The sequence below is a fragment of the Streptomyces sp. NPDC040432 genome (genome assembly GCF_055595445.1).
The window spans coordinates 57,672-113,329 of sequence record NZ_JBVIVP010000007.1; the positions used below are offsets into that span (position 1 = coordinate 57,672).

General features: G+C 70.4%; 54 protein-coding genes and 1 tRNA gene. 19 read left to right on the forward strand and 36 right to left on the reverse strand.

All coding sequences use genetic code 11. The annotated features are described in order from the left end of the window. Positions 1–65: 65 nt before the first annotated feature. The 5 genes from ACZ58N_RS17515 (at position 66) to ACZ58N_RS17535 (ending at position 7,926) form a co-directional block, all read left to right on the forward strand. Positions 66–2,630, forward strand: a complete 2,565-nt coding sequence (locus ACZ58N_RS17515) for a SulP family inorganic anion transporter (protein WP_471160233.1) — start codon at positions 66–68, stop codon at positions 2,628–2,630. Between the two features lie 179 nt (positions 2,631–2,809). Next, positions 2,810–4,807, forward strand: a complete 1,998-nt coding sequence (gene acs, locus ACZ58N_RS17520) for an acetate--CoA ligase (protein ID WP_471160236.1) — start codon at positions 2,810–2,812, stop codon at positions 4,805–4,807. Positions 4,808–5,020: 213 nt separating this feature from the next. Further along, complete coding sequence (nhaA, locus tag ACZ58N_RS17525) at positions 5,021–6,442, forward strand: Na+/H+ antiporter NhaA (RefSeq protein WP_471160238.1); 1,422 nt, start codon at positions 5,021–5,023, stop codon at positions 6,440–6,442. A gap of 54 nt (positions 6,443–6,496) precedes the next feature. Continuing rightward, entirely contained in the window at positions 6,497–6,958 is a 462-nt protein-coding gene (locus ACZ58N_RS17530) for a phage holin family protein (protein WP_471160240.1), read from the forward strand. Further along, positions 6,955–7,926 carry an alpha/beta fold hydrolase gene (locus tag ACZ58N_RS17535; protein WP_471160242.1) on the forward strand — a complete coding sequence of 324 codons (972 nt, stop codon included), beginning with the start codon at positions 6,955–6,957 and terminating at the stop codon, positions 7,924–7,926. Before ACZ58N_RS17530 ends, ACZ58N_RS17535 begins: the two co-directional genes overlap by 4 nt. Before the next feature lie 440 nt (positions 7,927–8,366). On the opposite strand, the gene ACZ58N_RS17540 is transcribed toward ACZ58N_RS17535, so the two are convergent. The 3 genes from ACZ58N_RS17540 to nth form a co-directional block, all read right to left on the reverse strand. After that, positions 8,367–9,569 carry a MarP family serine protease gene (locus ACZ58N_RS17540; RefSeq protein WP_471160244.1) on the reverse strand — a complete coding sequence of 401 codons (1,203 nt, stop codon included), beginning with the start codon at positions 9,567–9,569 and terminating at the stop codon, positions 8,367–8,369. A gap of 13 nt (positions 9,570–9,582) precedes the next feature. Further along, on the reverse strand, positions 9,583–10,299 hold the full coding sequence (locus ACZ58N_RS17545; RefSeq protein ID WP_471160247.1) for an NUDIX hydrolase: 717 nt from the start codon (positions 10,297–10,299) through the stop codon (positions 9,583–9,585). Between the two features lie 129 nt (positions 10,300–10,428). Further along, entirely contained in the window at positions 10,429–11,301 is an 873-nt protein-coding gene (nth, locus tag ACZ58N_RS17550) for an endonuclease III (RefSeq protein WP_471160250.1), read from the reverse strand. A 248-nt stretch (positions 11,302–11,549) separates the two neighbouring features. Between nth and ACZ58N_RS17555 the strand changes: the two genes are divergently transcribed. Both ACZ58N_RS17555 and ACZ58N_RS17560 read left to right on the forward strand, forming a co-directional pair. Beyond that, complete coding sequence (locus tag ACZ58N_RS17555; RefSeq protein WP_003981529.1) at positions 11,550–12,224, forward strand: Crp/Fnr family transcriptional regulator; 675 nt, start codon at positions 11,550–11,552, stop codon at positions 12,222–12,224. 152 nt (positions 12,225–12,376) lie between these two features. After that, positions 12,377–13,180: a nucleotidyltransferase domain-containing protein gene (locus ACZ58N_RS17560; RefSeq protein WP_471160251.1), complete on the forward strand. Its 804-nt coding sequence runs from the start codon at positions 12,377–12,379 to the stop codon at positions 13,178–13,180. 334 nt (positions 13,181–13,514) lie between these two features. Here ACZ58N_RS17560 and ACZ58N_RS17565 read toward each other — a convergent pair whose 3' ends face one another. The 4 genes from ACZ58N_RS17565 to ACZ58N_RS17580 form a co-directional block, all read right to left on the reverse strand. Next, positions 13,515–14,360, reverse strand: coding sequence for an MBL fold metallo-hydrolase (locus ACZ58N_RS17565; protein ID WP_471160254.1), 846 nt, complete (start codon positions 14,358–14,360; stop codon positions 13,515–13,517). Beyond that, entirely contained in the window at positions 14,357–15,271 is a 915-nt protein-coding gene (locus ACZ58N_RS17570) for an NUDIX hydrolase (RefSeq protein ID WP_471160256.1), read from the reverse strand. Before ACZ58N_RS17570 ends, ACZ58N_RS17565 begins: the two co-directional genes overlap by 4 nt. A 200-nt stretch (positions 15,272–15,471) precedes the next feature. Next, positions 15,472–15,945: a RidA family protein gene (locus ACZ58N_RS17575; RefSeq protein ID WP_388890750.1), complete on the reverse strand. Its 474-nt coding sequence runs from the start codon at positions 15,943–15,945 to the stop codon at positions 15,472–15,474. After that, on the reverse strand, positions 15,942–16,103 hold the full coding sequence (locus tag ACZ58N_RS17580; RefSeq protein WP_007264966.1) for a DUF4177 domain-containing protein: 162 nt from the start codon (positions 16,101–16,103) through the stop codon (positions 15,942–15,944). Before ACZ58N_RS17580 ends, ACZ58N_RS17575 begins: the two co-directional genes overlap by 4 nt. A 72-nt stretch (positions 16,104–16,175) precedes the next feature. Between ACZ58N_RS17580 and bagA the strand changes: the two genes are divergently transcribed. Both bagA and bagB read left to right on the forward strand, forming a co-directional pair. Then, positions 16,176–17,162, forward strand: a complete 987-nt coding sequence (gene bagA / locus ACZ58N_RS17585) for an ATPase BagA (RefSeq protein ID WP_389699706.1) — start codon at positions 16,176–16,178, stop codon at positions 17,160–17,162. Next, complete coding sequence (gene bagB / locus ACZ58N_RS17590) at positions 17,159–18,397, forward strand: ATPase BagB (protein ID WP_471160260.1); 1,239 nt, start codon at positions 17,159–17,161, stop codon at positions 18,395–18,397. The genes bagA and bagB overlap by 4 nt, the downstream gene beginning before the upstream one ends. Before the next feature lie 40 nt (positions 18,398–18,437). Here bagB and ACZ58N_RS17595 read toward each other — a convergent pair whose 3' ends face one another. After that, entirely contained in the window at positions 18,438–18,788 is a 351-nt protein-coding gene (locus ACZ58N_RS17595) for a WhiB family transcriptional regulator (RefSeq protein ID WP_471160262.1), read from the reverse strand. Positions 18,789–19,184: 396 nt separating this feature from the next. Between ACZ58N_RS17595 and ACZ58N_RS17600 the strand changes: the two genes are divergently transcribed. After that, a complete protein-coding gene (locus ACZ58N_RS17600; protein WP_471160264.1) occupies positions 19,185–21,542 on the forward strand; it encodes a transglycosylase domain-containing protein in 2,358 nt (785 codons plus the stop codon). A gap of 92 nt (positions 21,543–21,634) precedes the next feature. Here ACZ58N_RS17600 and ACZ58N_RS17605 read toward each other — a convergent pair whose 3' ends face one another. Further along, the gene (locus ACZ58N_RS17605; RefSeq protein ID WP_471160266.1) at positions 21,635–22,096 is read right to left on the reverse strand and encodes a GatB/YqeY domain-containing protein; all 462 of its coding nucleotides are present in this window, start codon (positions 22,094–22,096) and stop codon (positions 21,635–21,637) included. A gap of 69 nt (positions 22,097–22,165) precedes the next feature. Between ACZ58N_RS17605 and ACZ58N_RS17610 the strand changes: the two genes are divergently transcribed. After that, positions 22,166–23,104, forward strand: coding sequence for a metallophosphoesterase (locus ACZ58N_RS17610; protein WP_471160269.1), 939 nt, complete (start codon positions 22,166–22,168; stop codon positions 23,102–23,104). 113 nt (positions 23,105–23,217) lie between these two features. After that, positions 23,218–23,291: transfer RNA gene (locus ACZ58N_RS17615), tRNA-Pro, on the forward strand. A 119-nt stretch (positions 23,292–23,410) separates the two neighbouring features. Here the strand turns inward: ACZ58N_RS17615 and ACZ58N_RS17620 are convergent. The 14 genes from ACZ58N_RS17620 to ACZ58N_RS17685 all read right to left on the reverse strand — a co-directional run bounded on the left by ACZ58N_RS17620 (position 23,411) and on the right by ACZ58N_RS17685 (position 35,062). Then, the gene (locus ACZ58N_RS17620; protein WP_471160271.1) at positions 23,411–24,928 is read right to left on the reverse strand and encodes a LacI family DNA-binding transcriptional regulator; all 1,518 of its coding nucleotides are present in this window, start codon (positions 24,926–24,928) and stop codon (positions 23,411–23,413) included. 54 nt (positions 24,929–24,982) lie between these two features. Further along, positions 24,983–25,333 (reverse strand): helix-turn-helix domain-containing protein, encoded by a 351-nt coding sequence (locus tag ACZ58N_RS17625; protein ID WP_471160273.1) that lies wholly within the window; start codon positions 25,331–25,333, stop codon positions 24,983–24,985. A gap of 202 nt (positions 25,334–25,535) precedes the next feature. Continuing rightward, entirely contained in the window at positions 25,536–26,786 is a 1,251-nt protein-coding gene (locus ACZ58N_RS17630; protein WP_471160276.1) for a DUF3631 domain-containing protein, read from the reverse strand. Continuing rightward, a complete protein-coding gene (locus ACZ58N_RS17635) occupies positions 26,786–26,968 on the reverse strand; it encodes a hypothetical protein (RefSeq protein WP_471160279.1) in 183 nt (60 codons plus the stop codon). The genes ACZ58N_RS17630 and ACZ58N_RS17635 overlap by 1 nt, the downstream gene beginning before the upstream one ends. Before the next feature lie 167 nt (positions 26,969–27,135). Further along, positions 27,136–28,026, reverse strand: coding sequence for a bifunctional DNA primase/polymerase (locus ACZ58N_RS17640; protein ID WP_471160282.1), 891 nt, complete (start codon positions 28,024–28,026; stop codon positions 27,136–27,138). Further along, on the reverse strand, positions 28,023–29,090 hold the full coding sequence (locus ACZ58N_RS17645; protein ID WP_471160285.1) for a DNA cytosine methyltransferase: 1,068 nt from the start codon (positions 29,088–29,090) through the stop codon (positions 28,023–28,025). Before ACZ58N_RS17645 ends, ACZ58N_RS17640 begins: the two co-directional genes overlap by 4 nt. 79 nt (positions 29,091–29,169) lie before the next feature. Next, positions 29,170–29,634 carry a hypothetical protein gene (locus ACZ58N_RS17650; protein ID WP_471160288.1) on the reverse strand — a complete coding sequence of 155 codons (465 nt, stop codon included), beginning with the start codon at positions 29,632–29,634 and terminating at the stop codon, positions 29,170–29,172. Positions 29,635–29,834: 200 nt separating this feature from the next. After that, complete coding sequence (gene traB / locus ACZ58N_RS17655; protein ID WP_471160291.1) at positions 29,835–31,904, reverse strand: plasmid transfer protein TraB; 2,070 nt, start codon at positions 31,902–31,904, stop codon at positions 29,835–29,837. 28 nt (positions 31,905–31,932) lie between these two features. Beyond that, positions 31,933–32,568 (reverse strand): plasmid transfer protein TraA, encoded by a 636-nt coding sequence (gene traA / locus ACZ58N_RS17660; protein ID WP_471160293.1) that lies wholly within the window; start codon positions 32,566–32,568, stop codon positions 31,933–31,935. Continuing rightward, positions 32,568–33,089 carry a hypothetical protein gene (locus tag ACZ58N_RS17665; RefSeq protein ID WP_471160296.1) on the reverse strand — a complete coding sequence of 174 codons (522 nt, stop codon included), beginning with the start codon at positions 33,087–33,089 and terminating at the stop codon, positions 32,568–32,570. The genes traA and ACZ58N_RS17665 overlap by 1 nt, the downstream gene beginning before the upstream one ends. A gap of 29 nt (positions 33,090–33,118) precedes the next feature. Continuing rightward, entirely contained in the window at positions 33,119–33,457 is a 339-nt protein-coding gene (locus ACZ58N_RS17670; RefSeq protein ID WP_471160299.1) for an RRQRL motif-containing zinc-binding protein, read from the reverse strand. Beyond that, complete coding sequence (locus ACZ58N_RS17675; RefSeq protein WP_471160302.1) at positions 33,454–34,455, reverse strand: DUF2637 domain-containing protein; 1,002 nt, start codon at positions 34,453–34,455, stop codon at positions 33,454–33,456. Before ACZ58N_RS17675 ends, ACZ58N_RS17670 begins: the two co-directional genes overlap by 4 nt. Next, the gene (locus ACZ58N_RS17680) at positions 34,452–34,793 is read right to left on the reverse strand and encodes a hypothetical protein (RefSeq protein WP_471160304.1); all 342 of its coding nucleotides are present in this window, start codon (positions 34,791–34,793) and stop codon (positions 34,452–34,454) included. The genes ACZ58N_RS17675 and ACZ58N_RS17680 overlap by 4 nt, the downstream gene beginning before the upstream one ends. Then, positions 34,790–35,062 carry a DUF6284 family protein gene (locus ACZ58N_RS17685; protein ID WP_471160307.1) on the reverse strand — a complete coding sequence of 91 codons (273 nt, stop codon included), beginning with the start codon at positions 35,060–35,062 and terminating at the stop codon, positions 34,790–34,792. Before ACZ58N_RS17685 ends, ACZ58N_RS17680 begins: the two co-directional genes overlap by 4 nt. A gap of 448 nt (positions 35,063–35,510) precedes the next feature. On the opposite strand from ACZ58N_RS17685, the gene ACZ58N_RS17690 reads away from it, so the two are divergent. Both ACZ58N_RS17690 and ACZ58N_RS17695 read left to right on the forward strand, forming a co-directional pair. Beyond that, entirely contained in the window at positions 35,511–36,299 is a 789-nt protein-coding gene (locus ACZ58N_RS17690; RefSeq protein ID WP_471160310.1) for a GntR family transcriptional regulator, read from the forward strand. After that, positions 36,296–36,949 carry a YdcF family protein gene (locus ACZ58N_RS17695; protein ID WP_471160313.1) on the forward strand — a complete coding sequence of 218 codons (654 nt, stop codon included), beginning with the start codon at positions 36,296–36,298 and terminating at the stop codon, positions 36,947–36,949. Before ACZ58N_RS17690 ends, ACZ58N_RS17695 begins: the two co-directional genes overlap by 4 nt. A gap of 60 nt (positions 36,950–37,009) precedes the next feature. Here ACZ58N_RS17695 and ACZ58N_RS17700 read toward each other — a convergent pair whose 3' ends face one another. Both ACZ58N_RS17700 and ACZ58N_RS17705 read right to left on the reverse strand, forming a co-directional pair. After that, positions 37,010–37,990, reverse strand: coding sequence for a hypothetical protein (locus ACZ58N_RS17700; RefSeq protein WP_471160316.1), 981 nt, complete (start codon positions 37,988–37,990; stop codon positions 37,010–37,012). Beyond that, positions 37,987–38,532, reverse strand: coding sequence for a DUF6932 family protein (locus tag ACZ58N_RS17705; RefSeq protein ID WP_471160319.1), 546 nt, complete (start codon positions 38,530–38,532; stop codon positions 37,987–37,989). Before ACZ58N_RS17705 ends, ACZ58N_RS17700 begins: the two co-directional genes overlap by 4 nt. Positions 38,533–39,061: 529 nt before the next feature. Here ACZ58N_RS17705 and ACZ58N_RS17710 point away from each other — a divergent pair. Then, positions 39,062–40,261 carry an MrcB family domain-containing protein gene (locus ACZ58N_RS17710; RefSeq protein ID WP_471160321.1) on the forward strand — a complete coding sequence of 400 codons (1,200 nt, stop codon included), beginning with the start codon at positions 39,062–39,064 and terminating at the stop codon, positions 40,259–40,261. Here ACZ58N_RS17710 and ACZ58N_RS17715 read toward each other — a convergent pair. Beyond that, positions 40,254–42,140 carry a DNA/RNA helicase domain-containing protein gene (locus tag ACZ58N_RS17715; protein ID WP_471160324.1) on the reverse strand — a complete coding sequence of 629 codons (1,887 nt, stop codon included), beginning with the start codon at positions 42,138–42,140 and terminating at the stop codon, positions 40,254–40,256. The two genes, ACZ58N_RS17710 and ACZ58N_RS17715, sit on opposite strands and share 8 nt — an antisense overlap. An 85-nt stretch (positions 42,141–42,225) precedes the next feature. Between ACZ58N_RS17715 and ACZ58N_RS17720 the strand changes: the two genes are divergently transcribed. Continuing rightward, positions 42,226–42,582 carry a nucleotide pyrophosphohydrolase gene (locus ACZ58N_RS17720; protein ID WP_471160327.1) on the forward strand — a complete coding sequence of 119 codons (357 nt, stop codon included), beginning with the start codon at positions 42,226–42,228 and terminating at the stop codon, positions 42,580–42,582. A gap of 7 nt (positions 42,583–42,589) precedes the next feature. Further along, on the forward strand, positions 42,590–43,582 hold the full coding sequence (locus ACZ58N_RS17725; protein ID WP_471160329.1) for a hypothetical protein: 993 nt from the start codon (positions 42,590–42,592) through the stop codon (positions 43,580–43,582). A 411-nt stretch (positions 43,583–43,993) separates the two neighbouring features. Here the strand turns inward: ACZ58N_RS17725 and ACZ58N_RS17730 are convergent, their stop codons facing one another. From ACZ58N_RS17730 to ACZ58N_RS17740, 3 genes are all read right to left on the reverse strand, one after another. Then, on the reverse strand, positions 43,994–44,587 hold the full coding sequence (locus tag ACZ58N_RS17730) for an HD domain-containing protein (RefSeq protein WP_471160332.1): 594 nt from the start codon (positions 44,585–44,587) through the stop codon (positions 43,994–43,996). A 9-nt stretch (positions 44,588–44,596) separates the two neighbouring features. Beyond that, positions 44,597–45,901 carry a cytosine deaminase gene (gene codA / locus ACZ58N_RS17735; protein ID WP_471160334.1) on the reverse strand — a complete coding sequence of 435 codons (1,305 nt, stop codon included), beginning with the start codon at positions 45,899–45,901 and terminating at the stop codon, positions 44,597–44,599. Positions 45,902–46,067: 166 nt separating this feature from the next. After that, entirely contained in the window at positions 46,068–46,235 is a 168-nt protein-coding gene (locus tag ACZ58N_RS17740; RefSeq protein ID WP_471160337.1) for a hypothetical protein, read from the reverse strand. A gap of 109 nt (positions 46,236–46,344) precedes the next feature. Here ACZ58N_RS17740 and ACZ58N_RS17745 point away from each other — a divergent pair, with 109 nt between their 5' ends. Together ACZ58N_RS17745 and ACZ58N_RS17750 are read left to right on the forward strand one after the other, a co-directional pair. Next, positions 46,345–48,171 carry a S9 family peptidase gene (locus ACZ58N_RS17745; RefSeq protein WP_471160339.1) on the forward strand — a complete coding sequence of 609 codons (1,827 nt, stop codon included), beginning with the start codon at positions 46,345–46,347 and terminating at the stop codon, positions 48,169–48,171. 122 nt (positions 48,172–48,293) lie between these two features. Then, complete coding sequence (locus ACZ58N_RS17750; RefSeq protein WP_471160342.1) at positions 48,294–49,148, forward strand: SURF1 family protein; 855 nt, start codon at positions 48,294–48,296, stop codon at positions 49,146–49,148. On the opposite strand, the gene ACZ58N_RS17755 is transcribed toward ACZ58N_RS17750, so the two are convergent. The 7 genes from ACZ58N_RS17755 to ACZ58N_RS17785 all read right to left on the reverse strand — a co-directional run bounded on the left by ACZ58N_RS17755 (position 49,126) and on the right by ACZ58N_RS17785 (position 55,425). Continuing rightward, complete coding sequence (locus ACZ58N_RS17755) at positions 49,126–50,280, reverse strand: hypothetical protein (protein ID WP_471160345.1); 1,155 nt, start codon at positions 50,278–50,280, stop codon at positions 49,126–49,128. The two genes, ACZ58N_RS17750 and ACZ58N_RS17755, sit on opposite strands and share 23 nt — an antisense overlap. Next, complete coding sequence (locus tag ACZ58N_RS17760; RefSeq protein ID WP_471160348.1) at positions 50,277–51,059, reverse strand: SigE family RNA polymerase sigma factor; 783 nt, start codon at positions 51,057–51,059, stop codon at positions 50,277–50,279. Before ACZ58N_RS17760 ends, ACZ58N_RS17755 begins: the two co-directional genes overlap by 4 nt. Before the next feature lie 169 nt (positions 51,060–51,228). Next, the gene (locus ACZ58N_RS17765) at positions 51,229–52,302 is read right to left on the reverse strand and encodes an aspartate-semialdehyde dehydrogenase (RefSeq protein ID WP_471160351.1); all 1,074 of its coding nucleotides are present in this window, start codon (positions 52,300–52,302) and stop codon (positions 51,229–51,231) included. Then, on the reverse strand, positions 52,299–53,573 hold the full coding sequence (locus ACZ58N_RS17770; RefSeq protein WP_319192213.1) for an aspartate kinase: 1,275 nt from the start codon (positions 53,571–53,573) through the stop codon (positions 52,299–52,301). Before ACZ58N_RS17770 ends, ACZ58N_RS17765 begins: the two co-directional genes overlap by 4 nt. Before the next feature lie 145 nt (positions 53,574–53,718). Next, positions 53,719–54,366: a DUF5063 domain-containing protein gene (locus ACZ58N_RS17775; RefSeq protein WP_385582619.1), complete on the reverse strand. Its 648-nt coding sequence runs from the start codon at positions 54,364–54,366 to the stop codon at positions 53,719–53,721. Further along, positions 54,359–54,958: a recombination mediator RecR gene (gene recR, locus ACZ58N_RS17780; protein ID WP_471160355.1), complete on the reverse strand. Its 600-nt coding sequence runs from the start codon at positions 54,956–54,958 to the stop codon at positions 54,359–54,361. The genes ACZ58N_RS17775 and recR overlap by 8 nt, the downstream gene beginning before the upstream one ends. Before the next feature lie 122 nt (positions 54,959–55,080). After that, entirely contained in the window at positions 55,081–55,425 is a 345-nt protein-coding gene (locus ACZ58N_RS17785) for a YbaB/EbfC family nucleoid-associated protein (protein ID WP_389699719.1), read from the reverse strand. Positions 55,426–55,658: the final 233 nt, after the last annotated feature.

The following is a 55,658-nucleotide window of genomic DNA, read 5'->3' on the forward strand; positions in this document are numbered from 1 at the left end:
CCATCCATTTACTGAGTGTTGAGACTCCCGCCGCTTCACCCCTCCCCCAGAGGAAACGGGAACCCATGACAGCCCCCACCCCAGCCGTGCCGGGCCCGGCCGCCCAGGCCGCCGCGGCACAGCACCCCACCACCACGCACACCGCCGGCGCGACGCACGCCCCCACCACGGACACGCCCCCGGCGCCCCCACCCGACACCGAGGCAGCCGAGGGCGCCGGAGGCGAGAAGGGCACCCGCGGCAGCAAGGACGCCCCGGGGTCGCCAGGAAGGCTCTCCGCGGACCTGTCGGCCTCCATCGCCGTCTTCCTGATCGCCCTGCCGCTCTCCCTCGGCATCGCGCTCGCCACCGGAGCACCCCTGCAAGCGGGACTGGTGGCCGCAGCGGTCGGCGGGATCGTGGCCGGACGGTTCGGCGGTGCCCCCCTCCAGGTGAGCGGCCCCGCGGCCGGACTCACCGTGGTGACCGCCGAGTTGATCCAGCGCTACGGATGGCGGACCACCTGCGCCATCACCGTCCTGGCCGGATGCTGCCAGCTCGGGCTCGCCGCGCTGCGGACCGCCCGCTCGGCGCTCATGGTGAGTCCGGCGATCGTGCACGGCATGCTCGCGGGCATCGGCGTGACCATCGCCCTGGCCCAGCTCCACATCGTGCTCGGCGGCACGCCGCAGAGCTCGGCAGTGGCCAACGTCCGGGGACTGCCGGCCCAGTTGGCCGACCTCCATCCGGCGGCACTCGGTGTGAGCGCGCTGACCGTGTGCGTGCTGCTCGGCTGGTCCCGGATTCCCGGGCGGGCCGGCGCGGCCCTGCGGAAGGTGCCGGCGGCCCTGGCCGCGGTCGCCACGGCGACGGCGTTCGCCGTCCTCGCGGGGCTCACCCTGCCCCGGGTCGACCTGCCCTCCTGGCGCAGCCACGCCCTGCCGGAACTGCCCGAGGGGCCGGTGCTGGGTCTGATCGCCGCCGTACTGACGATCACCCTGGTCGGCAGTGTGGAATCGCTGCTGTCCTCCGTGGCCACCGACAAGCTGATCGCCTCCGAGCGCAGCACGGAGAACCGTCCGGCCCGCGCCGACCTCGACCGCGAGCTGCGCGGTCAGGGCGCGGCGAACATCGTGTCCGGTGCGCTGGGGGGACTGCCCATCACGGGAGTCGCCGTCCGCAGCGTGGCCAACGTCAAGGCCGGTGCCGTCAGCCGCAGATCGGCCATGTTCCACGGCCTGTGGGTGATGGTCGCGGCGGGGCTGCTCGTCCCGGTCCTCGATCTGATCCCGCTCGCGGCGCTGGCCGCGTTGGTGATGGCCGTCGGGATCCAGATGGTGTCCATCACCCACCTGCGCACGGTCACCCGGCACCGCGAGGTGCTGGTCTACGCGACGACCATCGTGGCCGTGGTGCTGGGCGGGGTCCTGGAGGGGGTGGCCGTCGGCATCGCCGTCGCCATCGCACTGGCGCTGCACAGGCTCGCCCGTACCCGGATCACCCTGGAAGAGCTGGACGGCGTCCACCACGTGCAGGCGCGCGGCCAGTTGACCTTCCTCGCGGTGCCCCGGTTGAGCCGCGTGCTCAACCAGATCCCGCACAGGAGCCATGCGGTGATCGAGGTCGACGGCTCCTTCATGGACCACGCCGCCTACGAGACCCTGCACGACTGGCAGGACTCCCATCGGGCGCACGGCGGTTCGCTGAAACTCACCGGCCGCGCCGGCGCCGCGATCTCCGGGGACCACCCCGCCTCGGGGACGGGGCAGACCGGTCGGACGACCGACGGTCGGGACCGCGGCGCCGCAGTACCGCGCGGGACGCACCAGTGCTGCCGCCCTTGGACGCCCTGGCAGAACCACTGCGACCACCGGGCCGTGAGCGCGACCACCACCGGCGGCGACGGGCAGCGGGACTCCGGGGACACGGAGGCCCGTACGCCCACCGGGTCGGCCGTGATGCCGGCCTCCGCCCGGCGCCGCGGCGCGGGCCAACTGGCGAACGGGATCAGCACGTTCCAGCGGGACACCGCCCCCCACGTCCGCGACGAGCTGGCCCGGCTGGCGCGCGAGGGCCAGCAACCGTCTCAGCTGTTCCTGACCTGCGCCGACTCCCGCCTGGTGACGAGCATGATCACCGCGAGCGGTCCCGGGGACCTGTTCACCGTCCGCAACGTGGGCAACCTCGTACCGCTCCCCGGCGCCGAGGCCACCGACGACTCCGTCGCCGCCGCCATCGAGTACGCGGTGGACGTGCTCAAGGTCGACAGCATCACCGTGTGCGGGCATTCGGGCTGCGGGGCCATGCAGGCCCTGCTGAACTCCCACCCCGAGGCGCCGATGACCCCGTTGCGCCGCTGGTTGCGCCACGGTCTGCCCAGCCTGGAGCGGATGGGCAGCCGACACCACGCCTGGGCCCGGATCTCGGGGCGGCTCCCGGCCGACGCCGTGGAACAGCTGTGTCTGACCAACGTGGTGCAGCAGCTGGAGCACCTGCGGGCCCACGAATCGGTGGCCCGGCGGCTCGCCGAGGGCACGTTGGAACTGCACGGCATGTACTTCCACGTGGGCGAGGCGCAGGCGTATCTGCTGTCCGAGGGAGAGGACTTCTTCGACTGTCGGGTTTTCGACAGCGTCGGCCAGAGCGTCTGAGACGCCGCGCACCTGAACCGATACTCTCCCGGAACCGTGTAAGCGGATGGCCCTTTTCCCGCGCTCTGCGGCGGGAAGGGGCCATTCGTGCGTCGTCCTCAGCACGGGCGCAGCCGTGGTATAGGTCTAAACCAATTTTCGGCTACCCCTTGTCACCTGGGCGTCTGAACTGATGAGCTATGCCCGGGGACACAACGGACACCCTGGGAAAGGGAGATGTCGTGAGCAATGACAGCCTGGCCAATCTGCTCAAAGAGGAGCGTCGGTTCGCACCGCCCGCCGCTCTGGCCGCCGCCGCCAACGTGACCGAGGCGGCGTACGCACAGGCCGACGCGGACCGGCTGGGCTTCTGGGCCGAGCAGGCCCGGCGGCTGACCTGGGACACGGAGCCGACGGAGACGCTCGACTGGAGCAACCCGCCCTTCGCGAAGTGGTTCGCGGACGGCAAGCTCAACGTCGCGTACAACTGCGTGGACCGGCACGTCGAGGCCGGCAACGGCGAGCGCGTCGCGATCCACTTCGAGGGCGAGCCCGGCGACAGCCGCTCGATCACCTACGCCCAGCTCAAGGACGAGGTCTCGCAGGCCGCCAACGCCCTCACCGAGCTCGGCGTACGGGCCGGCGACCGGGTCGCCGTCTACCTGCCGATGATCCCCGAGGCGGTCGTAGCGATGCTCGCGTGCGCCCGCGTCGGCGCCGCCCACTCGGTGGTCTTCGGCGGCTTCTCCGCCGACGCCGTGGCCTCCCGCATCCAGGACGCCGACGCCAAGCTGGTGATCACCGCCGACGGCGGCTACCGCCGCGGCAAGCCGAGCGCGCTCAAGCCCGCCATCGACGAGGCCGTCGGCAAGTGTCCGCAGGTGGAGCACGTGCTCGTGGTGCGCCGCACCGGCCAGGACACCGCCTTCACCGAGGGCCGGGACGTCTGGTGGCACGACGTGGTCGCCCGCCAGTCGACCGAGCACACCCCGCAGGCCTTCGACGCCGAGCACCCGCTGTTCATCCTGTACACCTCGGGAACGACGGGCAAGCCGAAGGGCATCCTGCACACCTCGGGCGGCTACCTGACGCAGGCCGCGTACACGCACCACGCGGTCTTCGACCTCAAGCCGGACACCGACGTCTATTGGTGCACCGCCGACATCGGCTGGGTGACCGGCCACTCCTACATCGTCTACGGGCCGCTCGCCAACGGCGCCACCCAGGTGATGTACGAGGGCACCCCGGACACCCCCCACCAGGGTCGCTTCTGGGAGGTCGTCCAGAAGTACGGCGTCACCATCCTGTACACCGCGCCCACGGCGATCCGCACGTTCATGAAGTGGGGCGACGACATCCCCGCGAAGTTCGACCTGTCGAGCCTGCGCGTGCTGGGCTCCGTCGGCGAGCCGATCAACCCCGAGGCCTGGATCTGGTACCGCAAGCACATCGGCGGCGACCGCTGTCCGATCGTGGACACCTGGTGGCAGACCGAGACCGGCGCGATGATGATCTCCCCGCTGCCGGGCGTCACCGAGACCAAGCCGGGCTCCGCCCAGCGCGCGCTGCCGGGCATCTCGGCCACCGTCGTGGACGACGAGGCACACGAGGTCGACAACGGCGGGGGCGGCTACCTGGTCCTCACCGAGCCGTGGCCGTCGATGCTCCGCACCATCTGGGGCGACGACCAGCGCTTCATCGACACCTACTGGTCGCGCTTCGAGGGCAAGTACTTCGCGGGCGACGGCGCCAAGAAGGACGACGACGGCGACATCTGGCTCCTCGGCCGCGTCGACGACGTCATGCTGGTGTCCGGCCACAACATCTCGACGACCGAGGTCGAATCGGCCCTCGTCTCGCACCCCTCCGTCGCCGAGGCGGCCGTGGTCGGTGCGGCCGACGAGACCACCGGTCAGGCCATCGTCGCCTTCGTCATCCTGCGCGGCAGCGCCTCGGAGACGGACAGCCTCGTCGGCGAGCTGCGCAACCACGTCGGTGCCACGCTCGGCCCCATCGCGAAGCCGAAGCGGATCCTGCCGGTGCAGGAGCTCCCGAAGACCCGTTCGGGCAAGATCATGCGCCGTCTGCTGCGCGACGTGGCGGAGAACCGCGCGGTCGGTGACGTCACCACGCTGGCCGACTCCTCGGTGATGGACCTGATCCAGAACAAGCTGCCCGGCGCCTCCGACGAGGACTGACGGACAGCGGGCGGAGACACCCGGGGGCGTTCGGCGCACAGCGCGCCGGACGCCCCCCTCCCGTCTAAGGTGAAGATCACCTGATACGACCGCGCACGCCCTGTAAAGTAAGAGAAGCGTCAATATTTGACGCCCGAAAGTCTCAGGGTGCGCCGGGAAGTCTGGTCGGCAACAGCATTTGCCATGCCGTCGACCACCCGGAGGTTCCCCACCGTGGCCACCCCCACGCCCACCCGCAAGTTCCTCGGCAGGCTCTCGCTCCCCGAACAACGCTTCGTCGCGAACGCGCTGCGCACCGAAACCGTCGGTGGCGTGCTGCTCCTGGTGGCCGCGATCGCCGCCCTCATGTGGGCGAACATCCCCGGAATCTCGGACAGCTACAACAGCGTCCGCTCCTTCCACATCGGGCCTTCCGCCCTCGGCCTGGACCTCTCCCTCCAGCACTGGGCCGCTGACGGCCTGCTCGCGATCTTCTTCTTCGTCGCCGGTATCGAGCTCAAGCGCGAACTCGTCGCCGGCGACCTCAGCGACGCCAAGGCAGCGGCCCTCCCGGTGATCGCCGCCCTCTGCGGCATGGCCGTGCCCGCGCTGGTCTACGTACTCGTCAACACGCTCGGCAGCGGCTCCACGGACGGCTGGGCCGTCCCCACCGCCACCGACATCGCCTTCGCGCTCGCCGTCCTCGCGGTCATCGGCACCTCCCTGCCGTCCGCCCTGCGCGCCTTCCTGCTGACCCTCGCCGTCGTCGACGACCTCTTCGCCATCCTGATCATCGCCGTGTTCTTCACCAGCGAGATCGACTTCCTGGCCCTGGGCGGAGCCTTCGTCGGCCTCGTCCTCTTCTGGTTCCTGCTCCGCACGGGCGTCCGCGGTTGGTACGTGTACGTCCCGCTGGCCCTGGCGATCTGGGCCCTGATGTACAACAGCGGCGTCCACGCCACCATCGCGGGCGTCGCCATGGGCCTGATGCTCCGCTGCACCCGCAAGGACGGCGAGGAGCACTCCCCCGGTGAGCACATCGAACACCTGGTCCGGCCGCTGTCCGCCGGACTGGCCGTACCCCTCTTCGCCCTGTTCTCCGCCGGGGTCTCGCTCTCCGACGACGCCATCGCCCAGGTCTTCACCCGCCCCGAGACCCTGGGCGTGGTCCTCGGTCTGGTCGTCGGCAAGACGGTCGGCATCTTCGGCGGCACCTGGCTGGCCGCCCGCTTCACCAAGGCCGAGCTGAACGAGGACCTGGCCTGGCCCGACGTCTTCGCCGTGGCCTCGCTGGCCGGCATCGGGTTCACCGTGTCCCTGCTGATCGGCGAACTCGCCTTCCCCGGGGACGCCGTACTGATGGACGAGGTCAAGGCCGCGGTCCTCATCGGCTCCCTCATCGCCGCGATCGTGGCGAGCGTCCTGCTGAAGATGCGCGACCGCAAGTACCGGGCCCTGACCGAGGCCGAGGAGCTCGACGAGGACCTCGACGGCATCCCGGACATCTACGAACAGGACAAGCCGGACTACCACCTGCGGATGGCGAAGATCTACGAGGAGAAGGCCGCCGAGCACCGCCGCAGGGCCTTCGAGGCCGCTCCGACGGACTCCGAAGCGGCGGGCGGGTCCAGCACGCGCGGCGACCGTCCGGCATGATCTGTCTGACGACGGAGGACAGCCGCCGGAAGCAGACGACAGAGGGAGACAGAGATGAGCGCAGTGGAGGACCAGGGGACCCCGGGAGCCGAGCGCACGCTCGGCCAGCTGGTCGCCTCGGCCACCGCCGAGATGTCCGCCCTGGTGCACGACGAGATCGCCCTCGCGAAGGTGGAGATCAAGCAGGACGTCAAGCGCGCGGGCATCGGCAGCGGCGCGGCGATCGTCGCGGGAGTGCTGCTGCTCTTCTCCCTCCCGGTGGCGAGTTTCGCCGCGGCGTACGGCATCCACAACCTCGGGCTGGGCCTCGCCTGGTCCTTCCTGATCGTCTTCGGCGCGTTCGTGCTGCTCGCGGCGCTGGTCGGGCTGGTGGCCATGAGGATGCTCAAGAAGATCAAGCCGCCGGTGAAGACCATCGACTCCGTCAAGCAGACCGCCGCCCTCGTCGGTACCGTCAAGCCGCACCCGCGCCCGGTCAGTGACAACGTCGTGGGTGTGGCACGCTCGACCTCATGACAGCCCCCTCGCCCGACGCCGGTACCCCGCCCACCGCCGCCACGGCGGTCCGGCTCGACCTGCCCGACGGACGGCCGGTGACGCACCGGGACGTCGCGGCGAACGGTGCGAGGTTCCACGTCGCGGAGGTCGGTGACGGCCCGCTGGTCCTCCTGCTGCACGGGTTCCCGCAGTTCTGGTGGACGTGGCGGCACCAGCTGAGCGCCCTCGCCGACGCCGGGTACCGCGCGGTCGCCATGGACCTGCGCGGTGTCGGCGGCAGCGACCGCACCCCGCGCGGCTACGACCCGGCGAACCTCGCGCTCGACATCACCGGCGTCGTCCGCTCCCTCGGCGAACCGGATGCCGCGCTCGTCGGGCACGACCTGGGGGGCTACCTCGCCTGGACGGCGGCCGTGATGCGGCCCAAGCTGGTGCGCCGGCTGGTGGTCTCCTCGATGCCGCACCCGCGCCGCTGGCGCTCGGCGATGCTGGCCGACTTCGGGCAGACCCGGGCGAGCTCGCACATCTGGGGCTTCCAGCGCCCGTTCATCCCCGAGCGGCAGCTCGTCGCCGACGAAGGCGCCCTCGTCGGCCAGCTGATCCGCGACTGGTCCGGCCCGCGCTTCCAGGGGGACGGCGCCGACGAGGAGGCCCTCGCCGTGTACCGGCGGGCGATGTGCATCCCCTCGACGGCCCACTGCTCGATCGAGCCGTACCGGTGGATGATGCGGTCGATGGCCCGTCCGGACGGACTGCAGTTCAACCGGCGGATGAAGAGGCCGGTACGGGTACCGACCCTGCACCTGCACGGCTCGCTCGACCCCGTGATGCGCACGCGCAGCGCGGCCGGGTCCGGCGAGTACGTCGAAGCCCCCTACCGCTGGCGGCTGTTCGACGGACTCGGGCACTTCCCGCACGAGGAGGACCCCGTGGCCTTCTCGACCGAGCTCGTGAACTGGCTGGGCGACCCCGAACCCGACCGCTGATCGACGAGCCCGCGCACCGGCCTTCGGGACGGCGCCCCTTGACGGAGCGTCGGGCGCCGGTGACGGACCGACAGCCGATTCGTATGCCTGTCTTACGAGCATTCAATTGCCCGCCGCATAGGCCAATTGGCCGCCCCGGACGGGATTACCGACCTTGGGGCCCGGGCACAGCTCGTTGTATGGGCTGGACGCACGACTACGGTGACACCGCACGAGAACGCCGCTCGGCCGCAGCGCCGGGCGATCACGACAGGACCGGCCGGGACCTTCACGACCCCCGGCTCGGAATCCCACGCATCCTGCGCCGCCGGGCCCGCTGGGTCTCGGCCAGGCTGCGCCACCCGCGCATGTAGGAACGGCGCCGGGACACCGCGAAACCAGCAGGGGCACCGCGCTCAGCGGTGCCCCCTCACGCGTCCTCACAGGTCGGACGACGGTTGCTACAGGGCGCAGCCCTGGCTGTCGGCCCGGCGTTCGGCCGTCCTGCCGATGCGGATGTCGTCGCGGATCTCGTCCGCCGTCAGCGCGTACCCGGTGTTCGGGTCGTCGAGCGACTTCGCGAAGACGACCCCGTACACCTTGCCGTCGGGCGTGAGCAGCGGGCCGCCGGAGTTGCCCTGGCGCACGGTCGCGTAGAGCGAGTAGACGTCGCGCTGGACGGTGCCCCGGTGGTAGATGTCCGGGCCGTTGGCGTTGATCCGACCACGGACACGGGCCGCGCGGACGTCGTAGGCGCCGTTCTCCGGGAAGCCGGCGACGATGGCGTCGCTGCCGCTCGCCGCGTCCTTGTCGGCGAACTCCAGTACCGGCGCCTTCAGCTTGGGCACGTCCAGGACGGCGATGTCACGCTCCCAGTCGTAGAGCACGACCTTGCCGTCGTAGAGCTTGCCCTCGCCGCCGACCTGGACGGTCGGCTCGCCGACGCCGCCGACGACGTGCGCGTTCGTCATCACCTTGCCGGGGGCGAAGACGAAGCCGGTGCCCTCCAGGACCTTGCTGCAACTGGGCGCGGTTCCGACGACCTTCACGATCGAGAGCTTCGCCTGCTCGGCCACGCCACTGCTGGCCAGGTCCGGGTCGGGCGCCTTGACCTCGGTGATCGGCTCGTTCGAGAACGGGCTGAAGACCTGTGGGAAGCCGTTGCGGGCGAGGGTGGTGCTGAAGTCCGAGAACCAGGTGTTCGCCTGGGCGGGGAGCACCTCCGAAACGCCGAGGAGGATCTTGGAGTTGCGGACCTCCTTGCCCAGCGTGGGCAGCGAGGTGCCCGCGAGCAGCAACCCGATCAGCCAGGCCACCAGCAGCATCGCGACGACGTTGACCAGCGCGCCGCCGGTCGCGTCGACGGCGCGGGCCGGTGACCAGGTGATGTGGCGTCTGAGTCGGTTTCCGAGATGGGTGGTCAGGGCCTGGCCGATGGAGGCACAGATGATGATCACGACGACGGCGATGACGACGACGGTCGTGGTCACCTGACTGCCGTTGTCGGTCACCCGGTCCCAGATCAGGGGCAGCAGGGACACGGCGATGAGGCCACCGCCGAGGAAGCCGATCACCGACAGGATGCCGACGACGAACCCCTGGCGGTAGCCGACGATCGCGAACCACACGGCGGCGAGCAGCAACAGGATGTCCAGCACGTTCACGTGGGCCACCGTCTCATGCACGCCAGTCGAGCGGGACGTGACGTGAGCGGTCCCACGGCAGCTCCCAACCCGCGAAGTGCAGGATCCGGTCGATCACCCCGGCCGTGAAGCCCCAGACCAGGGCCGATTCCACCTGGAACGCGGGGCCTTGGTAGCCGCCGGGATGGACCACGGTGACCCGGTGCTCGGGGTCCGTGAGATCCGCCACGGGAACCGTGAAGACCCGGGCGGTCTCCGCCGGGTCCACCGCGCCGACCGGGGAGGGCTCCCGCCACCAACCCAGTACCGGGCTCACCACGAACTCGCTGACCGGGATGTAGAGCCGGGGCAGCACACCGAAGAGCTGGACCCCGGACGGATCGAGGCCGGTCTCCTCGACGGCCTCGCGCAGCGCGGCGCGCAGCGGGCCCGTGGTGTGGGGGTCGCCGTCCTCCGGGTCCAGGGCGCCGCCCGGGAAGGAGAGCTGCCCGGCGTGCGAGCGCAGCGTGCCGGCGCGTTCCTGGAGCAGCAGCTCCGGGCCGCGCGGGCCCTCCCCGAAGAGGATGAGCACGGCGGACTGGCGGCCCCCGCCGTCCTCGGGCGGCAGGAAGCGGCTGAGCTGGCGAGGCCGCACGGTCCGGGCCGCCGCCACCACGGGGTCGAGCCAGGCGGGCAGGCCGGTCGTCGTGAGGGTCAGGCCCTCGCGGGCGGCCGGGGCCGCCGTGGTCTCGTCCCGTGTCCCGCGCGTCATAGGCACCCCTGTCCGTGTTCTCCCACACCGCTGAACGCGGTCCGGGTACCGATTCGTTCCGCGACACCCCGTACGGCGGTACGGGGGCCGACGGTGCTCCCGCCGGCTCCGTACCCCTCACACCGCCGCTCAGGCCTCCGTACGGGCCCCCAGCGGCGGGGCCGGGAGGCCCGGGTAGTCCGGGGGCGGGGTCAGGCGCTGGCCGGGTTGGCCGCCCTTCTCGTACTTCAGCAGCTTCTCGGCCTTCTCCGGGTCCGTTTCACCCTCTCCGTACGAGGGGCAGAGCGGGGCGATGGGGCAGGCGCCGCAGGCGGGCCTGCGGGAGTGGCAGATGCGGCGGCCGTGGAAGACGACGCGGTGCGACAGCATCGTCCACTCGCTCTTGGGGAAGATCGCGCAGATCTCGGCCTCGACCTTCTCCGGGTCCTGCTGGTCGGTCCACCGGAAGCGGCGCACCAGCCGTCCGAAGTGGGTGTCGACGGTGATGCCGGGAACCCCGAAGGCGTTGCCGAGGACGACGTTCGCCGTCTTGCGACCGACTCCGGGAAGGGTGACGAGGTCTTCGAGGCGGCCGGGCACCTCGCCGCCGAAGTTGTCCCGCAGGGCCTGGGAGAGGCCGAGGAGGGACTTCGACTTCGCCCGGAAAAACCCGGTCGGCCGGATGATCTCCTCCAGGTCCTCGGGGGCGGCGGCGGCCATGTCCTCGGGCGTGGGGTAGGCGGCGAAGAGGGCCGGTGTCGTCTGGTTCACCCGGAGGTCGGTGGTCTGCGCGGACAGCACGGTGGCGACCAGGAGCTCGAACGGGTTCCGGAAGTCGAGCTCCGGATGGGCGTACGGGTACACCTCGGCCAGTTCCCGGTTGATGCGGCGGGCCCGGCGGACCATCGCCAGATGGGATTCCGGCTTCGCGGCGGCCACCGGCTTCGGTTTCTTGGCCGAAGCTTTGCCCTGGGGGGCGGTCGGAGCCTTCCTGGGCGGCGCCACGGGGGCCTGTTCGCCCACGGCTGAATTTTGGGTCCCCGTCACTCGTGCGGACCCCTTGGCCTGTGCTCTCACCGGCTTATTGGACACCCGGCCAGCCTAAGGGCGGCCGCCGACACCCGCCCGGACCTCAGGTAACACCACTCCGTTTGGTCCCTCGCCGCACAGCACGCCCGTCCGTCCGGCATCCTTGTGATTGATCGCACTGTTTGAGCCGTCCGGCAAAATGGGGAGCGGTCCCCAGGCTGGTCGACATAGGAGAGAGACTCGTGGACGACGTTCTGCGGCGCGCCCCGCTCTTCGCGGCGCTCGATGACGAGCAGGCCGCGGAGCTCCGCGCCTCCATGGGCGAGGTGACCCTCGCACGCGGTGACGCCCTGTTCCACGAGGGCGACCCCGGTGACCGGCTGTACGTGGTGACCGAGGGCAAGGTGAAGCTCCACCGCACCTCCCCCGACGGCCGCGAGAACATGCTGGCCGTCCTCGGCCCCGGCGAGCTGATCGGCGAGCTGTCGCTCTTCGACCCGGGCCCGCGCACCGCCACCGCCACCGCGCTGACCGAGGTCAAGCTCCTCGGCCTCGGCCACGGTGACCTCCAGCCCTGGCTGAACGCCCGGCCCGAGGTCGCGACCGCGCTGCTGCGCGCCGTCGCACGCCGCCTGCGCAAGACCAACGACCAGATGTCCGACCTGGTCTTCTCCGATGTTCCCGGCCGCGTGGCCCGGGCGCTCCTGGACCTGTCGCGCCGCTTCGGCGTGCAGTCCGAGGAGGGCATCCACGTCGTCCACGACCTGACGCAGGAAGAGCTCGCACAGCTCGTCGGCGCCTCCCGCGAGACCGTGAACAAGGCCCTGGCCGACTTCGCGGGCCGCGGCTGGCTCCGCCTGGAGGCCCGCGCCGTGATCCTGCTGGACGTGGAGCGGCTCGCCAAGCGTTCGCGCTGACGCACCGCGCGCCGCACACCGCGGCAGTCGTCGTGAAGGGGTCCTGCCCGGCCGGGCGGGGCCCCTTCACGCGTCCGGGCGTGGGGAGTGGCGCGCGAGCGGTTCCGGAAGGGCTCGGCGGGCGCCGGCCGAGGGAAGGGCGGAGCGGGGTCATGGAGCACAGAGGTCTGGACGCGGACGGGTACTTCGAGCGGGAGGGCTCGCTGGGTCGGGTGCAGCCGGAGTTCACCGACCTCGTCGCGACCGCCCGAGGCCGGATCTCCGAGGCGTACGGGCGCAGGCTGCACAGCGCCTACCTCTACGGGTCCGTGCCGCGCGGCACGGCCCGACCGGGGCGCTCGGACCTCGACCTGTTGATCGCCCTGCACCGGGAGCCGACCGACGAGGACCGGGGCACGGCCGAGGTCCTGGGGCGCGGGCTCGACGATGAGTTCGGCGAGGTCGAAGGCGTCGGCATCCTGCTGTTCGGCAAGGACCGGCTGCTGAGCGAGCGGGAACGCCACGACCTGGGATGGTTCCTCGCCTGCCTGTGCACCCCACTGCTCGGGGCGGACCTGGCCGAGCACCTGCCCCGGTACCGTCCGGACGCCCTGCTGGCCCGCGAGCTGAACGGCGATCTGGCCACCCTGCTCCCCCAATGGCGCAAGCGGGCCGAGGCCGCCGCCACGCCCGCCGAATACCGCAGGATGAATCGTTTCTTCTCCCGGCACCTGGTGCGTACCGCGTTCACCCTGGTGATGCCCCGGTGGGGTGGCTGGAGCAGCGACCTGCGCGAGTCCGCGGAGATTTTCGGCCACTACTACCCCGAGCGCGCCGCACAGCTGCGGGAGGCGGCCGAGGTGGCCCTGGAGCCCGTCGGGGACCCGGCCGTGGCACGCCGGTACGTGGAGGACCTCGGCCCGTGGCTCGCGGACGAGTACACGGCCCGGCTCGGCACGAAGTCGCCCCGCCCCTGAGGCATGGCGGGCGTAGGGCGTGCGCGGCAGGAGGTCGGGGCGTCGGGCACGTGCGGCACGGGATCGGGGCGTAGGGCGGGCCGCCTCGGGTCGGGACGTCGTTTGATGCCCCGGTAGACCTTGATGGCCGAAACAGTGCGGCCGTCGCGCATCAGCGCGGGCAGCTCGTCCAGCCCGGCCGGCTCCGGCTCGTCGATGCCGAGGTGCTCCAGGAGCAGGCCGAGCCGGCGCTCCAGCCCGTCGACCTTGTCCTACAGCGCCCGGGACCGCAGCGCCATGGTCGAGGTGATCCACCCGGCGGCGGCCGGCACGGCGAGCAGCACGAAGAGCGTGTTCACTCCGGCCCGCCGGGAATCAGCCCGTGGTCCTGGAGGTATTCCAGCTGCGCCCGTACGGACCACTCCGCGGCCGGCCACAGGGACCGGTCCACGTCCGCGTAGACCCGGGCGACGACCGCCTCCGGCGTGACGAAGCCGTCCTCCACGGCCGTCTCGACCTGTGCGAGCCGGTGCGCGCGGTGGGCCAGGTAGTACTCGACGGCGCCCTGCGCGTCCTCCAGGACCGGCCCGTGGCCCGGCAGCACCGTGTGCACGCCGTCGTCGACGGTGAGGGAGCGCAGCCGGCGCAGGGAGTCCAGGTAGTCGCCGAGGCGGCCGTCGGGGTGGGCGACGACGGTGGTGCCGCGGCCGAGGATGGTGTCGCCGGTCAGGACGGCCCGGTCGGCCGGCAGGTGGAAGCAGAGCGAGTCGGAGGTGTGTCCGGGGGTGGCCACGACCCGCATTTCCAGGCCGCCGGTGCGGATCACGTTCCCCGCGGCCAGCCCCTCGTCCCCCAGGCGCAGGGCCGGGTCGAGGGCACGGACCTTCGTACGGGTGAGCTCGGCGAAGCGGCCGGCGCCCTCGGCGTGGTCCGGGTGGCCGTGGGTGAGCAGGGTCAGCGCGATCCGCTTGCCGGCCTGCTCGGCGGCGGCGATGACGGCCCGCAGGTGCGTCTCGTCGAGGGGGCCGGGGTCGATGACGACGGCGAGGTCGGAGTCAGGTTCGCTGACGAGCCAGGTGTTGGTGCCGTCCAGGGTCATCGCGGAGGCGTTGGGGGCCAGGACGTTGACGGCACGGGCGGTCGCGCGCCCCGAGGAGACCACTCCGCGGGGCTGGCCCGGCAGGGCCGCTGCATCGGTCATGCGGGGCCTCCCGGACGGTCGGAGCGGACGCGCTTGGTGAACTCGTCGTGGCCCGGCCAGCTGAGGACCAGCTCACCGTCCTCCAGGGTGGCCTTGGCCACGATCGCGGTCAGGTCCTGCGCGGCGGCGCCCGCGAGCGCGTCTGCGGCGCTCACGTACGGCTCCAGCGACCGCAGCGTGGCGATGGTCGGCGGCATCATCAGCAGCTCGCCCTTGTCGTACCCGTCGGCCGCGGCCGACGGAGCGATCCACACGGTCCGGTCCGCCTCGGTGGAGGCGTTGCGGGTGCGCTGCCCCTCCGGGAGGGCCGCGACGAAGAACCACGTGTCGTAACGGCGCGGCTCGAACTCCGGGGTGATCCAGCGGGCCCAGGCACCGAGCAGGTCGGAGCGCAGCAGCAGGCCGCGCCGGTCGAGGAACTCGGCGAAGGACAGCTCCCGGCCCACGAGGGCCTGCCGGTCGGCCTCCCAGTCGTCCCCGGTGGTGTCGCCGACGACGGTGTCCGCGGTGGGCCCCGCGAGCAGGACACCGGCCTCCTCGAAGGTCTCCCGGACGGCTCCGCACACGATGGCCTGCGCGGAGGCGGCGTCGGTGCCGAGGCGTGCGGCCCAGTCGTCCTGGTCCGGGCCGGCCCAGCCGATGCGGCGGTCCTCGTCGCGCGGGTCGACCCCGCCGCCCGGATAGGCGTACGCGCCGCCCGCGAAGGCCATGGAGGAGCGGCGGCGCAGCATGTGCACGACGGGTCCGGCGGGGGTGTCGCGCAGCAGCATCACCGTGGCGGCGCGTCTGGGCGCGACCGGGGTGAGCGAACCGTCCGCGAGCGCGCGGATGCGGTCGGGCCACTCCGGGGGGTACCACTGGCCCCCGGCGGGCTGACTGGGCGGCGACTGACCGTGCTGACCGTTCGGCATGGCCGGATGCTACGACCATCCGGCCCGATGTTCGAGGGGCACCCGCTGTGACCTGCCCCGACGACGAACCCCGAAGGCCGTGCGGTCGGTGCTGTGCTCCGGACCGGAGCGGCCCGGAGCCCAGGAAACGGAACGGCCGCTGCCTGGGCAGCGGCCGAAGTCCGCGCGGCCGACGACGGCCGCGCGGCGAAGAGCCCGTGTCAGGCTCCGGGGACCAGCTCGACCTGGATCTCGACCTCGACGGGGGCGTCGAGCGGCAGGACCGCCACGCCGACCGCGCTGCGGGCGTGGACGCCCTTCTCGCCGAGGACGGCGCCGAGCAGCTCGCTCGCACCGTTCAGCACGCCCGGCTGGGCGGTGAAGTCCGGGGCGGAGGCGATGAAGCCGACGACCTTGACGACGCGGGCGATCTTGTCGAGGTCACCGACCACCGACTTGACGGCGGCCAGGGCGTTCAGCGCGCAGGTGGCGGCGAGCTCCTTGGCCTGCTCCGCGGACACCTCGGCGCCGACCTTGCCGGTCACCGGCAGGCTGCCCTTGACCATCGGCAGCTGGCCCGCGGTGAACACGTAGGAACCCGAGCGCACGGCCGGCTGGTAGGTGGCCAGCGGAGGAACGACCTCCGGCAGCGTCAGGCCGAGCTCGGCCAGCTTCGCGTCGACGACGCCGCTCATGCCTTCTCCCGCTTGAGGTAGGCCACGAGCTGCTCGGGGTTGTTCGGGCCGGGCACGACCTGGACGAGCTCCCAGCCGTCCTCGCCCCAGGTGTCCAGGATCTGCTTGGTGGCGTGGACCAGCAGGGGGACCGTCGCGTATTCGAACTTCTTGGTCATGGGGGCGAGCGTAGTGCCTGTCGTGCGGGGCTCATGCGCGGCCCGTGGACCGAGTCGTTAGGCTCGGACGCTGTGAGCAGGCTCCAGGTGGTCAGCGGCAAGGGCGGCACCGGCAAGACCACGGTCGCCGCGGCACTCGCGCTCGCCCTCGCACGCGAGGGCAGGCGGACACTTCTGGTGGAGGTCGAGGGCAGGCAGGGCATCGCACAGCTTTTCGGCGCGGAAGCGCTCCCCTACGAGGAGCGGAAGATCGCCGTCGCGCCCGGCGGGGGCGGGGGTGAGGTGTACGCGCTCGCCATCGACGCCGAGCGGGCGCTGCTGGACTACCTCCAGATGTTCTACAAGCTCGGTTCGGCGGGACGCGCGCTCAAGAAGCTCGGCGCGATCGACTTCGCGACGACCATCGCGCCCGGTCTGCGGGACGTCCTGCTCACCGGCAAGGCGTGCGAGGCGGTGCGCCGCAAGGACAAGGCCGGCAGGTTCGTCTACGACCACGTGATCATGGACGCCCCGCCGACCGGGCGGATCACCCGCTTCCTGAACGTCAACGACGAGGTCGCGGGCCTCGCCCGGTTCGGGCCGATCCACAACCAGGCCCAGGCCGTCATGAAGGTGCTCAAGTCCCCCGAGACCGAGGTGCACCTGGTGACGCTGCTGGAGGAGATGCCCGTCCAGGAGACCGCCGACGGCATCGCGGAACTGCGCGAGGCCGGCCTTCCGGTGGGCCGCGTCATCGTCAACATGGTGCGCCCGCACCACGTCGACGAGGACACCCTGCGCGCCGCGGCCGGCGAGCACCGCGCCGGGATCGCGCAGGCCCTGTCCCGGGCGGGGCTGGGCGGCGCCCGACGCGGTGGGCTCGCCGAACGGCTGGTCGACCCCCTGCTCGCGCAGGCCGCGGAGCACGCGGGCCGGGTGCGCCTGGAGCGGGAGCAGCGCGCCACCCTGGCGGGGCTGGACCTGCCGACGTACGAACTCCCCCTGCTCGGCTCGGGGATGGAGCTGGCCGGGCTGTACGAACTGGCCGCGGAGCTGCGCAAGCAGGCGGACGCCGAATGAGCGAGGGTGTGGACACCATGGGCCTGGACACACCGCCGAGGCTGGCGGTCGACGCACTGCTGGACGATCCGAGGATCCGCATCGTGGTGTGCTGCGGCTCGGGCGGCGTCGGCAAGACCACCACGGCCGCGGCGCTCGGCGTCCGGGCGGCCGAACGCGGCCGCAAGGCGGTCGTGCTGACCATCGACCCGGCCCGCAGGCTCGCCCAGTCGATGGGCATCGATTCGCTGGACAACACCCCGCGCCGGGTCCCCCTGGAGGAGGGCGGCGGGACGGGCGAACTGCACGCCATGATGCTGGACATGAAGCGGACCTTCGACGAGATCGTCGAGGCGCACGCGGACGGCGAGCGGGCGCGCGCGATCCTGGCGAACCCCTTCTACCAGTCCCTGTCGGCCGGTTTCGCGGGCACGCAGGAGTACATGGCGATGGAGAAGCTGGGCCAGCTCCGGGCCCAGGACGACTGGGACCTGATCATCGTCGACACGCCGCCGAGCCGGTCGGCGCTGGACTTCCTCGACGCGCCGAAGCGCCTCGGGTCCTTCCTGGACGGGAAGTTCATCCGGGTGCTGATGGCCCCGGCCAAGGTCGGCGGCCGGGCCGGGATGAAGTTCCTCAATGTCGGCATGTCGATGATGACGGGCACGCTGAGCAAGCTGATGGGCGCTTCGCTGCTGAAGGACGTCCAGACCTTCGTGGCCGCGATGGACACGATGTTCGGCGGGTTCCGCACCCGCGCGGACGCGACGTTCAAGCTGCTCCAGGCCCCCGGTACGGCCTTCCTCGTGGTCGCGGCGCCCGAGCCGGACGCCCTGCGCGAGGCGGCGTACTTCGTCGAACGGCTGGCGGCGGAACGGATGCCGCTGGCCGGGCTGGTGCTGAACCGGGTCCACGGAAGTGGCGCCGGCCAACTCTCCGCGGAACGGGCCCTGGCCGCCGCAGAGAATCTTGAAGAGACCGGCATTGTCGATCAGGAGTCCGGGAAAGCTGGACTTCGTGACGCCGCCGACGACGGCTCCCCCGACGTGGACGAGGTCACCGCAGGACTGCTGCGCCTGCACGCGGAACGGATGCAGGTGATCGCGCGTGAACGGCGCACACGCGATCGCTTCACCTCGCTGCACCCCGAAGTGGCGGTGACGGAAGTGACCGCCCTGCCCGGCGACGTACACGACCTCGCCGGGCTACGGGCCATCGGAGAGTGCCTCTCGGCCGGGGTGCCGGCCGGAGCATAGGCGTTCGCACGGTTCGCGTGCGACGTGGTGCCCGGGTGATCTACCCGGCTGCCGCGTACGTCTCGTACGAAACGTCGATCTCCGCTTCGACATCCATGGTGAGGATGCCCGTACTGCGTTCGTACTCGGTGCGGGCGGTTTCGAGCAGCCGTCGCCACGAGGTGACGGTGGGACGCCGGCGCAGCAGCGCGCGTCGTTCCCGCTCGGTCATTCCGCCCCATACTCCGAACTCGACACGATTGTCGAGCGCGTCGGCCAGGCATTCGGTCCGCACCGGACATCCGGTGCACACCGCCTTGGCCCTGTTCTGTGCCGCTCCTTGAACGAACAGTTCATCCGGATCGGTAGTGCGGCAGGCTGCCTGCGCACTCCAGTCGGTAACCCAGCCCATCCCGGCGCCGTCCTCTCCCGAATCGAGGCTCCCCCACGGCGGTAGCGGCATATTCACCGCTGCCAGTTGAGGACGTTACGGAAGGTGGGCACAGTGCAACACCCCCGACGGGCCCAATCTTGAATGGTCCGAACGGACTATGGGTAAGCGGCAGATCACCCGACGGAGTGATCGGACGACATGCCCGACCATTCCGGCGATTCGGGTGAAATCGGGGGCTGCCGGTAAGCGGCCGACAGAGCGAAGGGCGAGATTCGGACATGTGTCCACCCCATTCGGGAAGGGTGAAAAACAAGCCGAGGGGTTGATGTCGCACCACACTGCTGTGACAGTTGGGGTCAGCTTAGGCCAAGGCATTCGCGTGTGTCCGGTGAATGAGAACGTAGGCTGCCCTCCATGGGTAAGAAGCGCTCGGGCGGCGGGCTCACGGGGCCACAGCAGGCCGCCAAGTTCCTCGGGGTGTCCGTTCTCTCCGGAGTCGTACTGGCCGGCATCGCGATCCCGGGCGCCGGCGCGCTGGGACTCGCGGCCAAGGGCACGGTCGAGGGATTCGACGAGATCCCGGCCAATCTCAAAACGCCTCCGTTGAGTCAGCGCACCACGATTCTGGACGCGGAAGGTGGCCTGATCGCCACCGTCTATTCACGTGACCGGCAGGTCGTCCCGCTGACGGCCATCTCCCCGTACATGCAGAAGGCGATCGTCGCCATCGAGGACTCGCGCTTCTACGAACACGGCGCGGTCGACCTCAAGGGCATCCTGCGCGCGGTGAACCGCAACGCGCAGGAGGGCGGCGCCGCGCAGGGCGCGTCGACGCTGACGCAGCAGTACGTGAAGAACGTCTTCGTCGAGGAGGCCGGCGACGACGAGACGAAGGTGCGCGAGGCACAGGAGAAGAGCCTCGGCCGCAAGATCCGCGAGCTCAAGTACTCGATCCAGGTCGAGGAGGAGCTCGGCAAGAAGAAGATCCTGGAGAACTACCTCAACATCACCTACTTCGGCCAGCAGGCCTACGGGATCGAGTCGGCGGCGCAGCGCTACTTCAGCAAGCCCGCCAAGGACCTCACCATGGACGAGTCGGCGCTGCTGGCCGGCCTGGTGCAGTCGCCGAGCCGGTACGACCCCGTCAACGACACGCAGGAGGCGATGAAGCGCCGCAACACCGTCCTCCAGCGGATGGCCGACATGAAGGACATCTCGCAGGCGGAGGCGGAGGAGGCGAAGAAGAAGCCGGTCCAACTGAAGGTGACACGGCCGAAGAACGGCTGCATCACCGCGGTCAAGGGCGCGGGCTTCTTCTGCGACTACGTGCGCAACACCTTCCTGTCGGACCCGGTGTTCGGCAAGACGCGCGAGGACCGGGCCAAGATCTGGAACCAGGGCGGCCTGACCGTCCGCACGACGCTGGACCCGCAGTCCCAGGAGTCGGCGAACGCCTCGATCAAGGACCACGTCAACGAGGACGACTCGATCGCCACGGCCGTCACCATGATCCAGCCGGGCACCGGCCGGGTCCTGGCCATGGGGCAGTCCAAGCCGTACGGCTTCGGGAAGAACGAGACGCAGATCAACTACTCCGTCGACAAGCGGATGGGCGGCTCCAACTTCGGCTTCCAGGTCGGTTCCACGTTCAAGCCGTTCATCGCGGCCGCCGCGATCGAGCAGGGCATGGCGCCGACCAAGGTCTACTCCGCGCCGAACAAGATCGACTATCCGAGCCCGATCCCCAAGTGCGACGGCAGCCAGTGGGTCAACCTGCCCGAGGGCAAGAAGAAGCTCGCGACGGCCGAGAACGAGACCGAGGACGAGGTCGGTCCCTACGCGCTGCGGACGGCGATGGAGAAGTCCATCAACACCTACTTCGTGCAGATGATCGGCGAGATCGGGCTCTGCCCGGTCGCCGAGATGACGCAGAAGCTCGGTGTGGTCCCGGCCGACGGCTCGAAGCTGGTGGAGGCCCCCTCCATCGCGCTCGGCTCCGCCGAACTGTCCCCGCTGACGATGGCCAACGCGTACGCGACCTTCGCCAACCGGGGCACGTACTGTACCCCGATCGCCCTGGAGTCGATCACCGACGCCCACGGCAAGGCCCTCGCGGTGCCGAAGACCAAGTGCGAGCGGGCGATGTCCCAGGACACCGCCGACACGATCAACACCCTGCTGCGCGGCGTGGTCGACTCCGGTACCGGTGAGAAGGCCGGCCTGAGCAACCGCGACAACGCGGGCAAGACCGGTACGACGGACTCCCGTTACAACGCCTGGTTCGTCGGCTACACCCCGAACATGTCCGGCGCGGTGTGGGTCGGCTCGGGCGGCGCGAAGAAGATCTCGATGGAGGACATCACCATCGGCGGGCAGTACTACCCGAAGGTCTTCGGTGGTGGCCTGCCCGGCCCGATCTGGCGCGATGCGGTCTCCGGCGCCCTGTCCGGCCGCGAGGCCCCCGACTTCGCCACGGTCAGCATCCCCGAGCCGCAGCTTCCGAGCTCCGGCAACGGGAACAACGGCGGCCGGGGCAACGGCAACGGGGCCGGCAACCCGAACCCGCCGACCCCGAACAGGCCCGGGAAGCCGAACAAGCCCGGCGGTGACGGCAAGCCCGGCGACAGCCGGCCCGGCGGCGCGACGGCCGCCGGGGCCACGGGCGGCGCGGGCGCCACGGGAGGCGGCGGCACCGGTGGCGACTCCCCCAAGCCGCCCTTCGGCGGGATCACCGGGGAGCCCGGCCTGATCGGCGGCCGGGAGGAACAGTAGGACCTGCACTGAAGAAGGGGAGGGCCCCGGCCGGATCATCCGGCCGGGGCCCTCCCCTTCTTCAGGTTCTTCCCGTTCCCCGCTCCGCGCGGTCAGGAAAGCTGCTGCTTGACGACCGCGGCGACCCGGCCGCCCTCCGCCAGACCGGCCACCTTCGGGTTCACGATCTTCATGACGGCACCCATGGCCCGCGGCCCCTCGGCGCCCGCCGCCCTGGCCTCCGCGACCGCCTGCGTCACGATGGCGACGAGCTCGTCGTCGCTCAGCTGCTTGGGCAGGTAGGCGTCGAGGAACTCACCCTCCAGGGTCTCCCGCGCGGCCTGCTCGGCGCGGCCGCCCTGGGCGAAGGCCTCCGCGGCCTCGCGGCGCTTCTTCGCCTCCTTCGCGATCACCTTGAGGACTTCGTCGTCGGAGAGCACGCGCGCTTCCTTGCCCGCGACCTCCTGGTTGGTGATGGCGGAAAGGGTCAGGCGCAGCGTCGACGAAGCGAGCTCGTCGCGTGCCCTGATGGCGTTGGTGAGGTCTTCCTGGAGCTTGGCCTTGAGCGTGGTCATGCCCATGAGTCTGCCAGGTGTGGGGGCGGTGGCGCCCGCCGGTTTTCCGCGTCTGCGACCATAGGTGGCATGCGCGCGCGTTACGGAGTCCCCCTGAAAGTCACTGCCTCGATCGCGGCGGTGGGGGCCGCGGGAGTGGCCTATGCCGCCGGATTCGAGGCCCGTTCCTTCCGCCTGCGCCGGGTCACCGTGCCCGTGCTCCCGCAAGGGATGCGCCCGCTGCGCGTGCTCCAGGTCTCCGACATCCACATGGTCGGCGGGCAGCGCAAGAAGCGGGCCTGGTTGCAGTCCCTGGCCGGGCTCCGCCCCGACTTCGTCGTGAACACCGGCGACAACCTCTCCGACACGGAGGGCGTGCCGGAGGTGCTCGACGCGCTGGGACCGCTGATGGACTTCCCGGGCGTGTACGTCTTCGGGTCGAACGACTACTACGGGCCGCGGCTGCGCAATCCCGGGCGGTACCTGATCGAGAAGACCCAGGGCCGGCACGGACTGAACGGCAACAAGCCGGTCGTCGGCGCCGTCCACAACCCGTGGGAGGGCATGCGGGACGCCTTCGACGCGGCGGGCTGGCTCGACCTCACCAACACCCGGGCCCGGCTGAAGCTCGAAGGGCTGGAGCTCGGCTTCACCGGTCTGGACGACCCGCACATCAAGAGGGACCGCTACGAGCGGGTCGCGGGCGGTCCGGAGGCGGACGCCGACTTCTCGATGGCCGTCGTGCACGCCCCGTACCTGCGGGTCCTCGAATCGTTCACCGCCGACCGGTACCCACTGATCCTGGCCGGGCACACCCACGGCGGGCAGCTGTGCATCCCCTTCTACGGAGCCCTGGTCACCAACTGCGACCTGGACACGAAGCGGGTCAAGGGCCTGTCGACGTACGAGGCCGGCGGTCACCGCTCGTACCTCCACGTCTCGGCGGGCTGCGGCACCAACCGCTACACCCCGGTCCGCTTCGCCTGCCCGCCGGAAGCGACCCTCCTGACACTGACCCCGAAGGCCTGACGACCGGGCCGCGGCCGCCCGGCGGCGCCCCGTGAAAACCGGATTTCGTCTCCGGGCGAGGGTCCGCTAAAGTAATCGATGTCGCCACGGCAGCAAGACGCCAAAGCGACGATCGGGGTGTAGCGCAGCTTGGCAGCGCGCTTCGTTCGGGACGAAGAGGTCGTGGGTTCAAATCCCGCCACCCCGACGCTGAAGTACCAGGTGAGAGCCGGTGCAGAGAAATCTGCACCGGCTCTCCTTGTTTCTCCCCACCCTCTCGGGAGAATCCTGGGAGAAACCTCCGCCGAAACGGCTCCCGGCTCGCTCCTACGGATGGGCCCTCAGCAGCGCGTCGAGAACGGCCACAGGCGACCTGGGAGCCATCCGCCTGCGCGCGTCGAGCGACTCTTCCCACATGCCGGTCAGGCCAGCCAGGAGTTCGCGGCGCATCTCCGGAGTGATGTGGGAGTACCGCGCCTGCACGGAACCGTCCTCGTGCCCCATCCGCTCGTCCTTCAGTTTCGGCGGAGTCCTCAGCTCGTCCATCATGGTCTTGTGGCTGTGCCGCAGCCCGTGCGGCGTGAGCCCGCGCGCGATCGGCACCCACGACGCCTCCGCACGGGCGGCGGCGCCCCGGCCACGAGCTGGGATGCCCGGCCAGGGCTCCGCCCGCAGCGGTACCGGACGGGCCTCTTGCGGCGACTTCTTCGGGTACCACCCGGTCGCGGCGGGGTGGAACAGCCACGTGGCGAAGCCGTTCCGCCGCCAGTGCGCCGCGTTCTCACCCGACGGCCAGAACCGGATGAACCCGAGATCGGTCATGGCCTTCTCTACCGCGGCCCGCGTGGGTTCGGCGACCGCGCCGGGGCGGTTCAGCACGTTCGAGACCGTGCCGGTGGAGACCCCGGCGGCGCGCGCCACGTCGGCCAGCTTGGCCCCGGGGCGACGGGCCGCTCCGTTGGCAGCGGAGTGCCCACTAAACAGGTACCGCAGCCCGTGGCACGCGCACGGTTGCTCCCCCGCCCGCGCGACCTGACCGGCCAACAGACCTGAAAGCCAGTCCGGTGCATCGAGCGTCCGATAGGAGTCGTCCTTGGGCGGACATCGGTGCATTTCGCCGGAGTCCAGCTCGTAGAGCTGCGACTCGACGCGCAGGGAGGCCGGCCGGATGAACTTCGTCTCCAGGCCGACGATCTCGCCCCAGCGCATCCCGGTGTACCCCTTGAGCACGACAGCGACGAACTCGTCGTCCCGGCCAGAGAGCAGAGCGGCCCGCTCGGCGATCAGCAGCACTCCGAGGGCCGACGTCACCACCTTCTCGGGACCGCGGTTACGGGAGCGGCCTGCGCGCTTGCCCCGGCCACGGCGACGGGTGGCCGGGTTCGCGTCGCGAAGTCCCTCGTCGACCGCGTCGGCGAGGATCAAGTGCAGGGTGCCGCGCCAGGTCTTGATGCTGCTGGCCGCGTAACCGCGGGCGCGCTCGCCCCGCTCCCATGCGTCGATCTCCCCCTTGGTGATCTCGTCGACGATGGCATCCTCGAACTCGGGGAGCAGGTGCTCCTCAACGTGTCGGCGGTAGTTCTGCATGGTGGAGGCGGCGAGGTCCTGGGCTCCGTACCACCTGCTCGCGTACGCACCGAAGGTGATGCGCTCGACCTCTGGCGCCTCAGCCGTCTGGCTCGCCGTAAGTACCCTCTCCTCCTCAACTGCCGCCGCCTTCTCGGCGGCACGCTTGGTCCGAAAGCGGATGGTCTTGCCGTTATTGTCGGCGACGGTGCCGTACTTGCCGGGGGCGGTCTTGTACCGCCCCCGCCAGTAGTCCCCGCGGTTCTCTGCGAATCCCAAGGTTCTCTCTCTACAGGTGAGAGCCCCGCCCGAACGAGCCGGGCGGGGCTGTTGTCAGGCGGCGTCCCGCTGCTGGTCCAGGAGGACACTCCGGCGCGGGGGCCGGGCACGGAGCCGAAGGGGCGCCGCCGTCTGTCGGACGGGCCTGGGCGCGGTGGCCGGCCGCACGGCAGGGGAGCCGCTCCTGATCGGCTGTACTGCGGCCGTGCTGGCTGGCCGCCCTTCGAAGAGCTGGAGGATCTCCGCGAACTGCTCACTCGTGAAGCGGTAGGCCCGGCCGGGCTTGGTGAACGGGATTCGCCGCTTCCGCGCTTGCTCCTTCACCCACCACTCGGACATGCCGAGCGCTTTGGCGATGTCCGACGGGTAGTAGAGACGCGGCAGCGTGTCTGCCTTTGTGGTCACTTCAGTCCTCTCGGGTGCCGATGCGATGGGGCGATACCGATGACCGCTACGCCGTCCCCCGGCCCTTCCTCGGCCAGGGATCCGCAACAGCCGCAACGCCGCAACATGCCTGGTCAGAGGCTTGGGTTTGTTGCGGGTCGCGGATTTGTTGCGGATGGGCGCCGCCACAGTCGGTGCAGCGGTGCCCACGGGGTGGTGCTGGTCAGCCGGCGATGTGGAGCGGGAGTGTGGCGGTTTCCGGTGTCGCGTTGCGGATGCCGGTGGGGGTATCCGCAACGGATCCACCCTCTGTGAACTGCGATGTTGCGGATGTTTTGGATGTTGCGGACCTGAGCGGGGGCGAGGGGCAGTAGCGGGTCCACGCGTCGGAGAGGTCGTCGGCGAAGTAGCCCTTGGGCGTGCCGGAGGGCATCCGGAAGGTTCGGGGCTTGATGGGCTTGTTCGCCGGGGTGACGTACTGGCCGAGCATCTTGGCCAGAGTCCGGGAGGTGATCGGCTTGTCGTCGAGGTCGGCCCACGGGGAGTCGTCCAGAGCGAGGAGGCATTCGAGGATCACGGCGGTGGGCATGCGGTCGGCTCCGCAGAACACCTTGTCCCGCAGGTCGGTCAGCAGCCGGATACCGAGGGACGCCTCCTCACTGTCGTGTGCGGCGGCGATCAGTTCCACACAGGCGGCGCGGGCCCGCTCGGGCCAGTCGCCGCCGGCGGCGTCCGCAACGGCGAGGAGCGGCTCCCAGACGTCGGCGGGCCGGTCGGTGACGCCGTCGGGCATCTCGGGCCAGGCCTCGGATACCTGGTCGCGGACGGTGTCGGCCCACTTGGCGAGGCGGTCACGCAGGGCGTGGCCCTGCTTCTCGTGCACGCGGCGGCGGTAGGGCTCGCAGGTCTCGTTCGGGGCGCGCTTGCGCATGCGGATGATGACGGAGCGGGTCAGGATCGTGTCGGGCAGGGAGCCGAGGCCAGCCATGGCGACCGCGCAGAACGAGGAGAACCATCCGGCGGTCTGGTTAGTGCCGTCCCCGACGCAGCGCAGGGAGTTCCCACCGCGGCGGTAGCCGGAGTTCAAAAAACCTCGCACCTGCTCGTTGTCACCGGCCTTGGGTCCGAAGACGGTGTCGATCTCGTCGAAGAGGAGGGTCGGGGGGCCTTCCGGGGCGTCGACCAGGCGGAAGAGCGCGTTCGGGGACGCGTTGACCGTGGTCGCGGCTCGTGGGGTCAGGGTCTCGATGATCTCCAGCGCGCGGGACTTCCCCGATCCCGGCTCCGGGGACAGGAACGCGATACGGGCGGTTCCGTCGAACGCGTCGATCAGGTGGGCGTGCGCGTCCCACAGCGCGACCGCGACGTAGGCGGCCTCCCTGGGGAAGACGTTGAAGCGCCGGTGGAATGCCTCCACCGCGTCGAGCAGGACGGCTCCGTCGATGGGTGCGGCCTGGGGCTTGTGGTCGCTCATCAGGCGGCCTTCCCTTCCTGGGATACGAGCAGCGGACAGAGGTCGCGGTGCTGGACGTGGTCGTCGATCAGGGCGAGCGCGCGTGCCTGTCCGGCGGCGAAGAGGTCCCGCCCGCACTGGCACCACGACCGAACGGACGGGGTGACGCCGCGACCGGGAGCGACGATGTGGAGCCAGGCCACGGGCCGGCGTCCGTCGTCGGCGGGCGGGTCAGGGCGAACTAATGAAGGGACGCCTTCGGCGACGACCCTCGGCGCACCACCGCCGTCGGGGGCGGGAGCTGGTTCGGCGGGGCGGGTCCCGGTACGGGTGTGGGTGGGGCCTTCCAAGGAGGGATGGGGGTGGGTGGTCATGCCATCTCCCGGGCGCGGACCATGCGGGCGGAGCTGTCGAGGGCGCTGCGGATCGTGGCGCGGCACTCGGCCACGGTGAGTCCGCGATCCTCCCCCGCCGCTTGGAAGGCTTCCTCGACCTCCTCTCGGGGGAGGTCGCCCCACGCGACGAAGCGCCCCACCTTGAAGGCGCTGCGGTTGAGCGTGTTGTTCGCCTGCTTCGCGGGCGCCCGGCGGACGACGTCACATTCGGCGTCCAGCGCTGCGCGGGCCGCGCTGCCGCTGCGGACCGATCCCGGCATCAGCATGCGGAGCGGGCGTGGTGCCGGGGGCTGGAGGAGGGTCAGGAGCCAGGCGGGGAGTTCGGCGGGCGGGGAGTCGTCGGTGACCTGGTAGACACCGGCGGCTGTGGTGCTGCCGGGGGCGACGACGTATCCGCCGTGGGCGCGGGTGTCGATGAGCGGGGCAAGTTTGCCCGCGGTGTTCCCGAGCCGGGAGCTGTCCGGGGCGGTGAAGTACAGGTGCGTTCCGCCGGAGGGAGTCCGCACGGTGCGGGTGACCGGGACGGGCTGCCCGGCGCGCTCGCAGAGCGCCAACAGGTTGTCCGCGCCGCCAGGCGCGTCCTGACCGCTGTTGGGCTTGGGCATGTCGAGGTCGATCACGATCAGCCCGGCGGGGCCGGTGGCCAGGCCGATGTTGTACGGCTTGTGGCTCCAGCACCGGGCGATGACGGCCTGGTCGGTGGTGGCGCGCTGCTCCCATTTCACGTGGCCAGCGGCGCAGACACCGGTGAGGGGGCAGCCCTCCTGTCGGTGCAGGGCGGGGTTCTTCGAGCCGGGGCGGAGCGGGAACACCGGCCAGTCGCGTTCGGCGGCCGCGAGGGCGGCGTTCAGCAGGGTCTCGCTCATGCCGCGCTCCTGACGCCGGGCGCGGAGGTGAGGTGGGTGGAGAGGAGTTGGGTGTAGGCGTGGTGGGCCTGCTGGGGGACGACGCCGTTGCCGAGGATCTTGAGCTGTTGTGCGCGGGGGATGCCGTCCACTTCGGTGACCCAGCCGGAGGGGAGGCCCATAAGCCATTCGACGAAGGCGGGGGCGAGACGGCGGTTTCCGCGGGTACCGGGTTCGGTCGGGCAGGGGGCTCCCCGTCCGGTGACGGTTTCCCAGCGCCGGATGGCGGGCCGGTAGTCGGTGCCGTCGGTGGCCAGCCACTGCTGGTCGAGGCGGACGGCTTGGCCGGGGAGGTAGTAGCGGCCGCCGGTGTCCCGCTGGTTGGGGCCGCCGTGCGGTCCGTCGGATGCCTTCGGGGTGGGGAGGAGCCTCAGGCTTCGGGCGGGCCCGGGAGCCTTGTGACGAGGGTCCGGAGGTTGAGTCCGCCCTTGCGGTTGGGGCTGGTGCCGGGTCCGCCAGTGCCGTCCGAGGTGGTGGGGGTCGGCATCAGCGGGATGGGCGACGGCGAACCAGCGGTCTCGGTTGTGGGGGGCTCCGACGGCGGGGTCACCAGCCCGTAGACATGTCCACCGCGCGTCATACCCGAGCGCGGCCAGGTCTTCGGCGACGGTGTCCAGCCCCCGCGAGCGGATCGCCGCCACGTTTTCCAGGAACACGAGACGCGGTCGAATGACGCCCACAGCCGCAGCGACGTCCTTCCAGACCTTCGACCACTGTCCATGGATCCCGTCCCTTCGGCCCGCGTTGGAGATGTTGCGGCACGGCCAGCCCGCGCCGATGACGTCCGGCCGGTGCAGGTCCCGGACGTGTCGCCAGTCGATGGAGGTGATGTCGCCGAGGTTCGGGATGCCGGGGTGGTGTGCGGAGAACACGCGGGAGGCGTGGGGGTCGTTCTCGGCGAAGGCGACGACCGGGCCGCCGAGCCCGGCGGACAGGGCCATCTCCAGGCCGCCGTAGCCGGCGCACAGGGCCAGTAACCGGGGCGGTCGGGCGGCCTCTCGCGGAATGTGGGTGGGGTGAGTCATGCTGGATGTCTCCAGTTCTTGAGAAGGCTGGGAGACGAGGGCGGCCCGGACTTTGGCGAGACGGGGCCGCCTTCGGCGTTCAGCGGTGGTGCACGCTTCCATGGGCACGGCCGAAGAGGCCGGTCGCGGTGACGTGCTGCGTGATGTGGGTCGTGGGTCGGCCGGCGCTGCGACGCGGTCGGGCCACAGCGACGACTGCGCCGGCTGCGATGAGGGCGACGGCGGCCCAGAGTGCTTCGGTCAGGGCGATCAGTCCTGGGGCGGCGTAGGCGAGGCCGGCGGAGGCGGCCGCGATGCCTCCGCCGACGGTCGGGGCGAGGAGCGCGGTCGTCTTGGCCCACGCCGGGATCCGCTGGACGGGCGTGGTCTCGGGCACGGTCGTGTAGGCGAGGGTCCGGGTGCCGTCGGGGAGAGTGACGTACTGGACGCCGGGCGGTATCGCGGCGGGCAGCGTCAGCGGCTCGGGAACGGCCGGCGGGTAGACGATCGCGTCGCCGTACCGGAGCGGCGCTGGGAGGGTCGGGTGGGTGGGTTCGTAGGTCATGGCGGACTCCAGGGGAAGTCCGGCAGGGCCCGGGCCGTGGTGGCTCGGGCCCTGCCGGGGCGGGGTGTCTGGGGTGTCAGGGTGGGTGTCCGGTGGGGGTGTCTGACGCGTCAGACACCCGTCTGACACCCCTCGCGCACACGTATGACCTGGGTATTGGGGCTGTTCGCCTGTCAGGGCTGTCAGACGCGTCTGACGCGTCAGGCCGCCGCCTGGTACGGGACGATCCGGTAGCGACCGACCTCGCTGGTCTCGGCGAGACGCCCGGCCATGACGAACTGGGCGACCTGTCCGGAGACCCAGGAACGGCCGCGTCCGTAGCGGTCGCAGTAGGCCATGAAGTCCGCCGGGCCGACCACGTCCCGGCCCTCGTCCTCGAACTCTTCGAGGACCTCCTCCATCGCGGCCCGGGCCTCTGCGGTGCTGATCTTCGGGCGCGGTTCATCGGCCGGCGGGCGGGCGGCGAGTTGGACGACCTGCTCGACTTCGGGGAGTTCCCGCTCCGCGTCGATGAACTCCCCTTCCACGTAGTCGTCCTCCTCGTCGGTTCCGCTCGGTGGCCGCTGGTCGTAGTCGTCCTCGTCGGGGTAGTAGTCGTTCTCGTCGTCCTCGTCCGGGCCGTGGCCGTTGGGCATGGTGGTCTCCGGCTGGTCGGTGGTGCCGGGCATCGGGTAGCGGGTGCGGCCGGTGAACGCCCGGTCGGCGGAGCGGGCGGCCGCGCCGGCAGTGACGGGATCGATCGCGGCCCGGATGTCGGCGAAGGTGACGACGACCCAGTTGAGGTAGTCGACGCTGCACAGGTAGTCCCGCATCGGGGTGGCCCATGCGTCGTCGGGGACGCCGTTGGCGACGAGGTAGGAGTAGCCGGGCTTCTTGTCCTTCCACACGTGGGGGGCGGCGCCCGCGTCGAGGACGTCGTCGTCGAGGGCGAAGCGGGCGTCCTGCTCGGTGCGGACGCCGTGGCACCAGGAGGAGCCGAGGGAGGCGCGGGTGTCGGTGGAGACCTGGTTGCCCGACGCCCGCTGCATCGACAGGACGAGGGAGATGCCGGCGGAGCGGGCTTCCTGGGCGAGGCCGGTGAACACGTCGTCGTCGATCTCACGGATCGTCTTCGCCGCTTCCTCGAACCAGGCCACCAGGTAGGGCATGCCCGGGGAACCGTCGGCCTGGGTCTCGGCGCAGGCCGGGACCCACTGCTTGTAGCCGTACTTCGCCAGCCACGCCGTGCGGGCCGGGATGACGGCGGTGAGGGCTTTGATCATGGCTTTGGTGGAGGGCATGTCGAGGGCGGCCCAGTCGATCGCGGGCAGGAGCGGGCCGAGGGTCTGCTCCTTCTTCGCCGGGTCCGACGCCCACACGATCACGTCCCGGCGGGTCAGGATCTCCGCGAGCGCGGTCAGGCCGCCCTCGGACTTCCCGGAGCCGGTCATGCCCATGAGGAGCAGCATCATCGCGTTGCGTGCTTCGTCCGGATCGCCGGGGAACCACATGACCGCCGGGGCGCCATCCTCGTAGATCCCGACGACGACGGGGAAGCTGATCGACTCCCCGGGGGCGCTGGGGCCGGGGCAGGGGACGGTGTTCTTCAGCAGGTCCAGCGGGACCACGGTGAGCATGACCCGGGATGCCGAGTCGGGGTTCTCCTGGATCCGGATCGCCGTCTTCGGCACATCCAGCGCCCCGGCAATGCGGGTCAGGTTCTTCGACACGTCGTCCGGGGTGAGCTCGCCGCGGGGGAGTTGGAGGTCGAAGGAGGCTTTGTTCGGGCCGACCTCCGTGCGGAGTACCTGGGTCTTGGCCAGGCCGACCTTCTCCAGGAACCCACCATCCGCCGACTGGCCCGCACCTTCGACGTTCTTGCGGAGGATCTGCCGGATGTTCCACGACAGGGCGAGCGCGGGGGCGCCGATGAAGTACAACTCCCCCAGCGGCCCCGCCCCGGGTCCGGCGATCGCCGCCGCGGTGAACCAGGTGGACGCTGCGGCGACGGTGACGGCGGAGTGCAGGCGGCGCTGTTGGGTGGTCGACTTGCCCGCCCACCAGGTGAGGCCGGTCAGGGCGACGGAGGCGAGGGTGAGGCCGGCGGTGACGCCGGGCTCGCCCGACCAGAAGTAGTGGGCGGGCAGGGAGGCCAGGCCCGTACCGGCACCGGCGAGCCACGGCGGCAGGTGGGGCTTGGCGCGATGGAGCAGGTACTCGCCGATCCCGCCGCCCTCGCCGTGGGCGTCGTACTGCTGCCGGGTTTCGTCGGGTGATGTGGTTCGGGGCATGCTCTGACCTCCCTGCGATCAGGTGTCGTTAGCCGTTGAAGTCGAAGCGGCGGCCCTGGCGCGGGCGGGCGTGCGGGGCGAGCTGGGGGTCGAACTCCCGCTGGAACGCGGCGTAGGTGGCGGCGAGGTTCTTCGCGGTGCCGAGGGCGTCCTCGGCGGCCTTCTTCATCCGCCGCGACACCCTGCGCGCCCGCGCCCGGGAGCCGAAGGGGCGGCCTTCGGGGTCGGGGATCTCCTTCAGGACGGCGTTGAGCATCTCGGCGGCGTTGGCCAGCTCGAAGGACATCTGCAGGAAAAGCCCACGGCCGCCCTCGCAGTAGTTGCGGATGTCCACGTTGGAGAAGAACTCCGGGTCCCCCAGCGGCGAGTGCATCCGGCCCCCGGCTCCCCGGCCCCGGCCGTTGCCCTGCTGCTGGAAGCCGCTCTGCTGGCCGCCGGCCCCGGCGCGGGGGCCGGAGTCGTTGATGTGGAAGTGGTACTCCCGCGTGCGGTTGGACGTCCGCGACCGCGACTTGCCACCGGGGGCGCCAGCCGGGCCCGGCTGCTGCCACTGACCCTGCTGCCATCCGCCCTGCTGCGGGCCGGGCTGCTGGCCGCCGGTGCCGTTCTGCGGACGGCGCGGGCCGGGAGTGCCGTTGTTGGGCATCCAGGTGTTGTTCGACATCAGCGGGTCCCCTTAGCGGTGAGGGTGGAGCGCAGGCGGGCGAACAGCCACGTGACCTGTGCATCGAGGGTGATCAGCGACCACAGGCCCATCAGAACCGGCTCGGCGGGCCCGAACCACAAAGCCAGGCACAGCCAAGCCAGCGCAGCCAGCGCGAGGACCGCCAGCGCGATCCGGCGGGCGCCCTCAGCCTGGGTCCGCACGGGGCGGCCCTTGGCCTTCCACCCCAGAACTGCCAACAGGACGGCGGCGGCCGGGGCCGCGACGAGCGCGGCCCACGGCGTGATCAGGTGGACGATTCCCGTGACGGCCAGCAGCAGGATCGCGAGGCCGGTCGGTGCCCAAGTGCGGCGGTGCTTCCACACCCAGCGGCCGGACGCGGCCGCCGCCCGCCGGGTCAGGGCGGGTTCGTCGGAGACGACGACGATGATCTGAGGCCCCTGGCGGCGTCCGCGCTGGCGGGGGATGTGAACGGTGGGCGCGGCGCCCTTCGCGGTGTGTGTGCGGGTACGGCGAGACACAGCAGAACTCCTTGAGGCGGTAGGGAGGTTCAGGCGGCGCGCTGTCCAGGGAAGTCGTGGCAGGCCACGCACATGCCGAGCGAGGTCGGGATCACGTAGGGGAGGTGGTCGCGGCAGACGGGGCACCGGCGGCGGGCGGCGTTCGCCTTGGCGAGGGCCGCCCACCGGTTCCGGGTCATGGGCCGGACCGGCCTGGCGAGGTCGATCCGGTAGAGGTAGGCGACCAGCGGGCCCCGCCGCCGGCGCGGCCGCTCCAACTGGGCGACGACGTCCTGGCCGCCGGGCCGGAGCCCGGCGGCGCGGAGCTGACGGCGGGTGGCCAGACCCTCAGGGGCGAGCCGCCACCGGTAGACGGGCAGGGTGCTCATCGGCCGAGGGCCGGAGCGGTGGAGGCGTTGCCGTCGCGGTGTTCCTGGTAGCGGGCGGAGGCCCAGCCGACGGACCAGCCGGACAGCTCCGCGGCGACCCGGACCGGCACCCCGGCCGCGAACGCGGCGGCCACGGTGGCGCGGGCCTGCTCCTCCGGCAGCTTGGCTGGCGGCGGGCCTGCGGCGAGGAGGGCGGCGCGTTCACGCTCCATCCGCTCCTGTTCACGGACCCGTTCACGGCGCTCACGCTCCGCCTGTTCCTGCGCCTGCAGCTCGCGCTGCTGCGCGGCCTGGCGTTCAAGGCGTTCACGCTCGGCCTGCTGCTGTTCGCGGATCTGTTCACGGCGTTCAGCCGCTTCCCGCTCCGCCCGCTCGGCAGCCTCTGCCCGCTCGGCTTCTTCGCGCCGGATGCGGTCCTGCCGGGCGGCTTCCTCGCGGGCCAGACGCTCCTCGTGTTCACGTTGTTCACGGGCGATGGCCGCCTCGTGCTCGCGCTGTTCACGAGCGGCCCGGAGCCGGTTCTCCTCCCGCTCCGCCGCCGCCCGATCCCGGGTGTCCTGCTCGGCGCGCTTGCGGCCCTCCACGGCCAGGACAGCAGCCGTCAGGGCCCGCCGGTAGGCAAGCCCCGCCTCCGCCGTGACGATCAGCAGGAGGGGTGCCACGGAGTGCACGGCGACCCCGACCAGGTCCCCGGCCAGCGCGGATACGCCCACGTTGAGGGCGAGGGTCATGGTGCCGGTCATCCACCGCAGCGCCACCGGCCAGGCCCCGCCGTTCCCGCCGAGACGGGCCAGGACGGAGTCGAGACGGACCACGATGACCACCGCCGCGTCCACGACGAGCGGCAGGATCGGGGCCGTCCACCGCCACTCGGCTGGCGTGTGTGCGGCCATGAGCGGGGTGACGGTCAGGACGGAGTAGAGCATCGCCCCGCCGACGATCAGCCACGTCCCGACCGACAGAGCACGCTCGGACGAACGGATCTGAACACGGTTCACGAGGTGGCCTCCGCCCGTGAACGCTCGCCCTCGGGGGCGGGGATCGTGGTGAAGCAGATCAGCTTCACCGGGCCACCGGAGTAGTTGGTCACTGCCTTCATGACGCTGGTGCGGCCGTCGCTGTGAACGCTGTGCTGCACTGCTCGGGGGCGGATCCCGAGTGCCTGGCACCAGGTCTCGAACCCGTCGGCATCGTCGTAGAAGGACAACTCCAGCAGGTCGGGGTAGACCGTGGAGATAGCCACGCACGGCGCCGGCAGGTGCCGGTATTCGTCGGCGAAGATGCGCAGTGCCATCAGCGGAGCGCCCAGGGCCGAGAGGGTGATCGGAGTGGTCACGCGGCACCGCCCTGCATGCCCGCAGCGGCGGCGGCCTGGTTGGTCAGGTCCCGGCGAACAGCGAGCATCCGCCGGCGGGCCCGGCGGATCCGCTGACCGTCCAGCTCGGACGGCGTCCGGTCCAGAACGGCGATCTCCGCGTCGAGGAGGTCAACGCTCGCGAGGATCAGCGGCATCTCCCACTCAATCGCATCCAGCTCCGCGTCCGTCGGCTCCAGGCCGTCGGACCACGGGGTAACGAGGTTCTGAAGTGCAGCGATGGACTTCATGGGTCTTGCTCCTTCTACAGAGGAACGGGACTCAGCAGCCCCCGGCGTTCGAGCGTCGGGGGCTGCACTGCATTGGGACGAAGCGGAAGAACTCCGGCTCCCCTCGACTCCGCCCGTACGAGACGGGCAGAGGAGGCAACCGGCCGTAGCCCGATTGGGCGGCGGAGGGGTCGGGGTGGCGCTGTTCCGTGCACGGGGGCAGAACCCGCACACGCCGCCCTCTCAGAGGGGGGCGGATACCTCGATCCACTGTTGAGTTCTCAACGGACAATCGCTTCCTTCGAGCCGTCTCGCGGGCTCTCCGGGCGCCGAGAGCAGCCCAAAAAAGGCCCTCCCCGGTCCACTGTCCTAGGACTGCGGACTTCTGTGGATGACTATGGCCCTACAGTCCCAGGACTGTCAACAGTCCTGGGACTGTGCTTGACTGATCCCATCGAGAGGAGTTCGCGTGGCACCCAAGTGGAGAGAGCTGGCTGACAAGCTGGCCGAACAGATCAGGCGGGGCGACTACGCCCCTGGCCAGCAGCTACCGCACATCCGGGACCTAGTGGATGCGGGTGAGGGATCGAAGTCCACGGTCCACGCGGCGTACAAGGCTCTCGAAGCCGAGGGGTTGGTGACCTCTTCGCGGGGGCACGGAACGGTCGTTCGGGAGCAGGCACCGCTAAAGCGGCTCGGCATCGCCCGGTACGACAAGGCGAAGTGGCGGGACGGCGACGAAGTCGCGTTCATCGCCGACCGGGTCGCGTCGGGCCGAGCCTACAAGCGCGGTGAGCAGACGCAGAGCGTCAGTCGGGTGCCGGCGCCTCCGCTGGTGGCCGCGGCGCACGGGCTTTCCGAGGGCGCTGAGGTGTACGCGAGGGCCAGGCTCGTGAAGGAAGGCGACCAGCCGACGCACACCCTGACCAGCTACTACCGGCCTGAGCACGTTGAGGGAACTCGGATTGTTGACCCGAGCCCAGGTCCGGCCGGCCGAGGTGGAGGCTTCCGCGTCCTCTATGACGCCGGGTACGAGATCGACCACATGCGTGAGGAGCTGTTCGCGCGCGTCGCGACCTCCGACGAGGCGGCGCTGCTCCAGTTGGCCCCCGGTGAATGGGTGGTTGAACTTCACCGCACGACGTACACGGCAGACGGAACCGTGGTCGAGTTCGCCATCGGCCTGCATGCGGCCACTCGATTCGCCTGGGCCTATGACTTCCAGGTCCCCGACTCGGCGCGAGAGGCGACACCGTGATCACGTCGCAGAACTGGGCTGACGCCGAACGGCTCTGGGACTTCCAGCAGATGCACCATGAACTGCGGCCCTGCTCTGTAGCCATCGGGCTTGGCAGCCATGACCTGGGGGTCGCCGAGGTCGCGGCCGACCTCTACCAGCGCGGGATGGCGCCGCTGATCGTTTTCACGGGCGCCACCAGCCGGACGACCCGCGAGCGGATGCCCCGCGGCGAGGCGGAGCACTACCGAGAGCGGGCGTTGGAACTGGGCGTCCCCGACTCGGCCATCCTTGTGGAGCCACAGGCACGGAATACGGGCGAGAACATCCGTCTTTCCCGGTCGCTGCTAGCCGACCGGGGCGTTGGCGTCGAGTCGGTGCTTCTCGTCAGCAAGCCGTACGAGGAGCGGCGGGCTTTCGCGACAGCGCGCAAGCTCTGGCCCGAGGTGGAGGTCGTCAGCGCCTCTGCTCCGATGACACTCGCCGAGTATGTCGATTCGATCCAGGACCCTCGCATGGTGTTCGAAATGCTCGTCGGCGCGCAGCAGAGGCTGCTCATCTACCCGCAGCAGGGGTTTCTGGTCCACCAAGACGTTCCGTACACGGTTGCTGCGGCGTACGGACGCCTGTGCTCCGACGGCTTTACAGGGCGCCTCGTAGCTGAGGAATGAATCGGCGCTGGCATTGCGCCGAAGGAAGGCACCCTGCGCCCCGAGCTGGCGCAGGGTGCCTTACAGATTCTGCAATGTGCGTACCGAGTAGATCTTTCGCTCACGCCCCCCAGCCCGATGAACTCTGGTGACTTCCACGGAAGCTCTTACGCGCTGCTGGAAGTGCTGATTGAGTTCAGGGGTCAAATCTTCGCCGACGCTCGCCTTAATTACCTCACCGCTGTCGGTTAGGATTTCCACCTTGCTATTGAATGCGTTAGCGCTGCCAAGCCATCCTGTGACTTCGACTATTTCCGGGGTGCCGAATTCACTGTGCTCGCAGAGTGTCTTGACATGCTGGACTCCAGTAGGTGTCCAGTTGCTGCGCCGAACCTCCCCGGCCTCCGTCTGCCAAGAGACCTGCAGCCCGACGCCAGCATCCGTCAGAGCCCCAGAAAGCGCCCCGATGTGCTTCATCGCGCGCTGACCTAGAGGTACGAGGTGCTCGGCCAATAGCTCGTCGGAGTCGCCTGCCCCCTCTGACAGATCCACCAAATCGAGGACTGCTTCGACCGCTTCATCGAGCATGTTCCTAGAGGGGCCAGCCGGCGGGATGGAATTCACGTCAGTCTCTACTGTGTCACTAGCTGGACCGTAGATAGCCACACCAAATGACGACGGGAACATAGCGGCCGCACTCAATGCAGTCGCTTCTCGGATGTCGCGGGGAATGGAGGCGTAGCTAGTGGCGTGTCCGGCCAGTGCTTGAGCAACGGCAGAAACCGACTCCTGCAGGTGAGTCAAGAAGGCGCCAAGAGTCGTCAAGCGAACTGAATGCTGGGCTGTTGCTGCGCCCGTCAGGGCCACATCGAGCCGTCGCCGAAAATCTGTCCGGCGGTCGCCGTCGTCTACCGATTGTAGAAGTCGGTTGCGCTGGACGGCGGCGAACTCCTCGGGAGTCGCCGGAGTGGGCAGGCCTGTAGTGGTCCGCCGGTTCTCCCGCTTCCACCGACGCACAGCCTCCTTGTCGGCAGGGTCAGGGAAAGGAACGGGCGCCGTCATAGCAGCACCTCCACGTATCCTCGGCGCAGCTGCCCGCGTCCCCTGGTTCCGGGAGTCAGCGGACGTGTGCACTGCCAGACTTCATCGTAGAGTCCAATGTCTCTGAACGACGACGCATCCGTCTTCGTCAGCAACATCGGCAACATTTCCGATACGGGCAGCTCCTCCGGAAGGCGGACGAGGAGGGCGTCCACGCGCATGCCGCGTTCCACGCACCAGGCCCGGAGAGTCAGCTCATCGAGATCAAAAAGATCATCTGATCCAAGCCTGTCGTACGCTTGGGCGCGCAGGAGGTAGACGACGTCGATGTCACTCGGATCTGGCTTGCTGCTCACGAAGCTTCCGCCTACCCAGACGCGAGAAATCTCGCCTGCCATTGCCTCCATGCTTGCCCTGTGCTGCTCCCACTCGGTCCATATTTCTTGACGGACCACCGAGCCGGTTGACTCGACCATTTGGGTGTAAAGGTCGTCCAGTGACGCCGCATAGCGCCCAGGCGGCAGGAAGCCTGAGTCAGGATCCAGCTCAAGTAGGCGCGTCATCGTTCGTCCCCCTCCCCTTGGCTCACCGATGCTAGCCGCGGCCCACCTCCTGTAGTAAGGGGTTCGTCTGACAGGCCCGGGAAGTTCGGGCTGGCGTGAGTGGCCGGTGGCAGCGCACGCTAGGAAGCGCCAACAGGCGCCAGCCCAGGCACGCTCTGGGTGCCGGGTGCCAGGTCGCTCTTGTCAGCCGCGCAGAAGCGCGTCCGGACCGACCGAGCGGCCGGAGATGAGGTCCCTTGCCTTGCTGAGCTCCGTTCTCGCTGAGATTTTCTGTCTCAGTTGTGGGCTCATCGCTGGCTGGATCCGCGACGGTTCGTGGATGGTTGCTGATGTACGGGGGTGGGCTCTGACCGGCGGATTGCGCGCACCCGAGACGTCTACGGACGGCGGCGGAACGGGATCATACAACTCGTAATGCGCGGGTCCAGGCTCACCGTAGAGCCCAGAGCAGGCTAGCGCCGCGCACCTCTGCGTGGGCGCACCGCATACGAAACTCCGACTGTCGGAGCGGGCGGCTAGTGTGCTGCACGTGAAAGATCTTCTGAGCAAGGTTCTTGATCTACAGCCGCGTTGGACGTCGAAGAACGATGAGCACATGCGGGCTCGTGGCGTCATCGTCCGCCAGGAACTGCCTGACGTCCTTCGAGGCCACGCGTCCGCTCTGGCTGATGCGCTCGGCACGTCACCGGACAACTTGGGTATTGAGGGGCGGGACGGGACCGGCCTGAAGACGGAGATCCCTTGGTTCCGCGTGTTCGGGCGGGAGGAGTCGCCGAGTGCGACCACGGGTTGGTACGTGGTCTACCTTTTCAGCGCGTCGGGCCGGCACGTCTACCTGACGCTGAACCAAGGGACCACTATCTGGACGGGCGGCGACTTCAAGGCGCGACGGCCCGAGGATCTGCGGGCTCGTGCTGGTTGGGCCCTTCCGCTCCTGGCGGACAGGATGTCGACCCGGCAGGACTTGCTCACGACCATCGAGCTGGACGCCAGGACGGCTCTGGGTCGCGGCTACGGACCCGGGAACGTCGTGGCCATCGCTTATGACCGCGACGACCTCCCGGAGTCGGATGTCTTGCTCGCTGACTTGCTGTTCATGACGGGGCTGCTGGGAGCTCTGTACAGACACGAACGTCTCGCTCCACACATCCCGGGTGACCCCGCCCCCGAGGTACTTGAAGCCGAGCAGAACGCCGCCACAACCGCAGGTCGGCGGACACCCGCAAGTGCTCGGAAGCGGCGCTCCGGTCAGGGCTTCCTGCTCACGGCCGCCGAACGTAAGGCCATCGAGCTGCACAGCGTGCGCATGGCCACGGAGTACTTCGAGTCACAGGGCTGGTCGGTCAAGGACGTGGGCGCCAGGGAGTCTTTCGATTTGCTTCTCTCGCGGGGCGAGGAGCGGTGCCGCGCCGAGGTGAAGGGCACCACCTCTGCTGGCACGGACGTGGTCCTCACCCGTGCCGAGGTCGAGAAGCAGCGTGACTATTACCCGGACAACGCGCTGGTGGTCGTCCACTCGATCAAGCTTGATCGCACGGGGGCGGCGCCGACGACAAGCGGCGGCGTCCTGCACTGCACGAGTCCCTGGGACGTGGCAGAGGAAGACCTCACGGTGATCTCCTATGCCTACCGGACGCCAGTGGGACCGCCTGCATCGCCGGTGCAGACACCGAGTCTCAGCGTTCCCGACCAGCGCTGGCCAGCGGAGACGGCCGTGTCCTTCACCTAGCCGGCGCCGCTGGAAGCAGGCTCAGAAGGTAGGTCTGAGTCTCGGGGTCTGTGGAGTAGAGGCGGGTGCCCTTGGAACCGCGGCTTGCGAGTACGCGGTAGGCGTTCAGCCCGTAGGTGAGGTAGCGCTGGGCGGGGAGGACCTTCAGGGGCTTGTCGCGGCTGGCGTCGGGGTGGGCGATCCAGCGATCGCCGCGGCGGACGATGTCGTTGCCCATGATGACGACGTTGTAGTCGTACTCCATGCCTTGGGCGGTGTAGACGCAACCGACTTGCTGGTGGCCGCCGACGTCGGTGGCCCAGTAGGGGCGCCCGGGAACGTCTGGGATGTCCATGCTTGTCTCGTCGGCGCGTGCGTTCCACGGGCGGGACCAGGTGTAGGAGCCGCCCGGCCCTGTCCAGGAGATGGTGACCTCTGGCCGGAGCGGCGGGGTGGAGGGTGACTCCCAGGGCCAGCAGAAGCCGGCGGTGATGCGTGCACTCCTGCCTGCGGCAATGTGGTCCGTGACCCAGCTCTCGAAGTTATGCGGATTCTGGGCAGAGGCCAGGTCGTAGTCGCTGCCGGTCCACATGGGCGCTGGCCCTGCGGGCTGTAGGAGCTGGTTGACCCAGTCGAGGTAGGCGCGTGAGCCGTTGCACCGGAACTGGGTGGTGAGGTTGGTGTGCCAGAACGTGTGGCCTTGGCTGTGAGCGTAGTGGCGTAGCTCGTGGAGGGTGACGCCCTCGGACGGTCGCACGATCTGCTGCTCGTCGAGGAACAGGACGATCACGCCAACGCGGTCGATGATCTGACCTAGGACTGTGGGGAAGGGGTCGCGGCGGTAGTCGGGGTAGGTCCGTGCCCGGTGTGCTTCGTCGAGGAGCACGACGCTGTCGGACTGAAGGCCTGTGGGGACCTTGTCCACGAGGGTGGTGATGAGGCCGCGCGAGGCAGGACCCACGGTGCGCTGTAGTTGCCGGGTCAGGGTGCCGCTGGGCGTGGCGAGGCGGGGGTTGGCGTGGGGCTGCCCGCATAGGTCGCCGAGGAGTCGGCAGGCGATGGCCGTCTTGCCTGTTCCGGGCCCGCCGGTCACGACGATGATGCTCTTGCGGGCCTGGCGACGGGATTCGGTGACGGTGTGGAGTATCTCCTGCCGAGCGAGGTCTTGGTCGCCGATCAGGGTGAGGGCACCGTTGCCCTCGATCACGCCTCCCGCCCGCCGTAGCAGGCCGGTGGAGGGGCGGTGGCGCGTCCGCAGAAACGCGGCGAGCCGTCCGCTGTCCGTTGGGCGGAGGTCTGCGCAGCCGAGTCGGTCGGCGAGCACGCTTGGCGTGGGAGTTGGGGTGAGGTCCTCGCGGCCCAGGATCGGAAATTTGGAGGAGGGGCCTTGACCGGGGAGGGAACGGAGCGTTTCCACCAGGGTGCTCGGGGCGTCATGCAGGACCGCGACGCCCCGGACGTCCAAGGGGTTGGCGTCCTGGGATACCCAGTCCTTGAGATAGGTGACGTATCCGCCGACTTGGCGGGCCGGGTGCTGGACGATCCGTTCGCCGATCTTGACCATGCCCGGCCGGGCCACATTCGTCTCCGCCGTGGTCCACTGCTTCAGTTCAATCACGACCGTGCGGAGTCTGCCGTCCGGGGCCTGGCCAAGCAGCAGGGCATCGACCCGTTCCCCGGTGGCGGGCAGCAGGTACTCCAGCAGGACATGCAGCTCCCCCAGGCCGGCAGCGAGGACAGCGTCCACGAGACGGGGCCAGCTCCGTCGCCAGCTCCGCACCTCTTGCGCGGTGGGGGCGGTCCCGAACAGGTGGATGAACCGGGCTTCGGACGCCGGGATGAACGACGGGTCGGCTAACTCCACAGCCAGCGCCTGGACGGTTCCCTCGTAGACATGCATGGCCAGAGCTATACCAGGCGGCACTGAAGACAGGGTCCCCAAGGGCTCGTGTTCCGTGGTCAGTGGGGTCTGGTACTTCTTGATCATGACGATCCGATCGCTGCAGCAGGCCTTGGCACAATTCGCCGCCGAGCGCGAGTGGGAACAGTTCCATACCGCCAAGAACTTGGTCATGGCCCTGTCCGGGGAGACCGGTGAGCTGCTTGAGATCTTCCAATGGCTGACCCCCGAGGAGTCCGCCACCGTCATGAGCGATCCGAAGAAGGCGACCCAAGTACGCGAAGAAGTCGCCGACGTTTTCGCCTACCTGCTGAGGATGGCCGACGTCCTCGAAATTGACCTGGAACAGGCTCTGCTTGAGAAGATTGAGGTCAACGGCCGTAAGTATCCAGTCGATCGGGCACGCGGCCGGGCGGACAAGTACACGCAACTGGGGGGTTGAACCAACGATGCGCATCGTCATGCAGCCGGCACGCCGGTCCGAGAAGGTCGTCAACAAGCACTACGAAGACACCATTGCCAGTCCCGTCGACATCGCTGCCCATGCCCATCTCCTGGAGCCCGAGGTCGTCGAGCAGCTCAAGCAGCTGTTCCCCTCAGGGCAGGCGCAGATGTGGGGTGTCGTCCCCGGTAAGAAGAACGTCAACGTCGCGCACGTGAAGAAGATGAGCCCAGGTGACTGGGTGTTCTTCACCGGCGACAAGAAGCTCTACCTCGGCGGCACCATCGCCCTGATGTGGCGTAGCAGCGAGCTGGCGAAAGAGCTGTGGGAGACGAATGACGAGGGCCAGACCTGGGAGTACATGTACGCCCTATCCGGAACCCGCGGCTTCGACATCCCCGTTGCCGAGATCCGCAGTTTGCTCGGCTGGAACCCGAACCGCAACATCATGGGCATCACCGTCTTGGGTGAGGAGGAGAGCGACGCCCTCCAGACCTACCTCACCCTCGACCCCGCGCCGGCTGCCGTCCAGCAGGACAACGTCGAACAAGACGAAGAGGCCGTCGCGGCCTACGACGGCGAGCTTGAGCGTAAAGCCACCCGAGCTCAGCGCGGAGAGCAGGCAGCACTCAAGCGGCGTCTCCTCCCGGGTCTGACCGGAGAGTGTGCCCTGTGCGGTCGAGAGCTTCCCGGCACGTTCCTGATAGGGGCGCACATCAAGAAGAGGGCGATGTGCACGGACGACGAGAAGCGCGACCTGGCGAACATCGCCATGCTCGCCTGCACCCTCGGCTGTGACGCCCTGTACGAACACGGATACGTCACCGTCGCGGAAGGAGGCGATATCAAGGTCAGCGCTCTCGCGGCAGACATTCCAGAGATCGTCACGCACATCCAAGAACGGCTGGCGGGCCGCATCGTCACCTGGTGGACCCCGCAGCGCGACCCCTACTATGAGTGGCACCGCACGCACACCTTTAAGGAACTGCCGCCCGCCTGAGCCCGCCCATGCACGGTAGTTGGACGACCGGGTTCGCAGGCGATTCATCCTCGACTGATCACCGTCGTCACCCCGCGACTCGAGCGCCGACGGGCGCTGGGAGAATCTCGGGAGAAAACCTGGCTCGGCAGGCCTCCTAGCAGGCTTCGAGACCGATGTAGCCCAAGCCTCTGAACTGCGGCTATGGCGATTATGGCAGGTCGAGCAACAGCCCCGACCTCATTCGGGACGAAGAGGTCGTGGGTTCAAATCCCGCCACCCCGACACTGTAGTACCAGGTCAGGTGGCCTACTCAATGAGTAGGCCACCTGACCTGTTTTCATGTCCGGACGGTTCCGGTGGGTACGAGGGGGCCTTGTTCGGCCCCGGCCGCGGCCCCGGCCCCGGGGTGGCGGGGCGGGGCCGTGGTGGTCAGTGGTCCAGCGGGTTCGCCGCGATACGGGACGCGGCGCCGCCCGCGACGTAGGCGGCGGCCGCGCACGCCGGCTTCCGTGCGGCCTGGTCCTCGACGAGCGCGAGGAAGGCCGCGCCGAAGCCCAGCCGCGGGTACGCGGACAGCAGTCCGGCCGTGAACGACGGGTCGAACTCCGTGACGCGCAGCCCCGAGACGTCCGCGCTGGTACCCACCTGGAGGAGGTGGCTCTCCGCGTCCTCGGCGGCGCCGACGTCGTCCCGCATGTGCAGGACGATCACCTCCTGCGCGCGGGCGCGGCGGGCGGGCGCCCAGCCCAGTCCCGCCGTGAACACCCGGGCCACGTGCCCGCCGGCCTCCTCGAAGGGCAGGGTGTGGCTGTCGAACGGCACGGTCAGGCCCAGGTCGTGCAGCAGGGCGCTGACGTAGAGGAGTTCCTCGTCGTACGCGATCCCCCGTTGGCGCGCGTACTCGGCGGCGAAGGCGTAGGAGCGGACGGAGTGGTTGAGCAGGGCCGCGTCGGCGTACTCCGAAGCGGTCTCGAAGGCGGATCGGGCCGCGCGGGAGTCGAGTTCGTACCGGGTCCGTGTCATGGCCGCACCCTAGGTTCCCCGGGTGAAGTCCACTTCGGAGGGGGTCTCGCCCGGCCAGTTCAGCAGGGTCGGTTGTGCGGGCGTCCGCGCGAGGACTGCGCCCCGGGCGACCACGTACCGGGGTCGGACCTGTCGGCGGATCGCCTCCTGCGGGGTGGGGGCGGGCAGCAGCACGAAGGACGCCGGGGCGCCCTCGTGGATCCCGTACTCGGAGGCGTCGAGGCCCAGCACCCGGGCCGCACGGTCCGTCACCATCGAGAAGGCGAGGGGGATCTCGTCCGCTCCGGTGAGCTGGGCGGCGTAGACCCCGACGAGGGCGGTCTGGAGCGGGTTGGCCGTGCCCAGCGCGTTCCAGGGGTCCATCACGTCGTCGTGGCCGAAGGCCACGTTGACGCCTGCCACCAGCATCTCCTTGACCTGGGTGAGGCCGCGCCGCTTGGGATAGGCGTCGAACCGGCCCTGGAGGTTGAGGTTCGCGAAGGGGTTGGAGACGAGGTTGATGCCCGAGCGGGACAGCAGCCGTTGGAGCTTGAACGCGTAGGCGCCGTTGTAGGAGCCCATGGCCGTCGTGTGCGAGGCGGTCGCACGGTCGCGCAGGCCCGTGCGCATGGCCAGGGTGGCCAGGGTTTCCACGAAGCGGGACTGTTCGTCGTCGATCTCGTCGCAGTGGGCGTCGACGCGCAGCCCGTGTTCCTCGGCCAGCGCGAAGGCCTTCCCCAGTGAGGCGATCCCGTCCTCGCGGGTGTCCTCGAAGTGCGGGATGGCCCCGACGACGTCCGCCCCGCGGGCCACGGCCTCGCGCAGCAGCGCCGCGCCGTCGGGGAAGGAGTCGATGCCCTCCTGGGGGAAGGCGACGATCTGGAGCGTCATGACCTCCCGCACCCGGTCACGGACCTCCAGCAGGGCGTCGAGCGCGGTGAGGGAGGGGTCGGTGACGTCGCAGTGGGTGCGCACGTGCAGCACCCCGTTGGCCGCCTGCCAGCGCAGCACCTCGGTCGCCCGGTCGATGACGTCCTCACGGGTCAGGGTCCGCTTGCGTTCGCTCCAGCAGGCGATGCCCTCCCAGAGGGTGCCGGAGGCGTTGGGCCGGGGCTGCCCGGCCGTGAGGGCCGTGTCCAGGTGGATGTGGGGCTCGACGAAGGGGGTGGTGAGGAGGTCACCGTGGGCCTCGATCAGGATCCCGGTCGCCGGGGGTTCCTTCTGGTCGTCGTGCGGGACCACCCGTGCGATCCGGCCGTCCTCACCGACTTCCACGTCGGAGAGGGCGTGCGCTGGTGTGTCGAGCAGCCGGGCACCCCGGACGATCATCCGCATGCGGCCAGCGTACGGACGCGGGTCTTCGTTTCACGTGAAACGCCGCGTTCGCCCGGCAGGTCGCCCGGCAGGTCGCCCCACGGGGAGTGGCGCACCGCACGTGGCCCGCTGTTTCACGTGAAACAGCGGGCCACGTGCGGTGCGGGGGCCGGGGGGCGCGGCTGGTTCAGCCGCGCTTCGCCTGGGCCTTCTGCTGCATGCCCCGCGTCTTCGCGGCGACCGACTGCACGTCTCTGACCGCGGCCTTGGCACGCGCCTCGGCCGCCGTGTTCTTCGCCATCGCACGCTCGGAGTCCTGGTGGCCGTGGTGACCGCCGCGCGCCTTCTTGGCCATGATCAACACCCTCTCGTCAGCGATCGACGTACGCCCACCACCATGCGCCCGTTCGGCCCCGTCGGCATCTCGACGCGTCAGCGGCGCCGGTGCGGCAAGAATGGAGGGCATGACCAGCGACAGCGATGTGACCCCCGGCGACACCCCCGAGACGCGAGAGATGCCCGACTGGGAGAAGCGCTTCCGGGCTCCGCGCGTAGGCCTGCCCGAATGGGCCGAGGACGCCCCGGACCGCTCGCTCTTCGTGTCCAACGCGACCGGCACCTACGAGCTCTACGCCTGGGACCGCGCCACCGGCGCCCAGCGCCAGGCCACCGACCGCCCCAACGGCACCACCGACGGCACCCTCTCCCCCGACGGCGAGTGGATCTGGTGGTTCTCCGACACTGACGGCGACGAGTTCGGCACCTGGGTCCGCCAGCCGTTCGCCGGCGGCGCCGACGAACCCGCCACGCCCGGCCTGGAACCCTCCTACTCGGCCGGCCTCGCCATCGGCCGGGACGGCACGGCCGTCGTCGGCCGGTCCACTGACGAGGACGGATCGACCATCCACGTCGTCCGGCCGGACGGCAGCGCCCCCACCGTCGTCTACCGGCACCGCGAATCCGCCGGTGTCGGCGACCTCTCCCGTGACGGCACCCTCCTCGCCATCGAGCACACCGAACACGGTGACGCCATGCACTCGGCGCTGCGCGTCGTCACTCTCGACGGGGCCACCGTCGCCGAGCTCGACGACTCCCGCGGCGGCACGGAGGAGCTCGGCCTGGAGGTGCTCGGCTTCGCACCCGTCGCCGGGGACACCCGCCTCCTGGTCGGCCACCAGCGGCGCGGCCGCTGGGAGCCGATGGTCTGGGACGTCAGCAGCGGCGCCGAGGAGGACCTGGCGATCGAGCTGCCCGGGGACGTCAGCGCCGAGTGGTACCCGGACGGGTCCGCCCTGCTGATCGCGCACAGCTTCGAGGCGCGCAGCGAGCTGTGGCGCTACGACCTGGCCGCGCGGGAGCTCGTACGGGTGGACACGCCTCCGGGTTCGGTGTCGGGCGCGACGGCCCGCCCGGACGGCACCGTCGAGTACCAGTGGTCCTCGGCGGCCGAACCGGCCTCCGTCCGCTCCACCGCCGGCGTCGTCGTGCTCGACCCGCCCGGTTTCCGGCCGCCGGGCTCGGTTCCGGTGGAGGACGTGTGGGTGGACGGCCCCGGCGGCCGCATCCACGCCCTCGCGCAGCGCCCGACGGGCCACGGCGAGGGCCCCTTCCCGACCATCTTCGAGATCCACGGCGGGCCCACCTGGCACGACAGCGACTCCTTCCTCGCCACTCCGGCCGCCTGGCTCGACCACGGCTTCGCGGTGGTCCGGGTCAACTACCGCGGCTCCACCGGCTACGGCCGGGAGTGGACCGACGCCCTCAAACACCGCGTCGGCCTGATCGAGCTGGAGGACGTCGCGGCCGTCCGGGAGTGGGCCGTGGCCTCCGGCCTCGCCGACCCGGCCCGCCTCGTCCTGTCCGGGGGGTCCTGGGGCGGCTATCTGACCCTGCTCGGCCTCGGCACCCAGCCCGACGCCTGGGCCGTGGGCCTGGCCGGCGTCCCCGTCGCGGACTACGTCACGGCGTACCACGACGAGATGGAGGCCCTGAAGGCCCTGGACCGCACGCTGTTCGGCGGCACCCCGGAGGAGGTCCCCGAGCGCTTCGAGGCCTCCTCGCCGCTGACGTACGTCGACGCCGTCACGGCTCCGGTGCACATCGCCGCCGGGGTCAACGACCCGCGCTGCCCGATCCGTCAGATCGACAACTACGTCGACCGCCTCGCCGCCCGCGGCGCGGTCCACGAGGTGTACCGCTACGACGCCGGACACGGCTCGCTGGTCGTCGAGGAGCGCATCAAGCAGGTCCGGATGGACCTCGAATTCGCCCTCAAGCACCTGAAGGTCTGATCCCGGGCCCGTCCGGGGCCCCGCCCGTACCCGCCCCGTCCGGCCGCCCGCGGGCGGTGGGGCGGGGTGCGGGGCCGAGCCCCGGAGGCGGGGCGGCCCCGCACCCCCCGTACGGTGGTGGGGTGCACCGGTTTCTCCTGACCCCGCGCTGGTGGGGGATCAACGTCTTCGTCGCGCTCGCCATCCCCTTCTGCCTGTTCATGGGGTCCTGGCAGCTCGGCCGTTTCGAGGATCGCGTCGGCAGCCACCGGGAGGCGACCGCGGAGCGGCCCGCCGACCGGGCGGCGGCGCCGCTGGACTCGCTGCTGCCGGTGACCACGGAGACCTCCGGACGGCTCGCCTCCACCGCCGGTGAGTACGGGCGCCAGTTGCTCGTCCCCGAGCGCCGGCTCGACGGCGAACAGGGCTTCTACGTCCTGACCCTGCTGCGCACCGACTCGGGCCGGACCCTCCCCGTCGTACGGGGCTGGCTGCCGGGACCGGCGGACGCGGCGAAGGCCCCGGCCCCGCCGACCGGACGGGTCGAGGTCAGCGGCGCCCTGCAGTCATCGGAGAACTCGGGGACCAAGGGCGTCCACTCGCAGGGCGGCCTGCCGGAGGGGCAGCTCGGGGTGATCGGGTCGGCCACGCTGGTCAACCTGGTGCACGACCCCCTGTACGACGCCTGGCTGACGGTGCAGACACCCGTCGACGGCATGACCCCGGTCCCCGCGAAGGCCCCGAACAACACCGGCCTCGACCTGAAGGCCTTCCAGAACCTCGGCTACACCGGCGAGTGGTTCGTCTTCGTCGCCTTCGTCATCTTCATGTGGTTCCGGTTGTACCGCCGCGAGGTGGAGACCCTGCGCGACGCCGAAGCCGGCCTGCTGCCGGCCACCCCGGTCGCCGCCCCGGCGCGGGCCACGACCGGTGAACCCGTCCCGGACGTACCCGACGTCCCGGACGCGTCCTCCGCTACGGCGCCGCAGGCGCGATGATGCCCGTTCTGTAGACCGTCCCGCCGCAGGCCGCCGGGATCGTGGTGTGTGTGACCGGAGCCCCCGCCAGCGGCGTGCTGGGCGTGTGGGACACCTCCACGCCCGCCGGGTCGGGCGCCGTGGAACCGCTGAGGGCGTCCGCCGCCGCGGCCGGGCTCGCGCCCGTCCCGCTCGCGGCCGCCGGGTCCGCCGAACCGGCCGGCCCCTGGACCGGGCCGCCCTGCTCCGCGGGCTTCCCCGAGGGGTTCGGCGTCGACGCGGGACAGGACTCGGCGGTCGGCACCCAGGCGAAGCGCACCTCGTAGGCGCTGTTCGGGTCGAGCACCAGTTGGGGCGTCTCCGCCGACGGGGCCGGCAGCAGCCCGCTCGCGGGATCCCCCTCGCGGTGGCCCGTCACCGTCACCGCGGGGCCCTGCGCGGGCGGCGTCGTCGCCAGCGAGGCGGCCGTCACCCGGTCCGGGCCGGTGACGGTACAACCGCGTGCCGACACGTTGGTGACCTTGAAGCTGCCGTACACCTTGCCGTCGCTCTCGGGAGCGCGGGCGCTGCCCCGCACGCCCAACTGCTCGGAGGTGCAGGCGGGGACCGTTCCGGGGGCCGCCGGCGGGGGCGTCTGTTCGCTCCCCGGGCCGGCCCCGGTCGCCGCGCCCGCCGTGGCGGTGCCGGACGGGCCGGCCGTGACGCCGCCGGACGCGGATCCATCGGCCTGCGGCGACGTCGGTTCGCCCGTGCCGTCCTGCGGTGTCGGGCCGGTGGACCGGGTCGGCTTCGGCTGGTTGCCGGCCCCGGCCCCGTTGTGGCGGGGCTCCGCGGGGTCCTCGGTCCTCCCGCCCTGTGCCTGACCGTGCCCGGCCATCGTCGAGTGGTCCGTGGTGGTTCCCTGCTCGCCCCCCAGGTGCAGGGCCGCCGGAACCCCGGTGGCGGCCAGCAGTACGGCCGCTGCCGCCCCTACGACGGCCTGGCGTTTGCGGGCCCTGCGGGCGGGCACCGCCTGACGCAGCCGCTCCAGCGCGCCCTCGGAGGGCTCCAGGCCCTGGACGGCACCGGCCAGCAGGCTCCGTAGGGCCTGTTCGTCACCGTCGTGCCCGGCGGTCGCCACCGGGCCGGTCGGATTCTTGTGGTCGTCCGTCATGACTGCGCAGCCTCCATCGCCACCCTCAGCGCGGCAATGCCCCGCGAACCGTACGCCTTGACCGAGCCGAGCGATATGCCGAGCGTCTCGGCGACCTGGACCTCCGTCATGTCCGCGAAGTAGCGCAGCACCAGCACCTCGCGCTGTCGGCGCTGGAGTCCCCGCATCGACTTGATCAGGTCGTCGCGTTCCAGTTGGTCGTACGCGCCCTCCTCGGCGCTCGCCATGTCCGGCATCGGCTTCGAGAGGAGCTTCAGGCCGAGGATGCGGCGGCGCAGGGCGGAGCGCGAGAGGTTCACGACGGTCTGGCGCAGGTAGGCGAGGGTCTTGTCCCGGTCCCGGACCCTGTTGCGCGCCGAGTGGACGCGGATGAAGGCCTCTTGGACGACGTCCTCGCAGGAGGCGGTGTCGTCGAGGAGGAGCGCGGCCAGGCCGAGGAGCGACCGGTAGTGGGCCCGGTAGGTCTCGGTGAGGTGATCGACCGTGGTCCCCGCGACGACGGGCTTCTCGGCGGCGGCCTGCTCGGCGGCCGACGTCCCGGTGGCGGGCTCCCCCGTCGCCGTCGTGTCCGCGGGCGTGCCGACCGTACCCGCGCTATCGCGGGGCGAGGGCACGCGGCCGCCCGGGGTCGGCAGGGCGGAGGGCGTGGCGGGCGGAGCACCGGCCGGCGGTACGGGAACGATCACGGGGAAGCCGCCGGGTGTGCCGGCGCGTCGCCGCGACGGGACGATTCCGGTGCGTGCGGGTACGACGGCGAAGTCGAGCAATGCCTCTGCCACGCCCTTTGGACACGTATCCCTCCGTCAGGGTTGTACGCGCGAGGCAGAGTCCTTTGCGTTTTTCTCGTTGCCCTCATGCGTACCCGCTCTTCCCGGTTGCCCCGTTTGTCCAGGCGGCAGTCGGGCCATCACCTTGATCAAGGGATCGCCACCGATCCTACAAAGCGATTTACGCGAATTCACCCGCGATGAGTTCCGAGATCTGAGCGGCATTCAGGGCGGCGCCCTTGCGCAGGTTGTCGGCGCACACGAAGAACTCAAGGGAGTGGGTGTCGTCGAGCGAGCGGCGCACCCGTCCCACCCAGGCCGGATCCGTCCCGGCGGCGTCCGCCGGCGTCGGGAACTCGCCCGCGGCCGGGTCGTCGACGAGGACCACCCCGGGCGCGGCCTCCAGGATCTCCCGGGCGTGCACCGCGTCGACCTCCCGCTCGAACCGGGCGCGCACGGTGAGGGAATGGCCGGTGACGACGGGGACCTGTACGCACGTCACGGCGACGGGCAGCGCGTCCAGTTCGAGGATCCGGCGGGTCTCCGCCCGTACGGCCAGCTCGTGCGAGGACCAGCCGTCCTCGCACAGCTCGCCCGACCAGGGGACGACGTTCAGCGCGAGCGGCGCGGCGAACGGACCGGTGTCCTCACCGACGGCCCGACGGACGTCGCCGGGCTGCTCGCCCAGGGAGGTTCCGGCCACGAGCGACATCTGGCGGCGCAGGGCCTCGGAGCCGGCCCGGCCCGCCGCGCCGGCGGCCTGGTAGGAGGAGACGGCCAGGTCGGTCAGCGCGTACTCGGCGTGCAGCGCGCCCAGCGCGGCGATCATCGCGGCGGTCACGCAGTCGGGGCCGGCGACGATGCCGCGCGGACGGATCCGTACGGCGTGGCCGTTCACCTCGGGCACCACCAGGGGCACCTCGGGGTCGTCCCGGAAGGCGGCGGAGCGGTCCACCACGACGGCGCCGCGCGCGGCCACGACGGGGGCCCAGCGCGCCGAGACCTCGTCCGGGGTCAGGAAGAGCACGACATCGCCCACGCCGAGGCCGTCGAAGGCGTCCTCGGTGAGGGCGATCACCTCGGTCTCCTCGCCGCGCACGGTCAGCACGCGGCCGGCCGAGCGCGAAGAGGCGATCAGACGTATCCCGCCCCAGATGTCCGCCCGTTGGGACAGGATCCGGAGCAGGACCGAACCAACCGCTCCGGTCGCCCCGACCACGGCGAGCGCCGGGCCGGAGGACCGGGGCAGGTTCATCGTCCGGTGCCTCCGTAGACGACGGCCTCGTCGCTGTCGGAGTCGAGCCCGAACGCCGTGTGCACGGCGCGGACGGCGTCGTTCACGTCGTCCTGGCGGGTCACGACGGAGATGCGGATCTCGGAGGTCGAGATCAGCTCGATGTTGACGCCCGCGTCGGACAGTGCCTGGAAGAACGAGGCGGTGACGCCCGGGTTCGTCTTCATCCCCGCGCCGACCAGCGAGATCTTGCCGATCTGGTCGTCGTAGCGCAGGGAGTCGAAGCCGATCTGGCCCTTCGCCTTCTCCAGGGCGTCGATGGCCTTGTGGCCCTCGGCCTTGGGGAGGGTGAAGGAGATGTCCGTGAGGCCCGTGGAGGCCGCCGAGACGTTCTGCACGATCATGTCGATGTTGATCTCGGCGTCCGCGATGGCGCGGAAGATCGCCGCGGCCTCACCCGGCTTGTCCGGGACCCCGACGACGGTGATCTTGGCTTCGGAGACGTCGTGCGCGACTCCGGAGATGATGGCGTGCTCCACCTGCGCGTCCCCTTGCGGATTCTCGTTGCTGACCCAGGTGCCCGGCAGTCCGGAGAAGGACGAGCGGACGTGGATCGGGATGTTGTAACGGCGCGCGTACTCGACGCAGCGGTGCAGCAGCACCTTGGAACCGGAGGCCGCGAGCTCCAGCATGTCCTCGGAGGAGATCCAGTCGAGCTTCTTGGCCTTCTTCACGACGCGGGGGTCCGCGGTGAAGACGCCGTCGACGTCGGTGTAGATCTCGCAGACCTCGGCGTCCAGCGCCGCGGCCAGCGCCACGGCCGTGGTGTCCGAGCCGCCGCGGCCGAGGGTGGTGATGTCCTTCGAGTCCGCGGACACGCCCTGGAAGCCGGCGACGATGGCGATGTTGCCCTCGTCCAACGCGGTGCGGATACGGCCCGGCGTCACATCGATGATGCGCGCTTTGTTGTGCACCGAGTCGGTGATCACGCCCGCCTGGCTGCCGGTGAACGACTGGGCCTCGTGGCCCAGGTTTTTGATCGCCATGGCCAACAGGGCCATGGAGATCCGCTCTCCGGCGGTCAGCAGCATGTCGAACTCACGCCCGGCAGGCATCGGAGATACCTGCTCGGCGAGATCGATCAGCTCGTCCGTAGTGTCGCCCATCGCGGAAACCACGACGACCACCTGGTGGCCGTTCTTCTTGGCATCCACGATCCGCTTGGCGACGCGCTTGATGCCTTCGGCATCGGCTACGGAGGAGCCTCCGTACTTCTGCACGACAAGGCCCACGTGCGCTCCTCGCTCGGTTCGTCTCATTTTCCGGATGCAGTCTAACGAGCGGCCGCGATACGACCGCCTCGTGCCACATCATGAGACGAAAGGATCAGCGGAGCGGTTGCGCCCGCGGGTCCCGCCGGGGCCGCCGCGCGGCCCCTCAGGTACGGCCCAGGCCGCCCAGTTCCTCCGCCATGACCCGCCCGGCCTGTTCCGCCAGATCGTCCTCGGTGATGTCCTCGTCCGTGTCCAGCCCGTCCAGGGCCGCCAGCGGCTGGTCGAGTCGGACGTGCGCGATCAGCGACTGGAGGGCGCGGAGCGTGGCCGAGGCCGTAGGCCCCCAGTTGGTGAAGTACGAGAACTGCCACCACCACAGCGCCTCGGTGATCCGGCCGGCCTGGTGGTGGATGAGGCCGTGCCGCAGGTCGGCGACCACATCGGCCAGGTCGTCGGAGATCCGGTGCGGGACGGGCGCCTTGCGCGGCTCGTACGGGTCGAACACCTCGGAGTAGACGTCGACCGGCTCCAGCATGATCGCGAACCGCTCGCGCAGGTCGTCCACGTCCGGCTCCGGGCCCAGGTCCGGCTCGTAGCGCTCTTCGGGCAGGACGTCCTGGTACGCGCCCAGCCGGCCGCCCGCCAGCAGCAGCTGGGACACCTCCAGGAGGAGGAAGGGCACGGCACTGTCCGGGTCCTCGCCCTTGGCCACCATGGTGACCGCGACGATGAACGACTCGATCTGGTCCGCGATCGAGGCGGCGAAGTCGTCCGGATCCTGGCCGAGGGCGTGCAGCGTTGCGTCAGACATCGAGAAGTCGCCTTCCTTCAAAGGCCCGCCCGAGCGTGACCTCGTCCGCGTACTCCAGATCTCCCCCTACGGGGAGCCCGCTGGCCAGGCGGGTGACCTTGAGGCCCATGGGCTTGATCATGCGGGCGAGGTAGGTGGCGGTCGCCTCGCCCTCCAGGTTCGGGTCGGTCGCCAGGATCAGCTCGGTGACCGTACCGTCCGCCAGGCGCGTCAGCAGTTCCCGGATCCGCAGGTCGTCCGGGCCGACGCCCTCGATCGGGCTGATCGCGCCGCCGAGGACGTGGTACTTGCCCCGGAACTCACGCGTCCGCTCGATCGCGACGACGTCCTTCGATTCCTCGACCACGCAGATGACCGTGTTGTCGCGGCGCGGGTCGCGGCAGATGCCGCACCGTTCCTCCTGCGCCACGTTCCCGCAGACCGCGCAGAAGCGGACCTTGTCCTTGGCCTCCAGCAGCGCGTGCGCGAGGCGGCGGATGTCGGTCGGCTCGGCCTGCAGGACGTGGAAGGCGATCCGCTGCGCGCTCTTGGGCCCGACGCCGGGCAGCCTGCCCAGTTCGTCGATCAGGTCCTGGACCACGCCTTCGTACAACGGACTGCCTTCTCTCGCTCTGTATGGGGTTCGGGTTCGGGTTCGTCGATGTCGGTTCGGGGGTGTCGGGGCGGTCGGGCGGCTCGTCGGTCGTGCGGTGTGCCGCCTGTGGCGCCCCGGCGCTAGAACGGCAGGCCGGGAATGCCGCTGCCGCCGCCGAGCATCTGGGCCAGCGGACCCATCCGCTGCTCCTGGAGCGCCCTGGCGTTCTCGTTGGCCGCCTGAACGGCGGCGACCACCAGGTCGGCAAGGGTCTCGGTGTCCTCCGGATCGACGGCCTTCGGATCGATCACCAATGCGAGCAGTTCACCGGAACCGGTGACGGTCGCCTTCACCAGCCCGCCGCCGGACTGGCCCTCGACCTCCGCACCGGCCAGCTCCTCCTGAGCCGCGGCGAGATCCTGCTGCATCTTCTGGGCCTGCTGGAGCAGCTGCTGCATGTCGGGCTGGCCACCACCGGGAATCACAGGGCACTCACTCCTTCGGAACGCTTGGTCAATCCGAGCCTACGTGGTCCCCGCGCGGCGCGCCCTACGCCGGGAGGACCAACTCTTTCGAGTGAGACATACGGCGTGCGCGTCCCTGCTGGGGCCCTCCGTGCGGGCGGAAAACCGGGTATTCGTCGTCCATCGCGTGTCATTCGAAGGTAGGAAGAGCATGCGCACCATTGCGCACACGCGCACCACGACACGTCAGCGCA

Excerpts from the sequence above, each read along its gene's own strand:
- ACZ58N_RS17775 (WP_385582619.1), bottom strand. The coding sequence starts at position 54,366 with ATGTCTGACGCAACGCTGCACGCCCTCGGCCAGGATCCGGACGACTTC.
- ACZ58N_RS17630 (WP_471160276.1), bottom strand. The coding sequence starts at position 26,786 with ATGAGCGACCACAAGCCCCAGGCCGCACCCATCGACGGAGCCGTCCTG.
- ACZ58N_RS17535 (WP_471160242.1), top strand. The coding sequence starts at position 6,955 with ATGACAGCCCCCTCGCCCGACGCCGGTACCCCGCCCACCGCCGCCACG.
- ACZ58N_RS17565 (WP_471160254.1), bottom strand. The coding sequence starts at position 14,360 with ATGACCGATGCAGCGGCCCTGCCGGGCCAGCCCCGCGGAGTGGTCTCC.
- ACZ58N_RS17645 (WP_471160285.1), bottom strand. The coding sequence starts at position 29,090 with ATGACTCACCCCACCCACATTCCGCGAGAGGCCGCCCGACCGCCCCGG.
- ACZ58N_RS17575 (WP_388890750.1), bottom strand. The coding sequence starts at position 15,945 with ATGAGCGGCGTCGTCGACGCGAAGCTGGCCGAGCTCGGCCTGACGCTG.
- ACZ58N_RS17580 (WP_007264966.1), bottom strand. The coding sequence starts at position 16,103 with ATGACCAAGAAGTTCGAATACGCGACGGTCCCCCTGCTGGTCCACGCC.
- ACZ58N_RS17720 (WP_471160327.1), top strand. The coding sequence starts at position 42,226 with ATGACGATCCGATCGCTGCAGCAGGCCTTGGCACAATTCGCCGCCGAG.
- ACZ58N_RS17700 (WP_471160316.1), bottom strand. The coding sequence starts at position 37,990 with ATGACGGCGCCCGTTCCTTTCCCTGACCCTGCCGACAAGGAGGCTGTG.
- ACZ58N_RS17640 (WP_471160282.1), bottom strand. The coding sequence starts at position 28,026 with ATGAGCGAGACCCTGCTGAACGCCGCCCTCGCGGCCGCCGAACGCGAC.
- ACZ58N_RS17595 (WP_471160262.1), bottom strand. The coding sequence starts at position 18,788 with ATGGGCTGGGTTACCGACTGGAGTGCGCAGGCAGCCTGCCGCACTACC.
- ACZ58N_RS17670 (WP_471160299.1), bottom strand. The coding sequence starts at position 33,457 with ATGAGCACCCTGCCCGTCTACCGGTGGCGGCTCGCCCCTGAGGGTCTG.
- bagB (WP_471160260.1), top strand. The coding sequence starts at position 17,159 with ATGAGCGAGGGTGTGGACACCATGGGCCTGGACACACCGCCGAGGCTG.
- ACZ58N_RS17730 (WP_471160332.1), bottom strand. The coding sequence starts at position 44,587 with ATGACACGGACCCGGTACGAACTCGACTCCCGCGCGGCCCGATCCGCC.
- ACZ58N_RS17600 (WP_471160264.1), top strand. The coding sequence starts at position 19,185 with ATGGGTAAGAAGCGCTCGGGCGGCGGGCTCACGGGGCCACAGCAGGCC.
- ACZ58N_RS17705 (WP_471160319.1), bottom strand. The coding sequence starts at position 38,532 with ATGACGCGCCTACTTGAGCTGGATCCTGACTCAGGCTTCCTGCCGCCT.
- ACZ58N_RS17610 (WP_471160269.1), top strand. The coding sequence starts at position 22,166 with ATGCGCGCGCGTTACGGAGTCCCCCTGAAAGTCACTGCCTCGATCGCG.
- ACZ58N_RS17755 (WP_471160345.1), bottom strand. The coding sequence starts at position 50,280 with ATGACGGACGACCACAAGAATCCGACCGGCCCGGTGGCGACCGCCGGG.
- ACZ58N_RS17530 (WP_471160240.1), top strand. The coding sequence starts at position 6,497 with ATGAGCGCAGTGGAGGACCAGGGGACCCCGGGAGCCGAGCGCACGCTC.
- ACZ58N_RS17725 (WP_471160329.1), top strand. The coding sequence starts at position 42,590 with ATGCGCATCGTCATGCAGCCGGCACGCCGGTCCGAGAAGGTCGTCAAC.
- traB (WP_471160291.1), bottom strand. The coding sequence starts at position 31,904 with ATGCCCCGAACCACATCACCCGACGAAACCCGGCAGCAGTACGACGCC.
- ACZ58N_RS17515 (WP_471160233.1), top strand. The coding sequence starts at position 66 with ATGACAGCCCCCACCCCAGCCGTGCCGGGCCCGGCCGCCCAGGCCGCC.
- ACZ58N_RS17685 (WP_471160307.1), bottom strand. The coding sequence starts at position 35,062 with ATGAAGTCCATCGCTGCACTTCAGAACCTCGTTACCCCGTGGTCCGAC.
- codA (WP_471160334.1), bottom strand. The coding sequence starts at position 45,901 with ATGCGGATGATCGTCCGGGGTGCCCGGCTGCTCGACACACCAGCGCAC.
- ACZ58N_RS17560 (WP_471160251.1), top strand. The coding sequence starts at position 12,377 with ATGGAGCACAGAGGTCTGGACGCGGACGGGTACTTCGAGCGGGAGGGC.
- ACZ58N_RS17745 (WP_471160339.1), top strand. The coding sequence starts at position 46,345 with ATGACCAGCGACAGCGATGTGACCCCCGGCGACACCCCCGAGACGCGA.
- acs (WP_471160236.1), top strand. The coding sequence starts at position 2,810 with ATGCCCGGGGACACAACGGACACCCTGGGAAAGGGAGATGTCGTGAGC.
- ACZ58N_RS17740 (WP_471160337.1), bottom strand. The coding sequence starts at position 46,235 with ATGGCCAAGAAGGCGCGCGGCGGTCACCACGGCCACCAGGACTCCGAG.
- traA (WP_471160293.1), bottom strand. The coding sequence starts at position 32,568 with ATGTCGAACAACACCTGGATGCCCAACAACGGCACTCCCGGCCCGCGC.
- ACZ58N_RS17715 (WP_471160324.1), bottom strand. The coding sequence starts at position 42,140 with ATGCATGTCTACGAGGGAACCGTCCAGGCGCTGGCTGTGGAGTTAGCC.
- ACZ58N_RS17765 (WP_471160351.1), bottom strand. The coding sequence starts at position 52,302 with ATGAACCTGCCCCGGTCCTCCGGCCCGGCGCTCGCCGTGGTCGGGGCG.
- ACZ58N_RS17650 (WP_471160288.1), bottom strand. The coding sequence starts at position 29,634 with ATGACCTACGAACCCACCCACCCGACCCTCCCAGCGCCGCTCCGGTAC.
- ACZ58N_RS17545 (WP_471160247.1), bottom strand. The coding sequence starts at position 10,299 with ATGACGCGCGGGACACGGGACGAGACCACGGCGGCCCCGGCCGCCCGC.
- ACZ58N_RS17570 (WP_471160256.1), bottom strand. The coding sequence starts at position 15,271 with ATGCCGAACGGTCAGCACGGTCAGTCGCCGCCCAGTCAGCCCGCCGGG.
- ACZ58N_RS17605 (WP_471160266.1), bottom strand. The coding sequence starts at position 22,096 with ATGACCACGCTCAAGGCCAAGCTCCAGGAAGACCTCACCAACGCCATC.